The organism is Massilia sp. WG5 (assembly GCF_001412595.2).
GTDB lineage: Bacteria > Pseudomonadota > Gammaproteobacteria > Burkholderiales > Burkholderiaceae_D > Telluria.
Genome location: NZ_CP012640.2, coordinates 1931799 through 1988816 on the forward strand (window position 1 = coordinate 1931799; position 57018 = coordinate 1988816).

Here is a 57018-nt window from a genome sequence, read left to right on the forward strand (position 1 = left end):
AGGTCGCGCGAGATCGACAGGCCCAGGCCGGTGCCGCCGTACTTGCGCGCGGTCGAGCCGTCGGCCTGGTGGAAGGCGTCGAAGATCTTGTCCTGCTGCTCCGGCGCGATGCCGATGCCCGAGTCCTGCACTTCGAACTGCACCCAGCCCTCGGCGTTGGCGCTGACCGTCAGGCTGACGCGGCCGGCAGCGGTGAACTTGACCGCGTTCGACAGCAGGTTCTTGAGGATCTGTTCGAGGCGCTGGCGGTCCGTGTGGATCGCCATCGGCACGCTCGGCTCGACCGTCAGCGAGAACTCCAGGTTCTTCTGGTGCGCCAGCGGTTCGAAGGTGCGCGCCAGGCCTTCGATCACGCGGCGCAGCGGCAGCTCTTCCGGCACCAGTTCCAGCTTGCCGGCTTCGACCTTCGAGATATCGAGGATGTCGTTGATCAGGTTCAGCAGGTCGTTGCCGGCCGAATAGATGGTCTGGGCGAAGCGCACCTGCTCGTCGTTCAGGTTGCCGGCCGCGTTGTCCGCCAGCAGCTTGGCCAGGATGAGCGAGCTGTTCAGCGGCGTCCTCAGCTCGTGCGACATGTTCGCCAGGAATTCGGATTTGTAGCGGCTGGCGCGCTCCAGTTCCAGCGCGCGCTCGCGCAGCTGGTCCTGGGCCGTGGTCAGTGCCGTGTTCTTCAGGTCGAGGTTCGCGGCCTGCTCGGCCAGCTGCTCGTTGGTCTGCTCCAACTCGGCCTGCTGGTTTTCCAGCGCCGTCTGCGATTCCTCGAGCGCGCGCGACTGCTCTTCCAGCTCCTCGTTGGCGGTGCGCAGCTCTTCCTGCTGGACCTGCAGTTCCTCGTTCATGGCCTGTTGTTCTTCCAGCGCCAGCTGCAGGCGCTGGCGGTAGACGACGGAGGCGACCGAGGCGCCGACCGCCGGCCCGATCAGCGCCATGAATTCAGTGTCGCGCTCGCGAACGCCGTGCAGGAAGCCGATCTCGATCACGCCCTTGATCTTGCCGTGATTCGAGATCGGCGCGATCAGCAGTTCGCGCGGCGAGGTCTCGCCCAGCCCCGAGCCGACCTTGATATAGTCGGGCGGCAGCTCGCGCAGGGTCAGGATGCGGTTCTGGTTGGCGGCCTGCGCGGCCAGCGATTCCTTGGGCTGGATCACCCGCGCATGCTGGTCCTGGTGCGCGAAGCCGTAGGCGCCGATGCGGGTCAGGGTGCCGTCGTCGCTGCGCGCGTACATCGCGGCCACCACGCCGCCCAGGTAAGGCGTGACGTAATCCAGCACGGCGTCGGCCAGCGGCTGGAGTTCGTGCAGGTTGGCGCTTTTGGTGGCCAGCTCGGCCTGGCCGGTGCGCAGCCAGTCCTGGTGGCGCAACAGGGCATTGTGCTCGGCTTCGTGGGCCAGGACTTCGCCGTAGGCGCTCGACAGACCCATCAGTTCGCGGCGGCCGAACAGCGCCAGCAGGCCGGCCACGGTCAGGCTGAACAGCAGGAAGGCGCCGACCGACCAGCCGATCACGGTGCGCGAGGAACTGTTACGCTCCTGCAGCAGGTTTTCCTCGGACTCGATGAAGCGGGCGAACAGGCGCCGCACCTCGTCGGTCAGGATCTTGCCGCGGCCGCTCTTGACCAGCTCGACGACGTCGACGTTCTTCGTGCGCTTCGCAATCGCTTCCTCGGCGTAGGTCTCCCATTCCTGCTGGGCGAGGCGGATGCGCCGTACGCGATCGGCCTGGGTCGGATTGTCCTCGACCATCTTGGCCAGGGCATTCAGTTCGGCGTCGATCTTCGGCTTGGCTTCCAGGTAGGGCGCCATGAAGCCATCGTCGCCGGACAGCAGATAGCCGCGCATGCCGGCTTCCATGTCGGCCGACATGCGGCTCACCTCGTTGGCGCGCCCGATCACACGCTCGGAATGCTCGACCCAATTGAGCACATTGATCAGGTAGGCGATGATGCCGACGAAGACCAGTGCGCTCAGCACTCCCATGCCCAGCGGCATGGCGACATTGCGGGACAGGATGCGTCGGAACTGGGTGCTGTCGATACTCGATCCGGTCATGCGAACTCGCTACTCTTAAGAAAAAAATATCCTAAGTGTAACGCAATTGCAAAATTGCGCATGTTCGATTGAAGCGCCAATCGGCCATGTTCAATCGATGTTCGCGGCAGATTCCGTAAAGTTAGCGTAAATATTTCGACAGATAGGGCGCGGTGCGGCTGCGGCGGCTGGCCGCGACCCGGGCCGGCGGACCGGCCGCCACCACCGTCCCGCCCGCCTCTCCCGCGCCGGGGCCGATGTCGATCACCCAGTCGCAGGCGGCGGCCACGCGCATCGTGTGCTCGACCATGATGACGGTGTTGCCGGCGTCGACCAGGCGGTTCAGCTGGGCCACCAGGCGGTCGGTGTCGAGCGGATGCAGGCCGGTGGTCGGCTCGTCCAGCACGTACAGGGCGCCGCCGCGGGTGGCGCGCTGCAGCTCGGTGGCCAGCTTGATCCGCTGGGCCTCGCCGCCCGACAGCTCGGTCGCGCTCTGGCCCAGGCGCAGGTAGCCCAGGCCGACCTCGCGCAGCACCTGCAGCGGCCGCGCCACCGCTTCCTGGTCTTCGAAAAAGGCATGGGCTTCGTCCACCGTCATGCCCAGCACGTCGGCGATGTTGCGGTCTTTATACGTGATCTTCAGGGTATCGGCGTTGTAGCGCGCGCCCTCGCAGGTCGGGCACGGCGCGTAGACGCTGGGCAGGAACAGCAGCTCGACCATCACGAAACCCTCGCCGGCGCAGTGTTCGCAGCGGCCCTTGGCGACGTTGAAGGAAAAGCGCCCGGCATCATAGCGGCGTTTCTTCGCGGCCGGGGTCGCCGCGAACAGCTTGCGCACCTGGTCGAACAGGCCGGTGTAGGTGGCCAGGTTCGAGCGCGGCGTGCGGCCGATCGGCTTCTGGTCGACCCGCACCAGGCGCTTCACCCCTTCCATGCCGCTCGCGATCCGCCCTTCCGTCTGTATTTTCGGCTCCTGCTCCAGGCCGGGTTCCTGCTCCGTCTCCTCTTCCGGCGCGCCCTGGCCCAGCGCCGCCGTCACCAGGTCGACCAGCACCTGGCTCACCAGGCTCGACTTGCCGGAGCCGGAGACGCCGGTCACGCAGCTCATCACGCCCAGCGGGAACTCGGCGCTCAAGCCATGCAGGTTGTTGCGGGTGACGCCGTCGAGCTTCAGCCAGCCGCCCGGCTCGCGCAGGCTGCGCGGCTCGGGCCCGGCCTCGTCGAACAGGTAGCGGCGGGTATGCGAGCGCTCGACCTTTTTCAGGCCCTCGGGCGGGCCGCTGTACAGGATCTCGCCGCCACCCTCGCCCGCCTGCGGGCCGACGTCGACGATCCAGTCGGCGCGCCGGATCACGTCCAGCGCGTGCTCGACCACGAACAGGGAGTTGCCGGCCGCCTTCAGCTGGGCCAGCGCCGCCAGCAGGGCCTCGGTATCGGCCGGGTGCAGGCCGGCCGAGGGCTCGTCCAGCACATACACCACGCCGAATAGGCTGGAACGCACCTGGGTCGCCAGGCGCAGGCGCTGCAGTTCGCCCGGCGACAGGGTCGGCGTGCTGCGCTCCAGCGCCAGGTAGCCCAGGCCCAGGTCGAGCAGTACCCCGAGGCGGGCGCACAGGTCGGCGGCGATGCGCCGGGTGACGATCAGCTGTTCCGGGTGCTTGGCGGCGGTGGCGTGCGCCGGGACGTCGCCCTTGGCATACGGCTTCAGCAGCTGCGCCAGGCGCTCCAGCGGCAGGCGCGACAGGTCGGTGATGTCCATGCCGGCAAAGGTGATCGACAGGGCTTCCTGGCGCAGCCGCTTGCCGCGGCACAGCGGACACTCCTGGCTGACCATGTAGCGCGCCACCCGCTTCTTCATCGCCGCGCTTTCGGTATTCGCGAAGGTCTGCAGCACATAGCGGCGCGCGCCGCTGAAGGTGCCCTGGTAGCTGGGCGTCTCCTTGCGCTTCAGGGCCTGCTTCGTCTCTGCCGGCGTGAGGCCGGCGTACACCGGCACGGTCGGGGTCTCGTCGGTGAACAGGATCCAGTCGCGGTCCTTCTTCGGCAGGTCGCGCCAGGGCGTATCGACGTCGTAGCCCATGGTGACGAGGATGTCGCGCAGGTTCTGGCCGTGCCAGGCCGGCGGCCAGGCGGCGACGGCGCGCTCGCGGATGCTCAGCGAGTCGTCCGGCACCATCGAGGCCTCGGTGGCTTCGTAGACGCGGCCCAGGCCCGAGCACTGCGGGCAGGCGCCTTCCGCGGTATTCGGCGAGAAGGACTCGGCGTACAGCAGCGGCTGGTCCGGCGGATAGTCGCCGGCGCGCGAATACAGCATGCGCAGGGAATTCGACAGCGTGCTGACGCTGCCGACCGACGAGCGCGCGGTGGGCGTGCCGCGCTGCTGCTGCAGGGCCACCGCCGGCGGCAGGCCGTCGATCTCGTCGACTTCCGGCACCGGCATCTGGTGGAACAGCCGGCGCGCATACGGCGACACCGATTCCAGGTAGCGCCGCTGCGCCTCCGCGTACAGGGTGCCGAAGGCCAGCGAGGACTTGCCCGAACCGGAGACGCCGGTGAACACGACCAGGGCGTCGCGCGGCAACTCCACGTTCACGTTCTTGAGGTTGTGCTCGCGCGCGCCGCGCACGCGCACGCGTCCGTGGTCGGCGAGGCTGGATTCGGTGTCGCGCGGTTCGGCTTCGGTCTGCTTGCGGCGCATCGTCGCTCCGTGGCTGTCAGTCGGATGGCGTCATTATGGGCGAACCGGCCCTTGCCCGCAGTGCGCTGCCGCACTCAGGGAATCAGGCGCTCCGCCCGCAGCGCCGTGAACAGGTCGTAGAACGAATCCTCGGTCGACTGCCAGCCTGCAAAACCCAGGCGGCGGCTGTTGGCCATGTCCGTCATCACCTCCAGCGGGCGGCCGAGGTCGAGGTCGGTGTGCCAGGGCGAGGCCAGGCGGTCGAGGGCGGCCTCCTGCAGGCCGTGGCGGCGCGCCATGTCGGCCCACAGTCCGGCATCGTTCGCCATGATTTCTTCCAGCGGCTGCACGGTGCCGCTGAAGCCCTCGGCCTGTACGCCGAACCAGGCCGCCAGCCGGCGCCACAGCCAGCTCCAGCGGAAGTAGTCGCCGTTGGTGATGTTGAAGGCCTCGTTGCGCGCCGCATCGAGGTCGGCGGCCCAGCGCAGCTGCCTGGCCAGCATGCGCGCGTCGGTCACGTCGGAAAGGCCGTTCCACTGCGCTTCCGAGCCGGGAAAGCGGAAGGGCCGCCCGGTCTCCTTGCAGATCGAGGCGTACACGGCCAGCGTGGTGCCCATGTTCATGGCGTTGCCGACCGCCATGCCGATGACGGTGTGCGGGCGATGGATGGTCCAGGTGAAGCGGTCGCGTTCGGCCGCGGCATAGACCTCGTCTTCCTGGGCGTAGTAAAAATTGTCGAGCGGCAGGCGCGGCTGGGATTCGCGCAAGGGGGTATCCGGCAAGGTGCCGGAACTGGCGTAGGCTTCGAAGGGGCCGAGATAGTGCTTCAGGCCCGTCACCAGCGCCACGTGGCGCAGCGATTTCCTGGGCGACAGCGCATCGAGCAGGTTGCGCACCAGCAGCGCGTTGACGCGGATATTCTCGGCTTCGGAGTCCTGGCGCATCCAGGTCGTGATGAAGACGTGGGTCGGCGCCACGTCGGCCAGCGCGGCCTGCAGTCCGACCTCGTCGAGCAGGTCGGCCGTCACCGGGATCAGGCCCGGCAGGTCGCGCGGCGGGCGGCGCGCCAGTCCGTACACGGTCCAGCCATGGGCCAGCAGTTCGCGTGCCGTGTAGCGGCCGCCGATGCCGCTCGCGCCGACGACCAGTGCGCTTCGTTGCATAAATCCCCCGAGAAATCGCGACAAACCATCATTCTTGCGCGCTTCTCCCGGGTGCGGCGCGCTGTTGCCCTAGCTCATCGGCTGGGCCGTCGCCGCCAGCGCTTCCAGGCGCAGGCGCAAGCCCTGCAGGCCCTGTCCGAGTGCGAAGCGCCGGCTGATCCGGCGGCAGTGCGGGACCAGCGTCCGGTCCCCGAGCAGCTGCTGCAGCGCCCGCGCCAGCCGCACGCCGTCGAGCCGCGATGCCCGCGCCCGGAAGGCCACGCCCAGCGCCGCCACGCGCGCCGCGTTGTCGAACTGGTCGTGCGCCAGCGGCACCACCAGCTGGGGCGTCCCGGCGCGCAGGGCTTCGGCGGTGGTGCCGATGCCGCCATGGTGGACCAGCACCATCGTGCGCGGCAGCAGGCGGCGCAAGGGCACGTAGTCCTGCCAGAAGATGCTTGGCGGCAGGTCGGCGGGAAGCTGCTCGCGGTGCGGGGTCAGGAAGACCGCGCGCAGGCCGAGCAGCTCCACCGCCGTCCGCGCGTGCTCGAAATAGGCACGGGACTGGGTGTTGCCGGTACCATGGGTGAAGACCACGGGTCCCATGCCCTGCCCGTCCTCCAGGAAGCCTTCGAGCGCGGGCGACAGGGGCGCGTCCGGGTGCGGGTCGAACAGGGGAAAGTCGGCGCGGTACAAGGGCTTGGGCCAGTCCGGCTGGGTCGGCGCGAACCACTCGGGGAACAGGGTCACCGACAGGTCCGGCACTGCGAACAGGTGCTCGAGCATGCCGGGCACCGGCGGCATGCCGCGCGCCGTCCGCGCCGCGTTCACGTCCGGCAGCGCCACCGGATCGATGAAGCGCGCCGCCAGGCGCCGCAGCAGCCAGCGCCGCAGGCCGGGCGGGACCCAGTGCGGTACCGGCCAGGGACCGAGCATCAGCGGATCGTGCACGGTCGGCAGGTTCTGCGGCGCCAGGTAGGCCGCCGCCACCTTCAGCCCGGGACGCGCGGCGCGGCACAGGTCCGCCTCGGGCAGGGCCAGTGGATGCACCAGCAGCACCACCGCTTCGTCGCGCGGCAGCGCGTCGACGAAGGGCACGATGTCCGCCATCGCCGGGCGCGTCGCGCGCCAGACCACGCCGAAGCCGCGCGTCGGATGCCAGAGGTCGGGGTCGAGCAGCACGGCAGGGTCGGCGGGCAGGCCGACGAAAGGCAGGCCGGTGCCGCGCACATACGGTTCGTGCTGCGCGGGCGCGAGGAAACTGACGCGATGGCCGGCGTCGCGCAGGGTCAGCGCCATCGCCATGAAGGGAAACAGGTCGCCGGCGGAGCCGATGGTGACGACCACGAAGTGCCTGGGATGTGCCGGGGTAGCGATGCTGAACTCTCCTGATGAAACCTGCGCCTGCCGTATGCCGGGGCGCGGAAGAAACCAGACTTTACACCGCTATCCGGTTGGAGGTGAGTTCGCAAGCTGCTAGAATCGCGGTTCCCATCAATGGAGGATTCCACCCATGCGCCTGTAATGCCCGCTCTCGCGAGATCGCGACAGCACTGAAACCTCATCGCCGCTTTCGTCTGAAAGCAGGCGCGGCTTCGACTGCATTACAAGGACTGCTCATGGCCCACCCTTTCCTCCTGGCCCTGCACGGGGTCGACATCGCCCTTCCCGACGGGCGCATCCTGTTCCACGACATTCACGACACGCTGGGCGCGGAACTCGTCGCCCTGATCGGCCCGAACGGCAGCGGCAAGTCGTCGCTCGGACGCGTCGTCGCCGGCCTGGCGGAACCGGCGAAAGGCCGCGTCGAGCGCGCCGTTGCGGTTCGTCACGTCGAACAGCAGGCCGGCCCCGCCCGCGCCACGCGTCTCGCGCAACTGGCCGGCCTCGACGCCCCGCTGGGCGCCCTGCGCCGGCTGGCGGCGGGCGAAGCGCGCGACGAGGACTTCGACCTCATCGGCGAACGCTGGGACCTCGAAGCGCACTGGCAGGCCATGCTCGGCCAGGCCGGGCTGCACGAGTCGATGGCGCCGGACGCACTGTCCGGCGGCCAGCGCACCCTGCTCGCCCTGATCGGCGCCTTCTGCAGCGAGGCCGGCTTGCTGGTGCTGGACGAACCCGGCAACCACCTGGACCGCGAACGGCGCCGCTTCCTCATCGCGCAGATGCAGGCCTGGCGCGCCGGCGGACGCGGCCTGTTGCTGATCTCGCACGACCGCGAACTGCTGGAGTATGCCGACCGCACGCTCGAAGTCCATGCCTGCGGCTTGCGGCGCTATGGCGGCGGCTGGTCGCAGGTGGAGGCGCAGCGCGGCGCCGAACTGGCCTCGGCGCAAGCGAGGCTGGAACGTGCGCGGGTCGAACGCCGCAGCGCGGCAGCGGCGATGCGCACGGAAGCCGAGCGCGCGGCGCGCAAGGGTGCGCGCGGCGCGCGCGCGAAGGCGGCCGGCGGCCAGCCGAAGATCGTCCTCAACGCCCTGCCCCAGCGGGCCCAGCAGACCGAGGGCGCGCGCGCCGAACGCCATGCCCGGCGCCGCGAGGAAGTGCAGCAGGACGTGCTCGACGCCTTCGACGCCCTGGACGGCGCACTCGAGCAGCCCAGCTTTCCGGTGCTGGACCTGCGCATCCCGGACGGCCAGGCGGCGCTGGTGCTGGAAGCACTGGCGGCGCCGTGGGGACTGCGCCAGCCGCTGGACTGGGGCGCGAGCGGCGCGGCCAGGATCGCGATCCGCGGGCCGAACGGCTGCGGCAAGTCGACCCTGTTGCGGGTCATCGCCGGCGAGATCGCGCCCGTCGCGGGCCGCTGCCGCACGCTGCCATCGGTGCTGCTCGACCAGCATCTGGCGATGCTCGAGCCGGATCGCAGCCTGCGCGATCAGCTGGGCGCCGTCGCCACCGGCATCGACGAGGGCCGGCTGCGCCAATACCTGGCGCTGGCCGGCCTGAAGCCGGACCGCGTGCTGCGACCTTCCGGGAGCCTGAGCGGCGGCGAAAGGATGCGCGGGGCGCTGCTGTGCGCCGTGCTGCGGGAGCCGGCGCCGCGCCTGCTGCTGCTCGACGAACCCACCAATCACCTCGACATCGCCGGCGTCGAGGCGCTGGAAGCGATGCTGGCCTCGTGGCCGGGGGCGCTCATCGTCGTGTCGCACGACGAGCGCTTCCTGGACGGGCTGAAGCTCACCCACCGCCTCGACTGGGGCCCGGCGGGCTGGCTGCCCGGCCAGCCTTGCGTCCTGCAATGAAAAACACCCTGCACGGCGCTGGCCGTGCAGGGTGTTCTGGACGATCGCGTGCTTAGCCGCGGCGTGCGCGGCGGACGCCGGCCACGCCCATCAGGGCGATGCCGAACAGCGCCAGCGAAGCCGGTTCCGGAACGCTCTGCGACGGGGCCGGGGTGGTGTCGGTGTAGTCGATGTTCAGGGTTCCGCCTTTGAAGACGAGGTCACCGGTCACGCCGAGGCTGAAGCCCAGCGATTTGTTGTTCAGCAGGCCAGCCAGCTGGTCCTTGTAGGATGCCAGGGACGCCAGCGTGATGTCGCCGGTGTAGTCGTTGGTCGTGGTGTTCTTAATGGTCCGGTCGACGATGGTGCCATCGTTTGCCTTGCACGAGGAGTTCTTCGCGCTGGCTTCGGCCCACGTGCAGACCGTCTTGCCGGCGCTCTTCGTATAAACAGTGCCAGCCCTGGACACGTCGACCGGCGTGCCGTTGTCGACCTTGTTGACGGCAGCGGTTGCGCCCTTCAAGGTGAGCGAGCCGAACGACAGCTGAACGCTTTCCGCCACACCCGTGTTGGTCACCGTGGTGGTGGTGATGTTGTAAGCGGTAAGGGGCGAGAGCTTGCTATCGAACGACGTCGTCGTCTCAGTCACGGTCTTGAACGGGTCGACGTTGTCCGTGAAATTGAACGTGAAGCCGATGCTGTTGATAGTGTACTGGCTCGGCAGGAAGGACAGGTCGAAGCTGCCCGTGTAGGTGCCGGCGGTCAGCAGCGCGTCGGTGGTCAGCGAGGCGCCGGAAGCGGTAACGGCGGTAGCGGAAGCTTGTGCGGCGGCGCCGATCAGGAGAGCACCGAATGCTGCTTTGATTGCGTTCTGGATTTTCATATTGTCTTTGTATTTAAGTGATGAGGACGTTGCTATTTTTGTAAATTGTGAACCGAAGTCCAAGCAAATTTACTTCTGGAATCGGCAGATAAATATAAGCAACTATCATGCCAAAAGTAAATACATCATAAAAACAAGAACTTACATTTTTACGAAAACCCAGGTGTAAGATTTTTCGACAACTTTTATTGCACAAGAGAAAATTTACTCATGTCGCCGGCCTCCGCTCCGCTCAATCGGCCTTGAAGTTCTGTCCCAGCGACATCGGCTTGTTCAGCAGGATGGTCTGGGGATTGCGGCAGATGATCACCAGCACCACGATGGTCGCCAGGTAGGGCAGCATCGACAGGAATTCCGAGGGAATGGCCAGGCCGAAGCCCTGGCCGTGGAACTGCAGCACGGTGACGCCGCCGAAGAGGTAGGCGCCCAGCAGCAGGCCGCGCGGTTTCCAGGTCGCGAACACCACCTGCGCCAGCGCGATCCAGCCGCGCCCCGCCGTCATGCCCTCGACCCACATCGGGGTCAGCGCCAGCGACAGGTAGGCGCCGCCCAGGCCCGCCAGCGCGCCGCCGAACAGCACGGCGGCATAGCGCAGGCGGACGACCGGCATGCCGATCGCGTGGGCGCTGTGCGGCGACTCTCCCACCGCGCGGATCAGGAGGCCGAGGCGGGTGCGCGCCAGCAGCCAGCCGACCAGCGCCACCAGCGCCAGCGAGACGTAGACCATGGCGTCGAAGCGGAACAGCAGCGGCCCGGCAAACGGCAGGCCGGACAGGCCCGGGATGTCGAGGTGCGGCATCGGCGCGACGGTCTGGCCGACCAGGTCGCGGCCGAGGAAGGCCGACAGGCCGAGGCCGAACAGGGTCAGCGCCAGGCCGGTGGCGACCTGGTTGGTCTGCAGGGTCAGCACCAGCACGGCGAAGACGAGCGCCATCGCGACGCCGGCCGCGAGCGCCGCCAGCAGGCCCAGGCCCAGCGAGCCGGTATGCAGGGTGGTGGAGAAACCGGCCACCGCGCCCACCAGCATGATGCCCTCGAGCCCGAGGTTGATCACGCCGGCGCGTTCGGCGACCAGTTCGCCGGTCGAGGCCAGCACCAGCGGCGTGGCGGCGCCGGCGGTGCTGGCGAGGAAGGCAATGACGAGGTCAGGATTCATGCACGGTCTCCGAAGCGAGGGGAAGGGCCGGCGCCGGATGGGCGGCGCGCGGCTTGAAGCGGTAATGGATGAACAGGTCGGCCGCCAGCAGGTAGAACAGCAGCAGGCCCTGGAACAGGCCGGTGATGGCCGAGGGCAGCTGCAGCTCGATCTGGGCCGACTCGCCGCCGATGTACAGCAGCGACATCAGGAGCGAGGCCAGCAGCACCCCGAGCGGATGCAGCCGTCCGACATAGGCGACGATGATGGCGGCGAAACCGTAGCCCGGCGAGACCGAGCCTTGCAGCTGGCCGAGCGGACCGGCCACCTCCCCCACCCCGGCCACGCCGGCCAGCGCGCCGCTGGCGAGAAACGCGAGCCAGACATTCTTCGGTTCGGAAAAGCCGGCGTACAGCGCCGCCGCCGGCGCCATGCCGCTGACCTGCATGCGGTAGCCGGCGAAGGTATGGCGGCAGAAGAACCAGGCGCCGGCCACCGCCAGCAGCGCCAGGATGAAGGCGGCGTTCACGCGCAGGCCTTCCTTCAGCAGCGGCAGCATGGCGGCGTCGCCGAACATCTTCGACTGCGGGAAGTTGAAGCCGGCCGGGTCGCGCAGCGGACCGTGCACCAGGTAGCCCAGGAACAGGTAGGCCACGTACACCAGCATCAGGCTGACCAGGATCTCGCTGGTATTGAAGCGGGTGCGCAGCAGGGCCGGCACGGCGGCCCAGGCCATGCCGCCCAGCGCCCCGGCCGCGATCATCAGGGGAAGGATCCATGGCGCGTCGACGCCGTCGAAGTACAGGGCCACGCAGCCGGCGGCGACCGCGCCCATGGTCAGCTGGCCGTCGGCGCCGATGTTGTGGACGTTGGCGCGAAAGCCGATCGCCAGACCGACGCCGCACAGGATCAGCGGGGTCGCCTTCAGCAGCAGTTCGCCGACCCCGTATTCGCCGGTGAGCGGCTTGATGAAGTAGACGTAGAAGGCGTGCAGCGGCGCCTGGCCGAGGAACAGGAACAGCAGCGAGCCGGTCGCCAGCATGGCCAGGGCCGCGATCAGCGGCGAGGCCAGCATCATGGCGCGCGAGGGTTCGGGACGGGCTTCAAGCCGGGACATGCGCAACTCCTTGCTTATTTACTTGTTTATCGTCTTCGTTTTCAAAATCGCCGCCCATCCACCTGCCGATCTGGTTGACGCTGGTGCTTGCCACCGGCACCGCGCGTGACAGGCGGCCCTTGGCCAGCACCGCGATCCGGTCGCACATCATGAACAGCTCGTCGAGCTCCTCGGACACAACCAGCACCGCCACGCCCTGGTCGCGCAGGTCGATGATGGCCTGGCGGATCAGCATGGCGGCGCCGATGTCGACGCCCCAGGTGGGCTGGGCCAGCACCATCACCCGCGGCGCCAGCCCGATCTCGCGGCCGACGATGAACTTCTGCAGGTTGCCGCCCGACAGACTGGCGGCCGCCGCGCCGGCGCCGCCGCACTTGACCCCGAAGCGCCGGATGACGGCGGCCGCGAACTCGCGGACCGCGCCGCGCCGCACCAGGCCGCGCCGGGTCATGCCGGCGGCCGGCGCCAGGTAGCCGGTCAGCAGCGCATTGTCGGCCAGCGACAGCGCCGGCACCGCGCCCCGCCCGAGGCGCTCTTCCGGCACGAAGCCGAGGCCCAGGCGGCGACGGGCGGCGGCGTCGAGCCGGCCGGCATCCTGCCCGAGCAGGCGGATGCTGCCGGCCCGCGGCGCGCGCAGCTCGCCCGAGATCGCCTTCAGCAGCTCCTGCTGGCCATTGCCCGAAATGCCCGCCAGGCCGACGATCTCGCCGGCCCGCAGTTCGAGGCTGATGCCGTGCAGCCGCATGCCGAAGGGGTCGCTGCTTTCCAGGTCGAGGCGATCGATCGCCATGCGCACCTCGCCGGGCGCGCGCGGGGCCAGGCTGCAGGTCGGCAGCTCGCCGCCGATCATCAGTTCGGCCAGCGAATGCGCGGTTTCGTGTTTCGGCACCGCGGTCCCGGACACGCGTCCGGCGCGCAGCACGGTGGCCTTGTCGCACAGGGACTGGATTTCGTCGAGCTTGTGGCTGATGTACAGGATGCTGACGCCTTCCGCCGCCAGCTGGCGCAGCGCCACGAACAGGGTCTGCACCGCGTCCGGGGTCAGCACCGAGGTCGGCTCGTCCATGATCAGGAGGCGCGGCGACTGCAGCAGGCAGCGCACGATCTCGACGCGCTGGCGCTCGCCCACCGACATGCTGTGCACGCGCTTGTCCGGATCGAGCGGCAGGCCGTACTGCGCCGACACCGTGCGGATGCGCGGCGCCAGCGCGGCCGGCGCAGTATGTTCGTCGAGCGCCAGCGCGATGTTCTCGGCCACGGTCAGGGTCTCGAACAGCGCGAAATGCTGGAACACCATGCCGATGCCGAGCCGGCGCGCGGCGGACGGCGAATCGATGTGGACCTGCCGGCCTTCCCACATGATCTCGCCGCCGTCCGGCTTCGTCACGCCGTAGATCATCTTCATGAGGGTGCTCTTGCCGGCGCCGTTCTCGCCCAGCACGGCGTGGATCTCGCCCGGCATGACGCTGAGGTCGACGTCGGCGTTGGCCACCACCGAGGGATAACGCTTCGAGATGCCGAGCAGCTGCAGGCGCGGCTCGGGGCGGGGTGAATGCGGGGGTGGATAAGGCGGGTCTGTCTTCAAGGCGGCTCCGTCGCGTGTCAGTCGTCACCCATGGCTTTGCAAGTTGCATGCCACGGTGTATCCACCTCCGTGCACACCGGATTGTGTACAAGATGCACCACGCCGGGTCGACAATCTCACCAGGATCGCGCACACACGCGCTGCAAGCATGCGCCGCAAACGCAGGTGTTCCCGCATCGCTCCCGGCCTTCAAGGCTGAGCACGATTCCTGCTTCATGCCATGGTCACCGCGGCGGACATCCCGCCGCCGAACTATGGAGACCAGCATGACGAAACAAACGGAGACGCTGCCACAAGCAGCCAAGCGCGGCGTCACCGCGGTCGACCTGCGCATCTACCGCGCCGTGGTCAATGCCGTGATGAGCCATCGCCTGCCGCCCGGCACGCGCCTCGGCGAAGCCGATTTCTGCGAGCTGTACCAGGTCAGCCGCACCACCGTGCGCAAGGCCCTGCAGCGGCTCGCACACGATCGCATCATCGAACTGCGCCCCAACCGCGGCGCCGTGATCGCCTCGCCCTCGCCGAAGGAGGCGCGCGACATCTTCGCCGCAAGGCGCGCGCTGGAACGCGAGATCGTGCCGCTGGTGGTGCGGCGCGCCACCCCGGTCTCGCTGCGCATCATCCGCGCGGCGATCGAAGCCGAGGAAGAAGCGCGCCGCAGCGGCGACCGCGCCGCCTGGATCCGCCTCGGCGGCGAATTCCACCTGCTGCTGGCGGAGCTGTCCGGCAACGCGGTACTACATGGCTTCATGAACGAGCTGGTGTCGCGCTGCTCGCTGATCATCGCGCTCTACGAGAACCCGGGCGCGCCGATGTGCGGCAGCGGCGACCACGGCGACCTGATCGCGCTGATCGAGCAGGGCAAGGCCGAACAGGCGGCGGACCTGATCGAGCACCACCTGCTGGAGATCGAGGCGCGCCTGCACCTGGAAGATGCCGACCGCAAGGTCAACCTGGCCGAAGCCCTTGCCGGCTGCTGAACGCGGTGGATGCTGCATTGAATACCGCAGTGGATACCGCAGTGGATACGAAATGCGCCCCGATTGCACGCAGCTGCACCAGCGCGGCGCGCAGGCCTGCACCGCCAAGGCCCGACAGCGCCGCCGCCGGGGCGGAAACAGGGGCGAACCGGTCTGGCCCGCTTTTTGCTGACAGGACACAGTGAAGATTGCGTGCAATCGGCGCCAGGGATTGGATGCAATCGTGTTTCGCCATGCTTTTCCATTACAACGACAAACCTGAAAGGTCCTGCATGAAGTCCAAGCCGTACATCCGCACCGCCATCGCCACCCTGCTCGCCTCCGGCGCCTTCGCGGCCCATGCCGCCGACTGGAGCGACACCTCCCTCAGCTACCGCTACGGCACCAGGTTCTCCGAGCCCTACAACGGCCAGGACATCACCAAGCACATCGTCAACTTCAGCAACGTCAGCGGCTACAAGTACGGCAAGAACTTCTTCAGCGTCGACTTCCTGCTGTCCGACAAAACCGATCCTTCCGCGGTCGGCGCCGACAGCGGCGCGCACGAAGCCTACGCGGTGTACCGCCACACCCTGGACCTGGGCAAGATCAGCGGCGCCAACCTGGCCTTCGGTCCGGTGCGCGGCGTCGGCCTGACCGCGGGCTTCGACGTCAACAGCAAGACCGACGCAGGCTACAACTCGAAGAAGCGCATGCTGGTGCTTGGGCCGACCCTGATGCTCGACGTGCCGGGCTTCCTCGACATCAGCCTGCTCGCCCTGCGCGAGAGCAATGCGCCCTACAACGGCTTCACCCAGACCTCCACCTCGCGCTATACCTACGACACCCACGCGATGCTGACGGCGGCCTGGGGCATCCCCTTCAGCATCGGCATCCCGCTGTCCTTCGAGGGCTTCGCCAACTACATCGGCACCAAGGGCAGGAACGAATTCGGCGGCCCGACCGCGGTCGAGATCAACGTCGACATGCAGGTGATGTACGACCTGAGCCCGGCCATCGGCGCAGCCAAGAACACGCTCAAGCTGGGCCTCGAATACCAGTACTGGAAGAACAAGTTCGGCAACCCGTCGAGCAGCGTTCCCGGCGCCACCGCCAAGACCCCGATGGTGCGCGCCGAATACCACTTCTAAAACTCCAACCGTGACCGAAAAAGGAACTCCCATGAATCGTCGCAAGCTGATCGCCCTGGCCATCGCCGCCGCCTCGCTGTCGCTGTCCGCAGTCATCCCCGCGCAAGCCGCCGCCGACCCGCTGAAGGTCGCCTTCGTCTATGTCGGCCCGGTCGGCGACGCCGGCTGGACCTATGCCCACGAACAGGGCCGCCTGGCCATGGAAAAGGCGATGGGCGACAAGGTCAAGTCGACCTATGTCGAGAACGTGCCGGAAGGCGCGGACGCCGAACGCGTGATCCGCAAGCTGGCCGCCGACGGCAACAAGCTGATCTTCACCACCTCCTTCGGCTTCATGAACCCGACCGAGAAAGTGGCGAAGGCCTTTCCGAACGTCGTGTTCGAACACGCCACCGGCTTCAAGACCGGCAAGAACATGGGCGTGTACGAGACCCGCCAGTACGAGGGCACCTACCTGCAGGGCGTGATCGCCGCGAAGATGAGCAAGAGCGGCGTCATCGGCTTCGTCGGCTCCTTCGCGGTGCCGGAGGTGATCCGCAACATCAACGCCTATACCCTGGGCGCGCAGAGCGTGAACCCGAACATCAAGACCAAGGTCATCTGGGTCAACAGCTGGTACGACCCGGCCAAGGAACGCCAGGCCGCCGAGACCCTGATCGCCCAGGGCGCCGACGTCCTGACCCAGAACACCGACTCGCCGGCCACGCTGCAGGTGGCCCAGGAAAAGGGCAAGTTCGCCTTCGGCTGGGATTCGGACATGGCGCGCTTCGCGCCCAAGGCCCACCTGACCGCCAGCACCAACTACTGGGGCGACTTCTACACCCGCACCGCGCAGGCAGTGGCGGCGGGCACCTGGAAGACGGCCGAAGTGCGCGGCGGCCTGATGGAAGGCATGGTCCGGATGTCGCCGCTGAACGCCGCGATCCCGGCCGACACGGCCAAGCTGTTCGAAGAGAAGAAGGCCGCCATCATCAGCGGCAAGCTGCATCCTTTCCAGGGCCCGCTGAAGGACCAGTCGGGCGCGCTCAAGGTCGCCGCCGGGGCGCAGATGGCGGAGAAGGATGTGCACGGGATGAACTTCTATGTGCAGGGCGTGGAAGGCTCGATTCCGAAGTAAAAGCGATCGTCGCTCCCGCTGCCAGCTTCGTCGTCCCCGCGCAGGCGGGATAGTGCCGAGGGCACTATCCCGCCTGCGCGGGGGCGACGGCTTAGATAAGGAAAACTGATGCATCAGCCCACCCCACAAGACCAGCACTTCCTCACCCGGGTCTTCGCCCTCGCCCAGCGCTCGCGCGACGAAGGCCACCACCCCTTCGCCGCCATCGTGGTGGGTGCCGACGGCCAGCTCATCGCCGAAGCCATGAACGCCTCGAGCAGCGACCGCACCGCCCACGCCGAGATGAACGCCCTGCGCGCCGCGTCCGCGCGCCACAGCCCGCAGGCACTGGCCGGCGCCACGCTGTACAGCAACGCCGAACCCTGCGCCATGTGTGCGGGCGGGACCTACTGGAGCGGCGTCGGCCGCGTGGTCTACGGGATGTCGGAGAAAACCCTGCTGGAACTGACCGGCAGCGATCCGGAAAACCCGACCCTGTCCCTGCCCTGCCGCGAGGTGTTTGCCGCGGGCCAGAGGCCGACCGCCGTGATCGGCCCGCTGCGCGAGGAAGAGGCCAGAGTGGCCCACCTTGGCTTCTGGAATCGCGTCTAGAGTGTCGGAAATATTTACACTGAAACAGCCAGTTAATTTTCAACTACAAGTAACTGTTTGATTCTAATAAATATTGAAAAATGGCACGTGTTTTGCTTATTGGTAATTTCACTAATAACCAGAACGGGGATTCCATGCGCATCAAATCCATCATTGCCGCCTTTGCCTTGAGCGCCGCAAGCCTGACGGCTGCGCACGCGACCGTGCTCAATTTCGACGAGATCGGCATTCCGGGCGGGGTCACTGCGCCTGGCCTGAGCACCCAGGGCTTCAGGATGAGCGACAACACCGACGTGGTCGACATCACCGACAGCATCTGGAAGGGTTTCGGCCCGGCCTACAGCGGCCGCTACTCGGCCCTCAACGACTGGCACGGCGACATCGTTTTGACGAAGGTCGACGGCTCGCTGTTTTCCTTCCAGGGCATGTACATCAAGTCGTGGGGCGGCTTCAACGATGGCGGCGACAGCACGGTCACCGCTTACCTCGGCGACACCGTGGTCGGCAGCTATGCATTCACCCTGAGCGGGAACTGGCAGAACGTGGCCGGCAACCTGTCCGGCATCGATCGCCTGGTCGTGTCGGCCGGTTCCGCCTTCCTGCTGGACGACGTGACCGTCGACGGCGCCGCGAATGTGCCCGAGCCGGCCAGCCTGGCCCTGCTGGGACTGGGCGCGCTGGCGGCCGGCACGGTCCGCCGCCGCAGGCAGTAAATCAGAGGAAGCGGTCGAGGATCTTCCGGCTGCCCTTGTCGATCGCGAACATGTCGCGGATCAGGAAGTGGATCCCGTGGCTGTCCGCGATCAGCAGCGAGAACGCGCCCAGGCGGCGGATGTCTTCCTCGCCCTTCAGCACGAACTCGGTGTCGCCACGGTCGGTTTTCACGGTCCAGGTGGAAGGCGTGGCGAAGCTGGAGACGCCCTTGATCGACAGGATCTCGGGCATGAACTCGCGTCCTTCCAGTTCTTCCGCAACCAGCGTGCGGATCTCGGCCGGCATCTGTTCGAGGTCCTCGATCCAGGCCACTTCCTTGCCGCCGTCGCGCACCAGCGAGATGCCGCGGTTGGGGGCCTGGACCGGGAACGAGCGCACCGGCGCCACGCCGACGAATTCCTCGCCCTCGGCATTGGTAAGCACCAGCTTGCCGAAGGGGTCGCGGCGTAAGTCAAAAGCAGTCGTTAAAGTCATCGTTCAATCATCCTTGCTGCCGTCGTCCGGATCCTGGTCGACGTTGCGCGCCTGCGCTTCGTAGAGGCGGAAATACGCGCCCTCTTTTGCCATCAGTTCGTCGTGGCTGCCCTCTTCCACCACCGCGCCGCGGTCCAGCACCACCAGGCGGTCGGCGCGGTGCAGCGTCGAGAGCCGGTGCGCGATCGCGATCGTGGTGCGGCCCTGCACCAGGTTGTCGAGCGCCTTCTGGATTTCCTTCTCGGTTTCCGAGTCCACCGACGAGGTCGCCTCATCCAGGATCAGGATCGGCGGGTCGATCAGCAGCGCGCGCGCGATCGAGATGCGCTGGCGCTCGCCGCCGGACAGGCCCTGGCCGCGCTCGCCGACCATCGAGTCGTAGCCCTGCGGCAGGCGCAGGATGAATTCGTGGGCGTGGGCGGCCCGGGCGGCGGCGATGATCTCTTCGCGGGTCGCATCCGGCCGGCCGTAGGCGATGTTTTCGGAGATCGTGCCGAAGAACAGGAAAGGCTCCTGCAGCACCAGCCCGATGTGGCGACGGTAGTCGGCCACCGCGAAGCTGCGGATGTCCTTGCCGTCGAGCAGGATCGCGCCCTCGGCAACGTCGTAGAAACGGCAGATCAGGTTCACCAGGGTCGACTTGCCCGAACCGGAATGGCCGACCAGGCCGACCATCTCGCCGGCCTTGATGTTCAGCGAGATGCCGCGGTTGACCGCACGGTTGCCGTAGCGGAAGCCGACTTCGCGCAGCTCGATATTGCCGGCGACCGTGTCCAGCCTGGCCGGATTGACGGGGTCGGGCACGCTCGAGACATGATCGAGGATGTCGAAGATGCGCTTGGCGGCCGAGGCCGATTTCTGCGTGACGGAGACGATGCGGCTCATCGAATCCAGACGCACGTAGAAGCGGCCGCTGTAGGCGATGAAGGCGGACAGCACGCCGACCGTGATCTCCTGGCTGGCGACCTGCCAGATGCCGAAGCACCAGATCACCAGCAGGCCGAGTTCGGTCAGGAAGGACACGGTCGGCGAGAACAGCGACCAGACCTTGTTCAGCTTGTCGTTGACGGCCAGGTTGTGCTTGTTCGCCTCACGGAAACGGGAGGCTTCGCGATGTTCCTGGGCAAACGCCTTCACCACGCGGATGCCGGGGATGGTGTCGGCCAGCACATTCGTGACTTCGCCCCAGACGCGGTCGATCTTCTCGAAGCCGGTGCGCAGCTTGTCGCGCACGACGTGGATCATCCAGGCGATGAAGGGCAGCGGCACCAGGGTGATCAGGGCCAGCTTCGCGTTGATGCTGAACAGGATCGCGCCGGTCATGATGATCATCAGGACGTCGGACAGGAAGTCCAGCAGGTGCAGCGACAGGAACACGCAGATGCGGTCCGAGCCGCTGCCGATGCGGCTCATCAGGTCGCCGGTGCGCTTGCCGCCGAAGAATTCAAGCGACAGGCGCAGCAGGTGCTCGTAGGTTTCCGAGCGCATGTCCGCGCCCATCCGTTCCGACACCAGGGCCAGGATATAGGTCCGGCCCCAGCCCAGCAGCCAGGCCAGGATGGCGGAGGCGAACAGGCCGCCCATGTACATGTACACCAGCGAGGTGTCGATCTTCTGCCCGTTCTGGTACGGGATCAGGACGTTGTCCATCAGGGGCATCGTCAGGTAGGGCGGGATCATGTGTGCGCCGGTACTGGCCAACATCAGCAAGAATCCGAGGAACAGCTGCCCTTTGTAAGGCATGGCGAAACGCCACAGGCGGAACAGGGTCCAGGTCGAAGGCGGCGTGTGCAGCACCTTGGTGCAGATCGGGCACTCTTCCTGGTCGGCTTCGAGCGGCGCCTTGCAGCTCGGGCAGGTGTGCTGCTCGGGCGCCTGGACGGCGATGCCGGTCAGGTGGCTTTCGACCTGGTCGTGGAACTGGTCGACCAGGCGGATCGCCTGCAGGTTCTGGCCGAGGGTAAAGCGCCAGGCAGCCAGCAGGCCGTTGGCATCGACCAGTTCGAGGTGGCCGACGCCGCCGTGGTCGTAGTGATGCATCGCCAGGCCGGCGCGGTAGGGCCAGTCGCGCCAGTGCGTATCGCCCGGGCTGCGAGTCAGTAAGCGGATATTGGTGACAACCAGTATCCCTTTGGTGAAACGTAATTTCGCGTCGAGGTCAACCTCGAGGGCGCTTAAAACGTTTTCCCCTGGCGCAAGCTTTTTCTGGACGTCCGCCTGCCATTGCTCAGGCAGGAAACTGGCAGCCGCCAGGGGCGCGGAAGGAACTAGTTGTTGAGTCGTCATGTGCTATTAGAAATGCTATTGCGCTATACCCGCGCTGGGACCGGATGGTCAAAAGGATGGAACGCTGAGCAGGGCACGCTGGTTGACAGGCGTACGGTATTCTATCGGCGGGAGCGAGACTGGCAGAATTCGGTTCAGCACGGTAAGCTTCGTTTCGGCAAGTATACAACATGTGCACTGCAGCAAGATCGGCACAAACATAAGGCAACGCCGCGCGGCGAGAGAGTGGTTACCGCGTGGCAAGATATTTTCATGACAAACAAGAAAGACATCAAGATTCTTCGTGTAACCCACCTGCGTGGCCCGAACATCTGGACCTACCGCCCCGTCATCGAAGCCTGGCTCGATATCGGCGAACTCGAAGAATGTCCTTCGAACACACTCCCCGGCTTCAACGAGCGGCTGACCGCCTGGCTGCCGGGCCTGATCGAACACCGCTGCGGCGTCGGCGAACGCGGCGGTTTCCTGGAACGCCTGCGCGACGGCACCTGGGCCGGCCACATCCTCGAACACATCGTCCTCGAACTGCAGAACATGGCCGGCATGAAGACCGGCTTCGGCAAGACCCGCTCCACCGCCGACGCCGGCGTCTATAAAATGGCCTTCCGCACGCGCGACGAAGTGGTCGGCCGCGCCGCCCTGCAGGCCGGCCACGCGCTGCTGATGGCGGCCATCAACGACACGCCCTTCGACCTGCAAGCCAGCGTGGCCGAGCTGACCGGGCTGGTCGACCGCTACTGCCTCGGCCCGTCCACCGGCCACATCGTCGATGCCGCCACCGACCGCCGCATCCCCTCGATTCGCCTGACCGAAGGCAACCTGGTGCAGCTCGGCCACGGCGCCGCCCAGCGCCGCATCTGGACCGCCGAAACCGACCGCACCAGCGCGATCGGCGAGAGCATCGCCAGCGACAAGGACCTGACCAAGACCCTGCTGGCCTCCTGCGGCGTGCCGGTGCCGGAAGGCGCGGTCGTGCGCAGCGCCGAGGCGGCATGGGAAGAAGCCGAGGACATCGGCCTGCCGGTGGTGGTGAAGCCGGTCGACGGCAACCACGGCCGCGGCGTGACCCTGAACCTGATGAACGAAGCGGACGTGAAAGCCGCCTATGCGATCGCCGCCGAAGCGGGCGATTCCAGCGCCGTGCTGGTCGAGCGCTACGTGCCGGGCAACGAGCACCGCCTGCTGGTGGTCGGTTCGAAGGTCGTCGCCGCCGCCAAGGGCGAATCGCTGTTCGTGACGGGCGACGGCAAGTCGAACGTGATCGAACTGTGCAACAGCCAGATCAACACCGACCCGCGCCGCGGCGAAAGCGAAGAGCACCCGCTCGGCCTGGTCAATCCGAACGACCACGAGATCAGGCTCGACCTGCAGCGCCAGGGCCTGCAGCCGGAGTCGGTCCCGCCGGCCGGCCAGAAAGTGCTGATCCAGCCGAACGGCAACGTCGCCGACGACGTCACCGACGAAGTGCACCCGGACGTGGCCTACGTGGCCGCGCTGGCGGCGCGCGTGGTCGGACTCGACATCGCCGGCATCGACCTGGTGTGCGAAGACATCTCGCGTCCGCTGGAAGAACAGCGCGGCGCCATCATCGAAATCAATTCCAGCCCGGGCCTGCTGGCCCACATCAAGCCGGCTACCGGCCAGCCGCGCGAAGTCGGCAAGGCCATCGTCGAGCACCTGTTCGCGGACGGCGCCTCCGGCCGCATCCCGGTGATCGGCGTGACCGGCCAGCGCGACGCCGGCCTGGTCTCGCGCCTGGTCTCGACCGTGCTGCGCCTGTCGGGCAAGTACACCGGCGTGGCGAACCGCCACGGCCTCTACCTCGACGGCCGCAGGGTCACGCAGACCGACTGCACCCGCTTCGACGCCGCCCAGCGCCTGCTGATCAACCGTAACGTGCAGGCCGCCGTGTTCGAATCCCATGCGCGCGCCATCCTCAGCGAAGGCCTGCCCTACGACCGCTGCCTGGTCGGCGTGGTGACCGGCATCGGCGAGCTCGGCGACGTCGAAGACCTCTACATCCGCGACGAGGACGCCCTGTTCAACGTGGTGCGCAGCCAGGTCGACGTCGTGCTGCCGGACGGCGCGGCGGTGCTGAACGCCGCCGACCCGCAGGTCGTGAAGCTGGCCGAACTGTCCGACGGCGGCGTGATCTTCTATGCGCTCGACGAGAACAACGACGTCCTGAAGCGGCACCGCGCCGCCGGCGAACGCGTCGTCTTCCTGCGCGACCAGCATATCGTGCTGGCCCAGGGCGGCGAGGACGCCCCGCTGCTCGGCCTGGCCAAGCTGAAGCCGGCCACCGCAAGCCAGGCGGAAGCCGTGCTGGCCGCCGCCGCCGCGAGCTGGGCGCTGGACGTGCCGACCGACCTTATCTGCGCCGGCCTGCGTACGTTCGACGCGGCCGCCCAGAAGGCGGACATTTAAAGTTAAAAGATCAAAGGATCGAAGGTTTATGGAAGTATCACGCGTCCGGGCCCTGCGCGGCCCCAACCTCTGGAGCCATCACACGTCGGTCGAGGCGATCGTCTCCTGCGCGCCCGGAGAAGAATCGATCAAAGCGCTGGCCGGTTTCGAAGCGCGCCTGCGCGCCCTGTTCCCACAGATCTGGCCGCTGCAGCCGACCGGCCATGACGACACCATCCCGCTGGCCCAGGTGCTGGAAGTGGCGGCCCTGGCCCTGCAGGCCCAGGCCGGCTGCCCGGTCACCTTCAGCCGCACCACCGCCACCATCGAGCGCGGCATCTACCAGGTCGTGGTCGAGTACAGCGAGGAAGACGTCGGCCGCCTGGCCTTGAAGCTGGCCGAACAGCTGATCCAGGCCGCGCGCGACGACCAGCCCTTCGACCTCGATGCGGCCCTTCACCAGCTGCGCGAACTCGACGAGGACGTGCGCCTCGGCCCCTCGACCGGTTCGATCGTGTACGCCGGCGTGGCGCGCGGCATCCCCTTCCGCCGCCTGACCGAGGGCAGCCTGGTGCAGTTCGGCTGGGGCAGCCGCCAGCGCCGCATCCAGGCCGCGGAGATCGACGCCACCGGCGCCATCGCCGAGACCATCGCCCAGGACAAGGAACTGACCAAGAAGCTGCTCGACGCCGCCGGCGTGCCGGTGCCGCTGGGCCGCGTCGTGAGCGACCCCGATGACGCCTGGGCCGCGGCCCAGGAGATCGGCCTGCCGGTCGTGATCAAGCCGAAGGACGGCAACCAGGGCAAGGGCGTGACCGTCAACGTCACCACCCGCGAGCAGCTCACCGGCGGCTTCCATGCCGCCGCCGAGTTCCGCGACGACATCATGGTCGAACGCTACCTGCCGGGCCACGACTACCGCCTGCTCGTGATCGGCAACAAGCTGGTCGCGGCCGCCCGCCGCGAACCGCCGCACGTGCTCGGCGACGGCGTGCACACGGTGCGCGAGCTGGTCGAAATCGTCAACCGGGATCCGCGCCGCGGCACCGGCCATGCTACCTCCCTGACCAAGATCCGCTTCGACGACATCGCCCTCGCCTCGCTGGCGAAGCAGGGCTACGACGCCGAATCCGTCCCGCCGAAGGGCCAGCGCGTCACCCTGCGCAACAACGCCAACCTCTCCACCGGCGGCTCGGCCACCGACGTCACCGACGACGTGCATCCGGAAGTGGCCGCGCGCGCCATCGCCGCGGCGCACATGGTCGGCCTGGACATCTGCGGCGTCGACCTGGTCTGCGACAGCGTGCTCAAGCCGATCGAGGAACAGGGCGGCGGCATCGTCGAAGTGAATGCCGCGCCCGGCCTGCGCATGCACATCTCGCCGTCCTTCGGCAAGGGCCGCGCGGTCGGCGAAGCGATCATGGACACCCTGTATGCGCCCGGCGACGACGGCCGCATCCCGGTGGTGGCCGTAACCGGCACCAACGGCAAGACCACCACCGTGCGCGTGATCGCGCACCTGCTGGCCGCGTCCGGCCTGCGCACCGGCATGACCAACACCGACGGCGTCTACATCCAGGGCCGCCGTATCGACAGCGGCGACTGCAGCGGCCCGCGCAGCGCGCGCAACGTGCTGCTGCATCCGGACGTCGACGCGGCCGTGTTCGAGACCGCGCGCGGCGGCATCCTGCGCGAAGGCCTGGCCTTCGACCGCTGCCAGGTCGGCGTGGTCACCAACATCGGTTCCGGCGACCACCTCGGCCTGAACTACATCACCACGCTGGAAGACCTGGCGGTCCTCAAGCGCGTGATCGTGCAGAACGTGGCGCCGGGCGGCATGGCCGTGCTGAACGCCGCCGACCCGATCGTTGCCGCGATGGCCGAGAACACCCGCGGCGACGTCACCTATTTCGCGCTGGACTGCTCGCTGCCGCTGATGCAGAAGCACCGCGCCCAGGGCCGCCGCATCGTCTACGTCGACGAAGGCCACCTGGTGGCGGCGCAGGGCAAGCGCGAAGAGCGCATCCCGCTGGCCGAGGTGCCCATCACCCGCGGCGGCGTGATCGGCTTCCAGGTCGAGAACGTGATGGCGGCGGTGGCCGCGGCCTGGGCGGTCGGCATCGACTGGAGCGCGATCCGCACCGGCCTGAAGACCTTCGTCGGCGAGAGCGACAATGCGCCGGGCCGCTTCAATGTGTTCGACTACCGGGGCGCGACCGTGATCGCCGACTACGGCCACAACCCGGACGCGATCCAGGCCCTGACCAGCGCGGTCGAAGCGATGCCGGCCAAGCGCCGCTCGGTGGTCATTTCCGGCGCGGGCGACCGCCGCGACGAGGACATCCGCGACCAGACCCGCATCCTCGGCAAGTCCTTCGACGACGTGCTGCTGTACGAAGACCAGTGCCAGCGCGGCCGTTCCGAAGGCGAGGTCGTGGCCCTGCTGCGCCAGGGCCTGCTCGATGCGAGCCGCACCAGCCACGTCGAAGAGATCAGGGGCGAATTCGTCGCCATCGACCGCGCACTGGAACGCCTGCAGCCGGGCGACCTGTCGCTGATCCTGATCGACCAGGTCGACGAGGCGCTGGCGCACATCGCCAAGCGGGTGGCGGAAGCGAAGGCGTGATCCGGCCTTGAATGAAGAAGGGCGCCACTCGGCGCCCTTTTTCATTGGCCCGCGCCGCCGCCCCAGCGAAGCCCCCACCGCCAGCAATCCGATCCCCATCATCACCACCATCCCGGGCTCCGCCACCACCGCCCCGCCGCTCGTCACCTCCAGCGTCGCCCCGAAGTACTGCAGCGGATCCCCATAGCCGGTATCCCCCACCAGCAGCTTCCAGTCGCCGAACATATCGCGTCCTTTCAAGCCCGCCAGCGCCTCGATCGGCTGGAAGCTGCCGGCCGCGACATTGCCGTCGCTGAAAACGAAGCTGCCGACCTGCCAGCCGGCCGCATCGTCGAAGCGCACCGTCACCCGCCCCGCGCCGACACTGGCGCCGGCATAGGTCCATGGATCGACCAGGCTGACCGTGGCGCCGGTCGGCGATGTCAGGCGAAAAAAGATCTCGTTGTCGAAGGAACCGGTGTTGTCGATGCACTGGCCGTCCTCGCCCACGCCCGGGTCGTTGCACTTGGCAAAATCAATGCTGAGGACGAGGCTGCCGACGATGCCGTGCTCGCCAATGTGCAGGATGCGGTCGCCGCTGTCGCCGTCGAACCAGCCGGGCGTCGCGTCGCTCGCGATCACGCCCGCCTGCGCCACGGCACAGGCCGCTCCCACAAGTACCGACATCGCCGACAGCGCGGCCTTGATCCAGGTCTTGCTCATGCTCTCCTCCCTTCCCGTTAAATGAGGACGACTCGGTTAGCCATCGCACATGCTCGAGACGGCTCATGACGTAGGATGGGCGGTCACGACATCGTTCTGGCGATCGATTGACGATGCCATTTGACAATCGGTGAGATCATGACAATTGACAAGGATCACAAGGAAAAGCCGACGCAAGGCAACACCTCGGAACTGTCTTTCTGGCGCTTGTGGTACCGCTTCCTGTTCTTCGACTGGCTGTTCCGCGACGTCGGCGCGGCCCGCACGCGCATCGAACGCCACGCCGCCTTCCAGCACAACCGCAAGATGAGCCGCTACCTGCCGGTCTACCTGCGGCGCTGGTCCTTCCTGACCGCCTTCGACTTCGCGCTCGGCGTGCTGTTCGAAAAAGTGCTGCAGGCCGGCCTGCTGTCCGCCTGGTTCTTCACCTGGACCTGCGTGACCCTGACGGGCATGCTGGTCATTACGGTGGCATGGATCGTCCTGGCCCATGCAAGGCTGTCGTAACCTTTCTTGACGCCAACTAAATTTCCCAGTCGCAAATGCGCGATGATGCCCTTACTTCACCAATGGAGGCATTCATGAGCTACCTGCGAACCGTTCATCCTCGACACCACGCCGGCAAGCGCCCCTTCGAGCGGCGCATCGACGACCGGACCGCCAGCGACATCGGCGACGCGCTGCGCGCGGACAGCGTCCAGGCCGCCGCCATGGCCATGGAACACTTGCAGGTCGATGTGCAGGTGGCCTTGCGCGTCCTGACGGGCACCAGGGAAGAAACCGGTCCGGTCATGCGCAGAAGGGATTCCGGCCCCACGGCCACCGGATGAATCAAGCTTCCTGTCCTGTCCCCTCTCTGTCCTGCGCCGGCCTTGCCGGCCAGGACGCAGTTGCTCCAGCTCTCCCTCTGCGTTGACGTTCACCAAGTTGCCAGACCGGCAAGGGACGATCATGAAATTTCAACAACGGAGGACGATATGAGCTACCAATGGATCGACGATCACCGCCCCGCCGCCGACAAGCGCCAGGACAGCCTGGGCGAGCGCCGCAGCGACCACCAGACCGCGCAGAAGATCCGCGACGCCCTGCGCGCCCGCAGCGTCCACGCGGCGGCCCAGGCGCTGCAGCACCAGCAGGTCGACCTGGCGACGGCGCTGCGGGTGCTGGTGAAGCCGGCGTGGCGGCGCGCGTGCTGACAGCGAAGCCCACTGTTTTCAAACCATCCCATTCCTCGCCCCGCCGAGCCCCAACGCGGTAAAATGGCAACCCGAGCCCGGCCCCCTGCCGGGCTTCCGATTGCCAAGCCATGAACGTTCCACACGAAATCAACGCCGCCGCGGCCAAGGCCCTTGCCACCGCCGAAAAGCACACCCCCATGATGCAACAGTACCTGCGCATCAAAGCGGATTACCCGACCATGCTCGTCTTCTACCGCATGGGCGACTTCTACGAGCTGTTCTTCGAAGACGCCGAGAAGGCCGCACGCATCCTGGGCATCACGCTGACGGCGCGCGGCACCTCGAACGGCAATCCGATCAAGATGGCGGGCGTGCCTTTCCACTCGCTCGACCCCTACCTGGCCAAGCTGGTGAAGCTGGGCGAGTCCTGCGCGATCTGCGAACAGATCGGCGACCCGGCCCTGGCCAAGGGCCCGGTCGAACGCAAGGTGGTGCGCGTGGTCACGCCCGGCACCCTCACCGATTCGGACCTGCTGCCGGAGAAGGCCGAGCGTCCGCTGCTGGCCGTGTGCACGGTCCCGAACCGCAAGCATGTGACCACCGGCCTGGCCTGGCTGTCGCTGGCCAGCGGCGCGCTGAAGCTGATGGAATTCACGGCCGACTCGCGGAGCGCCGCCCTGCGCCTGGTGCAGGAGCTGGAGCGCATCGCGCCGGCCGAGATCCTGCGCGCGGACGCCATTGCCGACATGTTCGACGAGGCCCCGGCCGGCCACATGCAGAACGTGCCCGAGTGGCACTTCGAGGTCGTGCACGGCCACAAGGCGCTGCTCGACCAGCTGGGCGTGTCGACCCTGAGCGGCTTCGGCGCGGACGGCCTCGGCGCCGCCTTCGGCGCGGCCGGCGCGCTGCTGCGCTACGCCCAGTCGACCCAGGGTCGCGGCCTGCAGCACGTGAAGAGCCTGGCGGTCGAATCGGAGAACGAATTCATCGGCCTGGACGCCGCCACGCGCCGCAACCTCGAGCTGACCGAGACCATCCGCGGGATGGAATCGCCGACCCTGTTTTCGCTGCTGGACGGCTGCCGCACCGCGATGGGTTCGCGCCTGCTGCGCCACTGGATCCACCACGCCCGGCGCGAGCAGTCGGTGGCGCGCGGCCGCCACGAGGCGATCGCCGCGCTGGCCGAACACGATGCCTGCGCCCCGCTGTCCGCCACGCTGGCGCACGTGCCGGACGTCGAGCGCATCACCACCCGCATCGCCCTGCTGACCGCGCGCCCGCGCGACCTGGCCAGCCTGCGCGACGGCCTGAAACAGCTGCCGGTCCTGCGCGAAGGCGTGGCAAGCTGCTTCATCCCCGGCGAAGGATCAGCTGACCGCGCCCTGCTGCGCGACATCCATGAAGCGATCGCGATTCCGCAGGACTGCCTGGACCTGCTGGCGCGCGCGATCGCGGAAGAGCCGGCGGCCATGGTACGCGACGGCGGCGTGTTCGCGCGCGGCTTCGACGCCGAGCTGGACGAGCTGCGCGCGCTGTCCGAGAACGCCGGCCAGTTCCTGGTCGACCTCGAGACCCGCGAGCGCGCCCGCACCGGCATCGCCAACCTGCGCGTCGAGTACAACAAGGTGCACGGCTTCTACATCGAGGTCACCAACGGCCAGGCCGACAAGGTGCCCGAGGACTACCGCCGCCGCCAGACCCTGAAGAACTGCGAGCGCTACATCACGCCGGAGCTCAAGGCTTTCGAAGACAAGGCCCTGTCGGCGCAGGACCGTGCGCTGGCGCGCGAGAAGCTGCTGTACGACCTGCTGCTGGGCGAACTGGCGCCGCATATCGCCTGCCTGCAAAGGGTCGCCGGCGGCATCGCCCGGATCGACGCGCTGGTGGCGCTGACCGCGCATGCGGTCCGCAACAACTGGTGCCGCCCGCAGCTGGTGGACGCGCCCTGCCTCACCATCGTCGAGGGCCGCCATCCGGTGGTCGAGAACCAGATCGAGCGCTTCATCGCCAACGACTGCCGCCTCTCGAACGACAAGCGCCTGCTCCTGATCACCGGCCCGAACATGGGCGGTAAATCGACCTTCATGCGCCAGGTGGCCCTGATCACGCTGCTGGCCTACGTGGGCAGCTATGTGCCGGCGACCAGCGCGACGATCGGTCCGATCGACCGCATCTTCACCCGCATCGGCGCGTCCGACGACCTGGCCAACGGCCGCTCCACCTTCATGGTCGAGATGACGGAATCGGCGGCGATCCTGAACGGCGCCACCGAGCATTCGCTGGTGCTGATGGACGAAGTCGGACGCGGCACCTCGACCTTCGACGGCCTGGCCCTGGCCTGGGCGATCGCGCGCCACCTGATCGACACCAGCCGCAGCTTCACCCTGTTCGCGACCCACTACTTCGAGCTGACCCAGCTGCCGGACGCCCACCCGAGCGCGGCCAACGTGCACCTGTCGGCGGTCGAGCACAAGGACAGCATCGTGTTCCTGCACGCGGTCCAGGACGGCCCGGCCTCGCAGAGCTACGGCCTGCAGGTGGCGCAGCTGGCCGGCGTGCCGCCGGCGGTGATCCGCGCCGCGCGCAAGCACCTGGCGCGGCTTGAATCGCAGGCCCTGGACGCCACGCCCCAGCTGGACCTGTTCGCGGCGGCGCCGTGCGACGATGCCGGGACTTCGCAGGAGCTGCCGCAGGACCGGCCGGCGCAAGCGCCGCAGGCCGCCGCCGCGGTGCCGGCAGCCGCCGAATCGCCGGCGCTCACCCTGCTGGATGCCATCGACCCGGATGCGCTGACCCCGCGCGAAGCGCTCGAGCGGCTGTACGAGCTCAAGCGCCTGGCCAGCGCATAATGCCGGCCCGCCTGCGCCTGGGCATCCTGCTCGCCGCCGTGCTGGTGTCGGGCGGCGCCCTCGCGGCAAAGGACGCCAAGGATGCCAGGGACACGAAGGACTCGGGTGACGGTCTGGCGCACCGGTTCGCGGTGGTCGGACACGGCGTGGGCGACAGCGGCGAACTGCGCCTCAAGCACGCCCTCGACGAGGCCGACGACAAGTCGACCGCCTTCGTGGTGGTCACCGGCATCAAGGGCAGCAAGGAAGCCTGCAGCGACAAGCTGTACCAGCAGCGCCGCGAGCTGATCGGCGACGCGCACCGCCCCACGGTGGTGGTGCCGGCCGCCAGCGACTGGACCGAGTGCCGCAACAGCGCCGGCCGCTCGAACGCGATCGAACGCCTGAACCGGCTGCGCGAACTGTTCTACGGCGAACCGCAATCGCTGGGCGCGCGCAAGCTGCCCCTCACGCGCCAGTCGATGAGCCCGCGCTTTCGCAGCTATGCGGAGAATGCCCACTGGTCGGTCGGCAAGGTGCTGTATTCCGCGCTCAACCTCCCGGCCAACAACAACCACTACCTGACGGAAGCGGGCCGCAACAGCGAGTACGAAGACCGGCTGGTGGCCAACCGCTTCTGGCTGAACCGCTTATTCACCATCGCGCGGCGCGACAATCTGGAAGCGATCGTGCTGTTTGCCGAAGGCGACCTGCGGGCGCTGTCGCAGCCGACCGGGCTGCGCGCCCTGCTGCGTCGCGCGGTGCCGGACAACGACGGTTTTGCCGAGACGCGCCGCCTGGTGCTGTCGCTGGCGCAGCGCTTCAAGGGCAAGGTGCTGCTGGTCGACAGCGCGCCGCTGGCCAGGCATGCGAAGCCGGCGATCGAATGGCGCGGCAACCTGGGCCATCTATCGGTCGGGGATGAGGAAATCGAGGTCGCGGTGGATCCGGCGCTGAAGGCCCTGTTCCGGGTGGCCGAGGTGAACGAGGCGGGCGCGAAAGCCAGGCCGGAGAAACAGGAAAAGCAGGACAAACAGGAAAAACAGGAAGAGACGCGCCATCCAAAAGCGGTCAAATGACCAATTGGAAGCGCGCAAATGAGCACGGGCCGCCCATGGCGGCCCGTCAGTAAAGCGGCGCGATCAGTTCAGCGGCTGGCTGCGGAAATGGTCGCCTTCTTCGCCGTCATCCATGTCGTCGTGGTGGTGGCCGTGGGCGCCATGCACGTGACCGTGGGTGATCTCTTCCGGGGTCGCGGCGCGCACGTCGATCACCGACAGGTCGAAGCGCAGGGCCATGCCGGCCAGCGGGTGGTTACCGTCGAGCACGACCTTGTCGTCCGAGATTTCGGTCACGGTGAAGATCGTCGGTTCGTCTTCGCTGCCTTCGGCCATGCCTTCGAACTGCATGCCGACTTCCAGCGGCTCCGGCAGGCGCGAACGCTCTTCGACCTTCAGCAGGCTCGGGTCGTAGTCGCCGAAGGCGTCTTCCGGCTCGATCTGGATGGTCGACGAATAGCCCACTTCCTTACCGTCCAGTTCCTCTTCGATTTTCGGCAGCGTATTCTCGTAGCCGCCGTGCAGGTACACCATCGGCTGGGCGCCGTCTTCGATCAGGTTGTTCTGGGCGTCGGACAGCTTGTAGTTGACCGATACGACCGTGTTCTGGGCAATCTTCATTGCGCTTCCTTTCGTAATTGAGGCGCCGATTATACTCCCGCCAACGCCGAAGCCCTCCAGCGGCTGGTTATAATGTCGCATGAAAAAATTACAGCTCCTCGGGAACATCACTCCCGCCCAGTTTCTCCGCGATTACTGGCACAAGAAGCCGCTGCTGATCCGGCAGGCGATCCCCGATTTCAAACCCCTGCTCAAGTTCGACAAGCTGGCCGAGCTGGCCAGGCTGAACCACGTCGAATCGCGCGTGGTCGCCCAGACCGGCAGCGAGTGGGACATGCAGCACGGCCCGCTGCAGGAACTGCCGCCGCGCAGCCAGCGCGAATGGACCCTGCTGGTGCAGGGCGTCAACCTGCATGAGCCGAAAGCCGACGCCCTGCTGCGCGAATTCCGCTTCGTGCCGGACGCGCGCCTGGACGACCTGATGGTCAGCTTCGCCACCGACGGCGGCGGCGTCGGCCCGCACTTCGATTCCTACGACGTGTTCCTGCTGCAGGCCCAGGGCCGGCGCCGCTGGCGCATCGGCGCCCAGCAGGACCTGAGCCTGGTCGAGGGCTTGCCGCTGAAGATCCTCGCCAACTTCGAACCGGAAGAGGAATTCGTGCTCGAGCCGGGCGACATGCTCTACCTGCCGCCGCACTACGCCCACGACGGCATCGCCGAGAGCGAATGCATGACCTATTCGATCGGCTTCCGCTCGCCCTCCTTCCAGGAACTGGGCGAAGGCTTCCTGCAGTTCATGGCCGACTCCATCGACCTGCCGGGCCGCTATGCCGATCCGGACCTGCAGCCGGCGAAGAACCCGGCCGAGATCCCCAAGGAAATGCTCGCCAGTGTCATCGAAGAATTGAACAAGGTGCGCTGGGACGAGGAAGACGTCACGATCTTCCTCGGCGAATACCTGTCCGAGCCCAAGCACAATGTGTTCTTCACCCCGGTCGCCAAGCCGCTGACCGTGGGCCGCTTCATGGAACAGGCCGCCAAGCGCGGCCTGAAGCTGTCGCCGAAAACGCTGATGCTGTACCGCGGCAGGCACGTGTTCATCAATGGCGAGTCTTTCGAGCTGAAGCGCGCCGACAAGGCGGTGCTCGACCAGCTGGCCAACCAGCGCAGCCTCGACGGCGGCATGCTGGAGCAGGCTTCCGATGACGTGCTGGAAGCGCTCTACACCTGGTATTCGGACGGCTGGCTGGAACTGGGCTGAGCGTCGCATGGCCGAGCCGACGATCCTGCGTTTCGACACCCGCGCCGAGTTCCAGCGGCATCTGCGCGCGGCACTGGAACGGGCGCAGGCCTCGCTCGACCTGTTCGATCCGGATTTCGCCATGTTCCCGCTGGGCGATCCGGACGTCGACGCCATCCTGCGCCGTTTCCTGCAAGGCGGCGGCCTGCTGCGCCTGGCGATGCACGACAGCGCCCACATTGAGCGCCACTACCCGCGCTTCCTGCGCCTGCTGCGCGACCATGGCCAGCGGATCGCCTGCCGTGTCACGCATCGCGGCATCCGCCAGCTCACCGATTCCTTCTGCATCGCAGACGATCGGCACCTGGTCCGGCGCTTTCACAGCGACCACTTGCGGGGTGAAGCGGCGTTTGATGCACTGCAAGAAATCGACATTCCGCGTGCGCGTTTTGTGGCGATCTGGGAAGAGTCGGCGCCGGGTTTACACGCCACCACGACCGGCCTTTGATGCCTGATTTCCCTATGAAACAATGCCCCGATTCCATAGTTACATGTTGTAACAATATGAATGTTGTTGTTACATGCAATCGTTGCAAGTTGGCATGAGTTTTCTATTGCGATTCAATAAATTTGGCTATAATATCGGGTTAGGAAGGTTCTGCAATGAGAATTCCTAACGAGCGATAATTACCGGTAATTATTCATCGCATTAGACGTACTCACCTTTTAAGTTAATTAAGGAAAAATCATGAAAAAATCTCTGCTGATCGTGTCCCTGCTGGCTGTTGCTCTGGCTGCCTGCTCGAAAAAAGAAGAAACCACCGTGACCCCGGCAGCTCCGGCTGCTGAAACCACCGCTCCGGCTGCTGCTCCGGCCGCTCCGGCTGCTGACGCTGCTGCAACCCCGGCCGCTCCGGCCGCTGCTGACGCTGCCGCTTCGGCTGCTTCGGCTGCTGCTTCGGCTGCTTCGGCTGCTGCTGACGCTGCTTCGGCTGCTGCTGCTCCGGCTGCTTCGAAGTAATCAGCCCTGCTTTAGAAAAACCGGCCTGCGGGCCGGTTTTTTTACGTCCGTACCCGGAGCAGCAAGCGGGGGCGTAAAAAAAACCGGCCGCGCGGGCCGGTTTTGTATTGGCGATGCCGCCGCTTACTTCAGCTCGTCCGCCAGCAGCTTCAGGATCTTCGCGCCGGTTGCCGAGGTCTCCGGCTTGCCGTCGTTGGTCTGGACGCTGACGTCGCTGGTGGTCGCGTTCGGGACCGCCGAGACCAGGACGCGGTAGCGCTGGGCTTCCTTGTTCTTGTCGTCGCTGCCGAACAGCTTGCTGAAGAAGCCGGCCTTGTTGACGGCGTCCGGATCGACGTAGCGCACGAAGTAGATGCCCTGCACGCGGTCGCGGTCTTCGACGGTGAAGCCGACGCGGTCCAGCGCCAGGCCGACACGGCGCCATGCGCGGTCGAAGCCCTCGTCCACCACGACCTTGCCGTTTTCCAGCTTGGCGTGCTGGACTTCCGGCGCGGCGTTGACGACGGCGGCGGTCGCCTGCTTGACGTCCTTGGCGGAGGTGCTGCCGTTCAACTGGGCCATCAGGCGGCCCAGGAATTCGGCTTCCAGTTCCGGATCGCTCTTGCGGCCGACCCATTGCGTGGTCTCGCGCTGCGGGCCGACCAGCACTTCCTCGGCGCCGCGGTGGCTGATGTAGATCTCGGTCGAGCCGTCCGCGCGGCGCTCCAGGCGGGTGCGGAACTTGTCGCGCTGACCGCTGTCGTAGGCCGAATCGAACACCTTGCCGATGGTGCGGCGGATGATGTCCTGCGGGATCTTGGCGCGGTTCTCGGACCAGTTGGTTTCCATGATGCCGGTCTGCGGGTTCTCGGTTTCCACCGTGAAGCCGACGCTCGGCCAGAAGGCCTGCAGTTGCGGCCACAGCTGTTCCGGGGGCTCCTTGACCACCAGCCAGCGCGAGTCGCCGGCGCGCTCGATGCGCACGGCCTCGCTCGAGACCGGAGCCACCGGACCGCCGGCGGCGGCCGGCGCTGCCTGGGTGCCGCGCGCCTGCTGGAAGCCGGAGGCGGTGGCGACGCCGCGGCCATCAGGCACGGCGTAACGGTTGTCTTTCTGGAGCTGGGTCAGGTCCGGCGGGATGTCCAGCGGCGCAGCTTTCTTGGCCGAACGGTAGTCCACCTTGTCCGATTCGAACACGGTCGTGCACGCCGCCAGGCTGAGTGCGAGGGCGGCCAGGGCGACCGTGCGGGTCGCGTGGTGAGTCTTGAACTTGCGATTCATCATGTCGTTCTGAGTCTGAAGCTATCAAAGGACGCCGGATTCGCGCAGGGCAGCGCGGACGGTGTCGTGGTATTGCGCGGACAAGGGCGCCAGCGGCAGGCGCAGGCCCGACGGCATCTTGCCCATTTCAGCCAGCGCCCATTTGACCGGGACCGGATTCGGTTCTACGAACAGCTTGGCATGCAGGGACAGCACGCGGTTATTGATCTCGACCGCACGGCTGACCTGCCCCGCCATCGCCGCCTCGCACAGCTCGTGCATGGCGCGCGGCGCGACGTTGGCCGTCACCGAGATATTGCCGGCGCCGCCCATGAACATCAGCGCCATCGCGGTCGGGTCGTCGCCCGAATACACGCCGAAGGGCTTGCCGCCGGCGAAAGAACGGTCAAGCTCGCGCAGCAGCTCGGCGCCGCGGCCGATGTTGCCGGTCGCGTCCTTGATGCCGACGATATTGTCGACCGGCGCCAGGCGCAGCACGGTCTCGTTGCTCATGTCCGCCACGGTACGGCCCGGCACGTTGTACAGGATCACCGGCAGGTCGACCGCTTCCGCGATCGCCTTGAAGTGCCGGTACATGCCTTCCTGGGTCGGACGGTTGTAATACGGAACCACCTGCAGCGAGGCGTCGGCGCCGACGGCCTTGGCATGGCGGGTGAGTGCGATCGCTTCGGCGGTCGAGTTGCCGCCGGACCCGGCGATCACCGGGATACGGCCAGCGACGTGCTCGACCGTCAGCTTGATCAGTTCGCAGTGCTCTTCCGGGCTGACGGTAGCGGATTCGCCGGTCGTACCGACGATGACGATACCGTCCGTGCCCTCCGCAACATGCCAGTCGATCAGTTTGCGAAGGCTGTCTTTGTCCAGACTGCCATCTTCAAACATCGGAGTGACGATTGCTACTATGCTGCCCTTAATCATAATCAGTGGACCGTGCCGTTGATAAATAAAAATTGGATTGTACTGGATAGCCAGTGGTTATGGTTCATTCCTGCCCAGATAAATGGCCGGCTTATCGGACATTTACAGCCCGGTTACAAATCGAGCCGGGCTGAGCCAAGGTCGAAGTCCGGCCCCACCGCGCACAGGCGCTGCACCCGCGCCGGCTTCGGTTTTGCCACCACGCCATCCTCGTAGGCCAGCACCTGCAGGCCGCCGCGTCCGGCCAGGCCGAGCAGCTCACCCGGCGCCAGCAGGAAATCGGGGTTCGACGGCTTGCCGAAGACTTCGTTGCCGCGGGCGAAGGTTTCATATATCAGCACGCCGTCCGGCGCCAGCGCCGCGGCGATATGGCCGAACAGGGGCCGGTGCAGGTAATTCGTGACGACGATGCCGGCCAGGCTGCCCGGCGCGAAGGGCCAGGCGGCGCCCGGCGCTTCGAGGTCGAGCTGGACGGTGGCGATCCCCTCCCCCGCCGCCGCCAGCAGGGCCTGCGGATCGCGGTCGAGGGCGGTCACCGCATGGCCTAGGCGCGCCAGCAGGCGCGCATGGCGGCCGCTGCCGCAGGCCAGGTCCAGCACCTGCCTTTGCCCCTGCGCCTGCGGCACCAGCGGCGCCCAGCGCGCCACCCAGGAAGAAACGATGTCCGTGCTATGCATCAGCTGTACCCGAGGCCCATCGCCTCACGCACGTCGCGCATGGTTTCCTGGGCCAGCCGGCGCGCCTTCTCGCAGCCGTCGGCGACGATGGCGCGCACCAGCGAGGGGTCGTCCAGGTATTGCTGGGCACGTTCGTGCATCGGCGCCTGCTCGGCCAGCACGGCGTCGACCACCGGTTGCTTGCACTCCAGGCAGCCGATGCCGGCGCTGGTGCAGCCCTGCATGACCCAATCCTTGGTGGCGCCATCCGAATACACTTCGTGCAGCTGCCACACCGGGCACTTCAGCGGGTCGCCCGCGTCGCTCCTGCGCACGCGCGCCGGGTCGGTCGGCATGGTGCGGATCTTCTTCGTGACCGAAGCCGGATCCTCGCGCAGCGAGACCGAATTGCCGTAGCTCTTCGACATCTTGCGGCCGTCCAGGCCCGGCAGGCGCGAGGCTTCGGTCAGCTTGACCTGGGGCTCGACCAGGATGATCCTGTGGCCGCCTTCGAGGTAGCCGAACAGGCGTTCGCGGTCGATGTTCGACAGGCTGCCGGCTTCGTCCAGCATCGCCCGCGCCTGTTCCAGGGCGGCGTCATCGCCGTCCTGCCGGTAGGCGGTGCGCAGCCCGGTGTAGAGCCTGGCGCGCTTGCTGCCCAGTTTTTTCACGGCGTCGAGCGCCTTCTGCTCGAAGTCCGGCTCCTTGCCGTACAGGTGATTGAAGCGCCGTGCGATCTCCCGCATCATCTCGATGTGCGGCACCTGGTCCTCGCCCACCGGCACCTGGGTCGCGCGGTAGATCAGCACGTCGGCCGCCTGCAGCAGCGGATAGCCGAGGAAGCCGTAGGTGGCCAGGTCGCGGTTGGCCAGGTTCTCGATCTGGTCCTTGTAGGTCGGCACCCGCTCCAGCCAGCCCAGCGGCGTGGCCATCGACAGCAGCAGGTGCAGCTCGGCGTGCTCCGGCACCCGCGACTGGATGAAGATGGTGGACTGGGACGGATCGATGCCGGCCGCGAGCCAGTCGATCACCATGTCCCAGGTGCTTTTTTCGATGATGCCCGGGTCGTCGTAGTGCGTCGTCAGGGCGTGCCAGTCGGCCACGAAGAACAGGCAGGGCAGCTCGGACTGCATGCGGATCCAGTTCTTCAGCGCTCCGTGGTAATGGCCAAGGTGCATGAGCCCGGTGGGGCGCATGCCGGAAACGACGCGGTCGGGAAACATAAATCAGCTCAGGAGGAAATTCAATGGATAGACGATCAGCTGCAGCAGCAGCTGCGACACCGCCACGATCGGAATCACCCAGTAAGCCAGCAGTTTCAGCAGCATCAATCCCAGCAGGATAAAGAAGCCATACGGTTCGATGCGGGCATATTTGTACGCCAGCTTGTTCGGCAGCAGGCTGAAGACGATGCGGCCGCCGTCCATCGGCGGAATCGGCAGCAGATTGAATGCCAGCAGCACCAGATTGGTCAGGACACCTGCTTGAGCAACCTTGTTCGGAAAAGGTTCAGTGACATTGAAGTAATCGAGGAAGATCCCGAGCAGCAGCCACAGCAGCGCCATGCCGAAGTTGGCGGCGGTGCCGGCCAGGGCCACGAAGGCCATGTCGCGCTTCGGGTTGCGCAGGCGGCCGTAGTCGATCGGCAGCGGCTTGGCGTAGCCGAAGGCGAAGCCGGTGGTCAGGTACAGCATCACCGGCAGGATCACCGTACCGAAGGGATCGATGTGGGCCAGCGGGTTGGTGGTGACGCGTCCGGCCGCGAACGGGGTCATGTCGCCGAAATATTTTGCGGCATACGCCTGGGCGGCGTTATGCATCGTGATCGCAAAAAGAACGGGCAGCGCATAGACTGCAAGGTTGCGTATGAGTTCATCCATAAAAGGATTCTAACAGACCCTGCAGAACAGCCGTCCGGCAACTACAGGCCGAACACGGCCGGATCGCCGCGGCCCGCCCGCAGCAGCACGGGCTCCGGACCGGTCAGGTCGACGATGGTGGTGGGCTCGAGGGTGCCGGCGCCGCCGTCGATCACCAGGTCGAGCTGCTTGCCGATACGCTCGCGCACTTCTTCCGGATCGGACAGCATGTGCTCGTCGCCGAGCAGCTGCAGGGTCGTGCCGATCAGCGGCTCGCCCAGCTCGTCCAGCAGCGCCAGCAGGATCGCGTTTTCGGGCACGCGGATGCCGATCGTCTTGCGCGACGGGTGCGACAGGCGGCGCGGCACTTCGTGGGTGGCGTCCAGGATCACGGTATAGGGGCCGGGCGTGACCGCCTTCAGGACCCGGTACTGGCGGTTGTCGACCCGCGCATAGACGGAGATCTCGGACAGGTCGCGCACCAGCAGGGTCAGGTGGTGCTTCTCGTCGACGCCGCGGATCCGGCGCAGCTTCTCGACCGCGCCCTTGTCGTCGAGGCGGCAGACCAGGGCATAGGCCGAATCGGTCGGCACGGCACCGATGCCGCCCGACTGGATGATCTGGGCCGCCTGGCGGATCAGGCGGGGCTGCGGGTTCTCGTGATGGATCTCGAAGTATTGGGTCATCGTGCAAACCCCGGCTGGCGCAGAGTCTGCAGGGCCGCGATGCGCTCCTCCATCGGCGGGTGGGTGGCGAACAGGGCGCCCCAGCCGCCGCCGTCGCCGGCGATGCCGGACGCCGCCATCGACTGCGGCAGGCCGCCCGACTGCATGCCGCCGAGGCGCATCAGCGCGTGCTGCATCGGCAGCGGGCTGTTCAGGAGGCGCGCCGAGCCGGCGTCGGCGCGGAACTCGCGCTGGCGCGAGAACCAGGCGACGATGATCGAGGCCAGCAGCCCGAACACGATCTGGCAGACGAACACGGTGACGGCGTAGCCGATGCCGGGGCCGCGGTCGCTCTCGCCCCGGCGCAGCATGCTGTCGACGAAGAAGCCGACCACCCGCGCCAGGAACACGACAAAGGTGTTGACCACGCCCTGGATCAGGGTCAGCGTGACCATGTCGCCATTCGCGACGTGGGCGATCTCGTGGCCGAGCACGGCCTCGATTTCTTCATGGTTCATGCTGGCCAGCAGGCCGGTGGACACCGCCACCAGCGAGGAATTCTTGAAGGCGCCGGTGGCGAAGGCATTCGGCTCGCCCTCGTAGACCGCGACTTCCGGCATCGCGATGCCGGCCCGCTCGGCCAGCGAACGCACGGTGTTCAGCAGCCAGGCTTCGCTGCCGTTGGCCGGCTGTTCGATCACGCGCGCGCCGGTGGTCCACTTGGCCATCGGCTTGCTCATCAGCAGGGAGATGATCGCGCCGGTGAAGCCGACCACCAGCGAAAACACCAGCAGCGCACCGAGATTGATGCCGTTCGCGCTCACCGCGCGGCCGACGCCGAGCACGTTGAGCACGATCGACAGCACCAGCACGACCGCGAGGTTGGTAGCAATAAACAGGACGATGCGCTTCATGGCTTGAATGCCCTCCGAATCAGAATCCGGTCAGAACCAGTCGTGCCAGACCGGCGTGAGCCCCGCCGGCAGCGGCGGCAGCTTGTCGAACTCCACCCTGGCCTCGCCCGGCGCATGGAAGTCGGTGCCGCGCGAGGCCAGGAAACCGTAGCGGCGCGCCAGTTCGGCATAGGTCTCGTACTGGTCCGGCGTGTGGCTGCCCGTGACCACTTCGATGGCCTTGCCGCCCAGCTGCTTGAATTCGTCGAACAGCGCCCCTTCCGCCAGCGGCGTGAAGCGGTAGCGCCCCGGATGGGCGATCACCGGGACGCCGCCTGCCTTGTGGATCCAGCCGACGGCGTCCGCCAGCCCGGCCCAGCGGTGCGGCACATAGCCGGGCTTGCCTTCGGTCAGGTATTTGCGGAACACCTCCGAGGTGCTGCCGCAGGCGCCGATCTCGACCAGGTAGCGCGCGAAATGGGTGCGCGACAGCAGGTCCGGGTTGCCGACGTACTTCAGCGCGCCCTCGTAGGCGCCGGGGATGCCGGCCTGCTCCAGCTGGGCCGCGATCTCGCGCCCGCGCGCGTCGCGCCCGTTGCGCGTGGCCGCCAGGCCCTGCACCAGCACGGGCTGGTCTTCGTTCACCTGCAGGCCGACCACGTGGACGGTCTCGCCGCCCCAGGTCACGGAAATCTCGACGCCCGGCACGAAACGCATCCCGAGTCCGGCAGCCGCCTCCCGCGCCGCCTTGATGCCCCCGACCTCGTCGTGGTCGGTCAGCGCCCAGGCGTCGACCCCGCCCTTGCGGGCATAGGCGGCCACGGCGGCCGGCGCAAGCACGCCGTCGGAGACGTTCGAATGGCAGTGAAGATCAACTTTTAGCATGCTGACATTGTACCTGCATCCCATCGAGCGCGAACGTGGGGTGGGCACGGGGGTGCCCACCCTACGCCAGGAATTCCTCGATCATCCGCGCCAGCAACTCCGGCTGGTCATGGTGCAGCATGTGCCCCGCCTCCGGCACCATGCGCGGCGTTACCCTGGAGAAGCAGGCCATGCGCCGCTCGACTTCGCTGCGCGCCTCTTCCTTCGGGCCCATCCACAGCCACATATTCGTGTGTTCGGCCTCGACCCACAGCACCGGCGCGGTGACCCGGCGCCAGCAGGCCAGCACCTCGTCGACGTGGTACAGCAGCGGGCCACGCATCTTGTGGACCGGGTCGCCCAGGATTTCCCATTCGCCCGCGTCGTTCTGCGCGGCCCAGTGCGGCACCAGGAAGGCGGCGCGCGCCGGCGGCAGGCGCGGATTGGTCTTGCGCAGGCGCGCCGCCACCTCGTCCAGGCTGGCATAGGGGCGCATCGCCGGCGGCGTCTTCAGCTCGTCCAGCCAGCCGGCGTAGCGGCCGGGCGCCTGCTCGGGGCGGCTCGCCGCCAGGCCGAAGCCTTCCAGGTTGACCAGGCGGGCAACGCGCTCGGGGCGGATGCCGGCGTATACACTGACGATGTTGCCGCCCATGCTGTGGCCCAGCAAATTAACGGCCTCGCCCGGCGCGTAATGATCGAGGATGGCGTCGAGGTCGGCAAAATAATCCGGGAACCAGTAGGTGTCGGTGCCCGGCCGCTCGGTCAGGCCGAAGCCGCGCCAGTCGTGGGCGATCACGTGCCAGTCGCCCTGCAGGGCATCGACCACGAACTGGAAGGAAGCCGACATGTCCATCCAGCCGTGCGCCATGAAGATCTTCGGCGCACCTTCCCGGCCCCAGTGCCGGATATGGGTGCGCAGGCCGCGGATGGTGAGGAATTCGGAACGGGATGGCGTCATGGCTGGTCTGGATGAAGAATAAATAGAACGATCGTTCGAATTATAAGCGGAAAGCTTGATTTGCCGCTTGGCGTCCCCATCTCAGCCACTTGCCGGACGACAGCGTGCGCAAGGGCGTAAAATAGCGCTTATCACAACCCTTCCGCGAGCATTCCAATGGCAATTTACCAGCTGGGCGAGCATGCGCCCGAGATCGACGCCTCGGCTTATGTGGCCGATTCGGCCAACCTGATCGGCAAAGTGACCCTGGAGGCGAAGGCCTCGGTATGGGACGGGGTGACGATCCGCGGCGACAACGAGCGCATCACGATCGGCGAGAACAGCAATGTGCAGGAAGGCACGGTGATGCACACCGACATGGGCTTTCCAATGGTGATCGGCAAGAACGTCACCATCGGCCACCAGGCCATGCTGCACGGCTGCACCGTCGGCGACGGCTCGCTGATCGGCATCCAGGCCGTGGTGCTGAATGGCGCGAAGATCGGCAAGGGCTGCCTGGTCGGCGCCGGCGCCCTGGTCACCGAGGGGAAGGAATTTCCGGACCACTCGCTGATCCTCGGCACCCCGGCAAAGGTAGTGCGCACCCTCACGGAAGAAGACCTGCTCCGCCTGCAAGGCAATGCCGCCAGCTATGTCGAGCGCGGCCAGCGCTTCAAGGCGGAGCTCAAGAAAATCGGATAAAGAATGACGACTGAAACCAGCAAGGACATCCTGCAAAAATTCATCTTCGACAACGCCGCCGTGCGCGGCGAACTGGTCGAGATTTCCAACGCCTGGGCCGAGATCCAGTCGCGCCATGCGTACCCGAAAGCAGTGAAAGGCTTGCTGGGCGAGATGGTCGCAGCCAGCGCGCTGCTGTCGGCCAACCTGAAGTTCAACGGCTCGATCGTGATGCAGATCTTCGGCGACGGCCCGGTCAAGCTGCTGGTGGTCGAATGCGACGCCGATCTGCACCTGCGCGCTACCGCCAAGCTGAGCCCTGGCGCCGTGGTGCCGGACAATGCCTCGGTGACCGAGCTGCTGAACACCGGCGGCCAGGGCCGTTTCGTGATCACCCTCGATCCGAAGGACAAGGTGCCGGGCCAGCAGCCCTACCAGGGCGTGGTGCCGCTGCACGGCGAGGACATCGCCACCGTGATCGAGAACTACATGCTGCGCTCGGAACAGATGGATACCAAGCTGTGGCTGGCGGCCGACGACAAGGTTGCGCGCGGCCTGCTGCTGCAGAAGTTGCCGCGCCATAGCAATGGCGAAGACCAGGTGGCCCAGGCGACCGAAGAGGAAGACCTCGAGACCTGGAACCGCGCCATGGCGCTCGGCGGCACCCTGCAGCAGAAGGAACTGCTGGAAGCCGACGTGGCGACCCTGCTGAAGCGCCTGTTCTGGGAAGAGACGATCCGCGTGTTCGATCCGCTGCACCCGGAATTCCGCTGCAGCTGCTCGCGCGAGAAGGTCGGCAATATGCTGAAGATGCTGGGCAAGGAAGAAGTCGACTCGGCCCTGCACGATCTCGGCCAGCTGGCGATCAACTGCGACTTCTGCGGCAAGCACTACGAGTTCGACGCGGTCGACTGCGCCCAGCTGTTCGCAGCCGACATCACGGCCGACGCGATTGCGCCGGCGTCGGATGTAAAACACTAAAAGGTCCGCATGCGCGACACGCCCCGCTCCGCCTTCCCGCACTTTTGCGAGATCGCGACCCGCTGGATGGACAACGACGTCTACGGCCACGTCAACAACGTCCATTACTACAGCTATTTCGATACGGCGGTGAACCGCTTCCTGATCGAACGGGGCGTGCTCGACATCCACGGCGGCAAGCAGGTCGCCTTCGTGGTCGAGACCGGATGTTCCTACTTCCGCTCGATCGCCTTTCCGGACACCGTGCATGTGGGCGTGCGCGTCGCCAGGCTGGGCAACTCCAGCGTGCGCTACGAGATCGCCCTGTACCGCAACGACGACGAGATGCCAGCCGCGGCCGGGCATTTCGTGCATGTCTATGTGGACCGGGCGAGCAACCGGCCGGTGCCGGTGCCACCGGAAAGCCGGGCGCTGCTGGAGACGCTCGCCTGACGTAGGGTGGGCACACCGTGCCCACGCGCACGCATGCATATCCAAATGTTGTTGCATTGACACATACATCATCGGCATACTCGGCGGCGTTCCCATTCCCCCGAGGTCTTCATGCGCCGATTCCTACTCCCTGCCCTGCTCGCAGCCCTGTGCGTCTCCGCCCAGGCCGCCGTCCATAGCGTCGACGTCGGCGCCCCGCTGCCGCGCTTCGGCCTGCTCAAGCCGGGCATCCACCATTACCTCCGCTACATCCGGACAGCCGACGGCGCCAATGCCCCGGTCGACATCTGGACCCGCGAAGTCCGCTTCGACGAACGCGACGGCATGCAGCGGCTGCACATCGTGCAGCGCTGGGATGGCGCCATGGTCTCGCTGTCGGCGCCGGGCACGGTCAGGCGGCTCGATTCCTGGTTCGAGACCGGCAGCTTCCGTCCGCTGAGCCACGTGCGCATCCTCGAAAAGGACGGCAAGAAAACGGTCGAGGGCTTCGTATTCGGACCGGACCGCGTGAGCGGCATGCAGGACCTGGCGGACAACACGCAGAAGGCGCTCTCGGTGGCGTCGAGCGAGCCGAGCTTCAACTTCGAGACCGACATCGAATTCCTGCAAGCCCTGCCGCTGGCCGAAGGCTACGAGGCCAGCATCAACTTCTACCACCCGGGCGGCCCGGCGCCGAAACGCTACAGCTTCAAGGTATCCGGTTCGGACACCATCGCAGGCCCGGCCGGCGCCATCGACTGCTGGGTCGTGACGACCGACTACGGCACGCCGGGCGCGGATGCGAAGTTCTGGTTCGCCAAGGGCAGCCAGGTGATGGTGCGCCAGGAGAGCGCGCCGCGCGACGGCAGGGTGATGGTCAAGGCGCTGATCGATTGAGCGCGCTTGGGCTTGGGACAGCGGGAAGGCCGGCGATCGGAATTCCCTGAATTACGTTCATGCGACAGGTCAATTTGAGCAATATCAATTGGCTTTAATCAACTATGCATTCCAATGGCGCCTGTGCACGAATTCGTGTACACGGTGCCGGGATCATGTCGCTTTTACACAAAGGCGACATTGTTCCGGTCAGTCAAATCCGTCGTTTGGAGAACATGAATGAATAATGCAGCACGCAAGGCTATCCCGCCCGCCTCCACCTTCTACGCCATTTCGCTGCCGCGCAGGGTGGTCGCCCGCTATGCGATCGCGACCATCGGCTCGCGCACCAGCCGCGGCGGCCAGGTGGTGCTGGCATCGAACGAGCAGTATGCCGACGATTACCGGGTCGCCTGCGTCGGCGACCGCGTGCGTTACCCGGACGGCAGCGAAAGCGTGATCGTCTCGGGCGCCGGCCACGCGTCCACCATCGCGAACCGTCCGATCGCGCTGGTCGGCAGCCACGTCGCGAATGGCGACCGCATCGTCGCGCGCGCGCAGAGCATGGGCGAAATCGTGGTGCTGGAAGGCGAACCGGTGGCGGGCCTGCTGGAACCGGGCTATGTGCCGCCGCATGCCGCCGGCGCTGCCTGATGCCTCAGCTGCGCGGACAGGATGAAGCGGCCAGCTGCGCACCGGCCTGCATGGCCGCATCGAAATCGGCCGGCGCCAGCCGATCGCCGAAGCGCTGGCGCAGCTGCGTTTCAGTGAGAGGCTGGCGCCGCGCCTGGTTCGCGGCGATCGCGTAAGCCATCGAACTGGCCAGGTCGCGCTCCACGATCTGGCCCGCATCGTAGGCATTCGACAGCAGGCCGAGAGCGAACTGGTCGCACCGGGCGCCGGCCTGGCGCAGATAGCCGAGGGCCTGCTGTTTCCACTGCCGGACGTCGACATCGTCGGCGCGCGCCGCCAGGTCGACCGGCTTCCCGCCCGGCCCTTCCCTGTAAAAATCGATCTGGGCGTCGCGGTTGCCGGCGTCCGCCAGCTGGGCCAGGAAGCGCATGCCTTCCTGCAGCTGGGCCGGCGAGACGTTCGCGCACAGCTTGCGCACGCGCTCGCGTTCGCGCTCCGTTGGCTGGAGTTCGTCCTGGCTGAAGAAGTCGGGCAACGGATCGTCCGCCGCGGCGCAGCCGGACGCGGCCTGGTAGGCATCGTAGGCGGCCTTCAGGTCGCCGGCGCGGGCGCGGGCGGCGCGCTCCAGGATATAAGCGGCGGCATCCTTGCCGCCGAAGTCCACCGGACGGCCGTTGCGGCCATAGAATACCGGGGGCGGAGCCGGCGCGGGCGCGCCCAGCATGCGCGGATCCAGCCAGGCGCCGGCGGCCCGGGCGGCGCCGGCGCGGCGCGCCGGCGCGGCGCCCGCGGCCGCTTCGGACCCAGGCTTGGGCTCCGTCTCGGGCCGCAGCGCCAGCATGGCAAGCAGGCTGGCGGCCAGCGCGGCGGCGATGGCGATCGGTCGGCTTTTCATCGGCCCATGATAGCAGCACGGCGGCGGGCAAGACCCCGACGGGCGGCGCGCCCGGGCCGGCTCAGGGCAGGTGCAGGTCGATGACCTTCATGATGGCGAGCGTGGTGTCCAGGCTCATTTCGCCGGCGCGCATGGCCTCGGCCAGCGCGGCGCGCGGCAGGCTGGCGGCGGCGGCCAGGGCGGCCAGGCCGTCGGCATCGGCGACCTTCGCCAGCGCCGCGGCCATCGCGTCGGCATCGCCGCTCTCGAAGGCCGCGGCCAGATAGGCGGCGACGGCGTCGAGCGTATCGAGCGATGCCGGATCGGTGGCGGAAAAGTCCTGGTCGGTCATGGGAGGAATACTGTCAGTCGGCGAGCGGCTTGTGGGCCTTGGCGCCTTTTTCGGCCTTCGGTTCGCGCGGCGGCGGCGGCGGGGTCATCATGACGGCCGGTTTTTCGTCCTTGCGCAGCACCTGCACGAAGATCTCGTTCTGCTTGATCATGCCGAGTTCGTAGCGGGCGCGCTCCTCGACGGCTTCGGTGCCGTCCTTCAGGTCGCGCACTTCGGATTCGAGCTTGGCGTTGCGCGCCTTCAGCTGCTCGGTGCGGGCGCGGCTGCCGGCGAGCTGGTTTTCGAGGTCGGTGACGGCCAGCCAGCCCCCTTTCCCCAGCCAGAGCGGGTACTGGATCAGCAACAGCAAAGCGGCAAGAGCGAGGGTGATGAGGCGCATGGTATGAACGACCGGCCAGCGGGCGCTGGCCGGCTTACTACACGATTACTTCAGGTTGTAGAACGCGTCGCGGCCCGGGTAGCTGGCGATGTCGCCCAGGTCTTCCTCGATGCGCAGCAGCTGGTTGTACTTGGCCATGCGGTCCGAGCGCGACATCGAGCCGGTCTTGATCTGCAGGGCGTTCAGGCCAACCGCGATGTCGGCGATGGTCGAATCCTCGGTCTCGCCCGAACGGTGCGAGATCACGGCGGTATAGCCGGCGCGCTTGGCCATCTCGATGGCGGCGAAGGTCTCGGTCAGGGTGCCGATCTGGTTGATCTTGATGAGGATCGAGTTGGCGATGCCCTTCTGGATGCCTTCTTTCAGGATCTTGGTGTTGGTGACGTACAGGTCGTCGCCCACCAGCTGCACGCGCTTGCCCAGGCGGTCGGTCAGGATCTTCCAGCCGTCCCAGTCGCCCTCGTGCATCGCGTCCTCGATCGAGATGATCGGGTACTTGTCGCACCAGGTTTCCAGCATGTTGGTGAAGTCGGTGGCGCTCAGCTGCAGGCCGCCCTCGCCTTCCAGCACGTACTTGCCGTCCTTGTAGAACTCGCTGGCCGCGCAGTCCAGGCCGATCGCGATCTGGGTGCCGGGCTCATAGCCGGCCTGCTCGATCGCCTGCATGATCAGCTTGATCGCTTCTTCATGGTTGGCCACGCTCGGCGCGAAACCGCCTTCGTCGCCGACGGCGGTGTTCAGGCCCTTGCTGTGCAGGATCTTTTTGAGGGTGTGGAACACCTCGGCGCCGTAGCGGATGGCTTCCTTGAACGAGGGGGCGCCGACCGGGATGATCATGAATTCCTGGATGTCCAGGTTGTTGTCGGCGTGCGCGCCGCCGTTGATGACGTTCATCATCGGCACCGGCATCTGCATCGCGCCCGAACCGCCGAAGTAGCGGTACAGCGGCAGGCCGGCTTCCTCGGCGGCGGCCTTGGCCACGGCCATCGAGACCGCCAGCATCGCGTTCGCGCCCAGGCGGCTCTTGTTCTCGGTGCCGTCCAGGTCGATCAGGGTGCGGTCCAGGAATGCCTGTTCGTTGGCGTCCAGGCCCATGATGGCTTCGCTGATTTCGGTGTTGATGTTCTCGCAGGCCTGCAGCACGCCCTTGCCGAAGTAACGCTTCGGATCGCCGTCGCGCAGTTCGATCGCTTCGCGCGAACCGGTCGATGCGCCCGAGGGCACGGCGGCGCGGCCCATCACGCCGGATTCCAGCAGCACATCGCACTCGACGGTCGGATTGCCGCGCGAGTCGATGATTTCGCGGCCGATGATATCAACGATAGCACTCATGGTTCTCAAGTCTCCAGAAAGTAAGGAAATCGTTAGGGGTCAGAGCCCGGTTTACCTCGGGTGGGCTCTGACCCCGGTTTTTAGTGTCAGCGCAAGTTTGCCGGCGCTTCGATAGCGCGAACAAACATGGGCACCCGCCTGCGCGGGTGCGACGGGGTGTTATTCGAAGTTGGACTCGATGAACCCAGCCTTCTTGACGACGCGGTCGATCTCGACCAGCGTCGTCAGCAGTTCTTTCATGCGTCCCAGCGGCACCGCGTTCGGGCCGTCCGACAGCGCGCAGGCCGGGTTCGGGTGGGTCTCCATGAACAGGCCGGAGACACCCGCCGCCACCGCCGCGCGCGCCAGCACCGGCACGTGCTCGCGCTGGCCGCCGGACGACGTGCCCTGGCCGCCCGGCAGCTGCACCGAGTGGGTCGCGTCGAACACGATCGGGCAGTTCGATTCGCGCATGATGGCGAGCGAACGCATGTCCGACACCAGGTTGTTGTAGCCGAAGGAAACGCCGCGCTCGCAGGCCATGAACTGGTCCGGCAGGCCGACTTCGGCAGCCGCCGCGCGCGCCTTGTCGATCACGTTCTTCATGTCGCCCGGCGCCAGGAACTGGCCCTTCTTGATGTTGACCGGCTTGCCCGAACGCGCGACCGCGTTGATGAAGTCGGTCTGGCGGCACAGGAAGGCCGGGGTCTGCAGCACGTCGACCACGCTCGCGACGACCGGAATTTCCTCTTCGGTGTGGACGTCGGTCAGGACCGGCACGCCGATTTCCTTGCGCACGTCGGCCAGGATCTCCAGGCCCTTGTCCATGCCCGGACCGCGGAACGATTTGCCGGACGAGCGGTTGGCCTTGTCGAAGGACGATTTATAGATGTACGGGATACCCAGCGCCGAGGTGATTTCCTTCAGCTGGCCGGCGACGTCCATCGCCATCTGGCGCGACTCGATCACGCAGGTGCCGGCGATCAGGAAGATCGGCTGGTCGAGGCCGACATCGAATCCGCAAAGCTTCATGCTGCATCTCCTTGCAGGGCCGACGAATTGTTCGCAGCCTGGTTGTTTTCGGCCTGGTGCGCCAGGGCCGCCTTGATGAACGCGGAAAACAGCGGATGGCCATTACGCGGGGTCGACTTGAACTCCGGGTGGAATTGCACGCCGATGTACCACGGGTGGGCGCTCTTCGGCAGTTCCATGATCTCGCACAGGTCTTCGTTCGGGGTACGCGCCGAAACGATCAGGCCAGCTGCTTCGACCTTCGGCAGGTAGTAATTGTTCGCTTCGTAGCGATGGCGGTGGCGCTCGGTCACGACGTTGCCGTAGATCTCGGCGGCCAGCGTGCCCGGGTTCACCGCGCAGGTCTGGGCGCCCAGGCGCATGGTGCCGCCCAGGTCGGAATCGACACTACGGGACTCGACCTTGCCGTCGTGGTTCTGCCACTCGGTGATCAGGGCGACGACCGGCTGGTCGGTTTCCGGATCGAACTCGGTCGAGTTGGCGTTCGGCAGGCCGGCCATGTGGCGCGCGTATTCGATCAGCGCAACCTGCATGCCCAGGCAGATGCCCAGGTAAGGAATCTTGTTTTCGCGGGCATAGCGGGCGGCCATGATCTTGCCTTCCACGCCGCGCTTGCCGAAGCCGCCCGGCACCAGGATGGCGTCGTACTTGGCCAGGTGGTCGCAGCCGATGCTCTCGATCTCTTCCGAGTCGATGTACTCGATGTTGACGCGGCTCTCGGTGTGGATGCCGGCGTGGCGCAGCGCCTCGGTCAGCGATTTATAGGACTCGATCAGGTCGACATACTTGCCGACCATGCCGATGGTCACTTCGTGCTTCGGGTTTTCCAGGGTGTGGATCAGCTTGGTCCACATCGACAGGTCGGCCGGCGGCGCCTCGATGCCCAGCGCTTCCAGGATGATGTCGTCCAGGCCCTGGTCGCGCAGCACCTGCGGCACTTTATAGATGGTGTCGACGTCCCACACCGAGATCACGGCCTGCTCTTCGACGTTGGCGAACAGCGAAATCTTGGCGCGTTCGTCGTCCGGGATGCGGCGGTCGGCGCGGCACAGCAGCGCGTTCGGCGAAATGCCGATCTCGCGCAGCTTCTGCACCGAGTGCTGGGTCGGCTTGGTCTTCAGTTCGCCGGCCGAGGCAATGTAGGGCACCAGGGTCAGGTGCACGAAGGCGGTCGACTTGCGGCCCAGGCGCAGCGACAGCTGGCGCGCGGCTTCCAGGAAGGGCAGCGATTCGATATCGCCGACGGTGCCGCCGATCTCGACCAGCGCCACGTCCACGCCTTCGGCGCCGCGGCGGATGTAGTCCTGGATCTCGTTGGTGATGTGCGGGATCACCTGCACGGTCTTGCCGAGGTACTCGCCACGGCGTTCCTTGCGGATCACCGATTCATAGATCTGGCCGGTGGTGAAGTTGTTCACCTTGCGCATGCGGGTGCTGATGAAGCGCTCGTAGTGGCCCAGGTCGAGGTCAGTCTCTGCGCCGTCGTCGGTCACGAAGACTTCGCCGTGCTGGGTCGGGCTCATCGTGCCCGGGTCCACGTTGATATACGGGTCGAGCTTGAGCATGGTGACTTTGAGACCGCGCGATTCGAGGATCGCGGCGAGGGAAGCGGCCGCGATCCCTTTACCCAGGGAAGACACGACGCCGCCAGTGACGAATACGAATTTGGTCATTGTGCAGAAGGTGCCGAACGGCACGCGCGGGAAATGGAAATTATACCTTAATCCCGCAAATACTTCTCCAGCAACATCCGCGAAACCACTGCTTGCACTGGACAGGCGCCCGGCCGCCCGCATTCCTGTGTTGCAAAGCAGCATCAGAAACCCTTGGTGACAGCTTTTTGTAACCTTAAAGCATGTAAAATTTCCGCATATAAATTGTCAAACGAGGATTTACGGTGAATTTTATTGCTAATATGAACATCGGCAAGCGCCTCGGCGCGGGCTTTTCCCTGGTGATCGCCCTCGCTGTGCTGATCGCCACTGCCGGCATCTGGCGCCTGAACGCGGTGGCCGACGCCACCAGCGCCATGATGGCGGCGCCGCTGACCAAGGAACGCCTGATGACCGAATGGCATACCCAGACCTTTGCTGCGGTGCGCCGGACCGCCGCCATCGTCAAGAGCAACGACCCCAGCCTGGTCGAGTTCTTCAAGGCCGACGGCGCCAAGACAGCCGGCCGCACCACCGAGCTGATCAAGCAGATCGAACCCCTGATCGAAGGCGAGAAGGAACGCGCCCTGTTCGATCACATCGGCGCGCTGCGCAAGGCGTACACGGCGGCCAAGGACAAGGCGATCAAGCTGCGCGCGGCCGGCGACGCCGAGGGCGCGGACCGGGTCCTGAACCAGGAATACGTGCCGGCCGCCGATGCCTATGAAGGCGCGCTGGCCGACCTGGTGAAAATGCAGGAGCAGCACATGGACGCCATCGCCGCGGGCATCAAGGCCGACAACCATGACAGCGTCCGCATGATCGCCATCCTGACCGCCGTCGTGGTCGCGCTCGGCGCGCTCTGTTCCTCGCTGCTCACGCGCGGCATCGTGCTGCCGATCCGCCGTGCGGTCGGCGTGGCCGAGCAGGTTGCGTCCGGCGACCTGACCCAGCAGATCGAAGCCCGTTCGAACGACGAAACCGGCGCCCTGCTGCGCGCGCTGCGCCACATGAACGACAGCCTGACCGGCATCGTCGGCGAAGTCCGCGGCGGCACCGCGTCGATCCACGGCGCGGCCGGCGAGATCTCGGCCGGCAACCTCGACCTGTCCTCGCGCACCGAGCAGCAGGCGGCCGCGCTGGAAGAAACCGCGGCCTCGATGGCCCACCTGACCGATACCGTGCGCCAGAACGCGGACAACGCGCGCCAGGCCAACCAGCTCGCGATCACCGCCTCCAGCGTCGCCACCAAGGGCGGCGAGGTGGTGGGCGAGGTCATCCTGACCATGGGCTCGATCAACGAATCGTCGAAGAAGATCGCCGACATCATCGGCGTCATCGACGGCATCGCCTTCCAGACCAACATCCTGGCGCTGAACGCGGCGGTGGAAGCGGCGCGCGCCGGCGAACAGGGCCGCGGCTTCGCGGTGGTGGCCTCGGAAGTGCGCAACCTGGCGCAGCGCTCGGCCGCCGCCGCCAAGGAGATCAAGCAGCTGATCGACGATTCGGTCGGCAAGGTCGACGCCGGCGCAAGGCTGGTCGACAAGGCCGGCGACACGATGGGCCAGGTGGTGGATTCGATCCAGCGCGTCACCGACATCATGGCGGACATCGCGGCCGCCAGCCAGGAACAGACCAGCGGCATCGAGCAGGTAAACCAGGCGATCGCCCAGATGGACGAAACCACGCAGCAGAACGCGGCCCTGGTCGAGGAATCGGCGGCGGCCGCCGCATCCCTGCAGGACCAGGCCGGCAAGCTGGCGCATACCGTCGACCGCTTCAGGATCGATCGCCAGGCGGCGCCCGCCGCCGCGCCGGCCAAGTCCGCGCCGGCGGCCGCCCTGCCCGCCCTGCGCCGGCAGCCGGCGCCGAAGCCGGTGCGCGCCAAGAAAGCCGATGCGGCCACCGCGGCGACCGCTGGCGACGGCTGGGAAGAGTTCTGATGCCGTGACCTACCGGCCGGACGCGTGCCCCATGTGTGCGTCCGAACCGACTTTCGCCGGACTCGGGTTATCCTTGCTCTTCCGAATACAGGAGGAAGAGATGTCCTACGAGGAAAGAGACGACTACGGCATGTACAAGAACAAGCACGGCAAGGGACCGGGCCCGGAACTGATGGGCGCGAACACCCTGATCGGCGACCATGTCCATAACCTGCAGAACGAGCACCTGGGCGTCATCAAGGAATTCATGGTGGACATGCGCACCGGCGCGATCGCCTATGCGGTGATGGCGTCCAGCCGCTTCGTCGGACTGGGCGAAAAACTGATCGCGGTGCCCTGGCAGGCCCTGAGCCTCGATCCCGGGCACAAGCGCTTCATGATGGACATCCAGAAGGCGCGCATCGACGACGCGCCCGGCTTCGATACCGACCACTGGCCGGACATGGCCGACCTCGAATGGGCCGGCGCGGTGCACGGCTACTACGGCACGCAGCCTGCGTGATGGGCGGGCGCCGGCTGTTTTTCGCCGCACTCGGCTTCTGCGCAGCGGCGTCCGCTTCCGCCGCCGACGAATGCCCGTTGCGGGCGCCCGAGCCCCTGTTGCGGCCCGGGGCCTACGCCGCCCAGACGCTGTCCCGGCAAGACGGGAACGAAATGCAGGAAACGGCGCAGCTGCGCCCCGGCCTGCGCATCGCCATCCGCCAGAGCAGCTGCGTGGATGCCGTGACGACCTCGCTCACGCTGCAGCTGCCGCGCGACCGGCGGCACGAACGGACCGACGACGAATGGATCGACCTTGCGCGCGCCGAAATCGGCAAGCTCAGGACGGCTGCGCCGCCGGGGCGCCTGTCGGGGGTCGGGGAATTTCTCGGAAAGGCGCACGGCCTTGCACCGCGCCGCGGCGAACGCGCCATCTGCAGGGATGGAACGGCCCCGGCATCGGGCGAGTGTTCGTGGGACAGCCTGGGCGGCTACATCTTTTCCGTCAGGCGCATGCGGGACACGACCGTCGTCTCGGTCACCGAATACATCAGCGCATAGTCCGTCGCCCCGGCGCAGGCAGGGGCGACGGCTGACGCTTACTTCTTCGGCGCCATCAGATCCAGCAGGATCGCGGTTTCAGCCTTGATGGTATTGGTCACGGTCGGCTTGAAGTCCGGCGCCCACTGCGGCGAGTGGGTGCCCGGCAGCGGCTGGCCGGCCTTTCTGGCGGCGTCCAGGCGCTTCGCGTCGACCGCGCCCACGTGCAGCAGGACTGCCTTCACGCCCGGCTGCTGGCCGTATTGCGAGAAGTCTTCCGAAGTCATCTTGGCCGGCATCTCCTTCACGAACTCGGGGCCGACGGCGCCTTCGACCACCTTGACCATGCGGCCGATCAGCTCGGGATCGTTATAGACCGAATCGGTGCCCGGCTTGACTTCGACCAGCGGCTCTTTCGGCGCACCGGCGGCCATCGCCTCGCCCTTGGCTTCGCGCGCAATGCTGGCCAGCACGCGCTGGCGCACTTCCGGCTTGAAGGTGCGCACCGACAGCGACAGCTTGACCTGGTCCGGGATGATGTTGGCGACGGTGCCGCCGTGGATGCTGCCGACGGTGATGACCAGCGGGTCGATCGGGTTGTTTTCGCGAGAAACAAGAGTTTGAAGCGCAAGCACGATGCGCGATGCGATCACGATCGGATCGCGCGCCTCGTGCGGCACGGCGCCGTGGCCGCCCTGGCCGAAGACGGTGATGTTGACGACGTCGGACGAGGCGCGGAAGGGGCCGGCGTGGTACATGATCGTACCCGACGGCATGGTGGCGTCGTCGTGGAAGGACAGCGCGTAGTCAGGCTTCGGGAAGCGCTTGAACAGGCCGTCCTTCAGCATCGCCTCGGCGCCGCGCACGGTCTCTTCGGACGGCTGGCCGACCAGCATCAGGGTGCCGCTCCAGGCCTTGCGGTTGTCCGACATCAGCTTGGCGGTGCCGTACCAGGCCGACATGTGCAGGTCGTGGCCGCAGGCGTGCATCACCGGCGTGGGTTCGCCGGCGGCGCTCTTGCCGGTGGCCTTGCTGGCGAAGGCCAGGCCGGTCTTTTCCTGGACCGGCAGCGCGTCCATCTCGGTGCGCAGCATCACGGTCGGGCCGGGGCCGTTCTTCAGGATCGCGACCACGCCGGTGCCGCCGACGCCGGTGGTGACGTCGAAGCCCAGCTTCTTGGCGAGCTCGGCCAGCTTGGCCGAGGTCTTGTGTTCGTCGAAGCCGAGTTCCGGATTGCGGTGCAGGTCCTGGTACAGGTTTTCGATCGCCGGGTAGTTGGCGTTCAGCTGTTCGGCGAAAGGTGCAGGCAGTTGGGCCGCGCTGGCGGCGCCGCCGATGAGTCCGGCCAGGAACAGTGTATTGCGGAGAATGCTGGATGGGGTCATGGGGAAAAACTTCACGTTATTTGGGTGAATGAAACAGCAGGGATGACATGCCGCCTTTTCCCAGCCTAACAGATCAGTCAAATTGTAACAATGTCCAATTTAACAATTCCTCCCCGTCGTTGTCGGATAATACCTACAAAATGTTGCAAAAGTTTTTCCAAAGCGTATTTTTTAATTCCTTCAGGCAACTACCCCACCGTACAATCCGAACTTTCTAGCCGTACAAGATAAGGAATATCGATGGGACTCGTTGCAAACATCAAGATCGGCAAACGCCTGGGACTCGGCTTTGCCCTCATTCTTGCGATGACGGTGGCCATTTCCGCCGTCGGCGCCTGGCGCATGAACAAGATCGCCGACAAGACCAAGGCGATGATGGCCGTGCCGCTGGCCAAGGAACGTTTGATCACCGACTGGTACACCCTCAACTTCGCCTCGATCCGCCGCACCGCCGCGATCGCCAAGAGCAGCGATCCCTCGCTCGGCGCCTACTTCAAGGAAGACTCGGCCGCCTCGGTGAAGAAGGCCGCCGAGCTGCTCAAGCAGATCGAACCGCTGATCGCCGCCAGCGGCCCTGAAAAGGAGCTGTTCGCGAAGATCCTGGAGCAGCGCAAGGTCTACAGCGCGTCGCGCGACGGCACCGTCAAGGCCAAGGCCGACGGCAATGCCGAGGAAGCGGCGCGCATCCTCGACAAGGAATTCACCCCGGCCGCCCAGAAGTACCAGGACCTGCTGCA

General features: G+C 66.6%; 53 protein-coding genes (2 of these 53 running past the window's edge). 26 read left to right on the forward strand and 27 right to left on the reverse strand.

Annotated elements, in window-relative coordinates:
* The 4 genes from AM586_RS08605 to AM586_RS08620 all read right to left on the reverse strand — a co-directional run.
* A protein-coding gene (locus AM586_RS08605; RefSeq protein ID WP_047823818.1) for a response regulator crosses the window boundary here: on the reverse strand, window positions 1-2048 show its 5' portion. Its footprint begins 1426 nt before the window's first position; only the first 2048 of its 3474 coding nucleotides appear in the window; it begins with the start codon at window positions 2046-2048; its stop codon lies beyond the left edge, outside the window.
* 121 nt (window positions 2049-2169) lie between these two features.
* Window positions 2170-4725, reverse strand: a complete 2556-nt coding sequence (locus tag AM586_RS08610; protein WP_047823816.1) for an excinuclease ABC subunit UvrA — start codon at window positions 4723-4725, stop codon at window positions 2170-2172.
* Window positions 4726-4799: 74 nt separating this feature from the next.
* Window positions 4800-5867 carry an SDR family oxidoreductase gene (locus AM586_RS08615; protein ID WP_047823814.1) on the reverse strand — a complete coding sequence of 356 codons (1068 nt, stop codon included), beginning with the start codon at window positions 5865-5867 and terminating at the stop codon, window positions 4800-4802.
* A gap of 69 nt (window positions 5868-5936) precedes the next feature.
* On the reverse strand, window positions 5937-7193 hold the full coding sequence (locus AM586_RS08620; protein WP_229411088.1) for a glycosyltransferase: 1257 nt from the start codon (window positions 7191-7193) through the stop codon (window positions 5937-5939).
* Window positions 7194-7465: 272 nt separating this feature from the next.
* Between AM586_RS08620 and AM586_RS08625 the strand changes: the two genes are divergently transcribed.
* Window positions 7466-9088, forward strand: coding sequence for an ATP-binding cassette domain-containing protein (locus AM586_RS08625; RefSeq protein ID WP_047823810.1), 1623 nt, complete (start codon window positions 7466-7468; stop codon window positions 9086-9088).
* A gap of 52 nt (window positions 9089-9140) precedes the next feature.
* On the opposite strand, the gene AM586_RS08630 is transcribed toward AM586_RS08625, so the two are convergent.
* From AM586_RS08630 to AM586_RS08645, 4 genes are all read right to left on the reverse strand, one after another.
* Window positions 9141-9950, reverse strand: coding sequence for a PEP-CTERM sorting domain-containing protein (locus AM586_RS08630; protein ID WP_047823809.1), 810 nt, complete (start codon window positions 9948-9950; stop codon window positions 9141-9143).
* Window positions 9951-10182: 232 nt separating this feature from the next.
* Window positions 10183-11106, reverse strand: a complete 924-nt coding sequence (locus AM586_RS08635) for an ABC transporter permease (protein ID WP_047823806.1) — start codon at window positions 11104-11106, stop codon at window positions 10183-10185.
* Entirely contained in the window at window positions 11096-12202 is a 1107-nt protein-coding gene (locus AM586_RS08640) for an ABC transporter permease (RefSeq protein ID WP_047823804.1), read from the reverse strand. The genes AM586_RS08635 and AM586_RS08640 overlap by 11 nt, the downstream gene beginning before the upstream one ends.
* Window positions 12189-13787, reverse strand: a complete 1599-nt coding sequence (locus tag AM586_RS08645; RefSeq protein WP_047823802.1) for an ABC transporter ATP-binding protein — start codon at window positions 13785-13787, stop codon at window positions 12189-12191. The genes AM586_RS08640 and AM586_RS08645 overlap by 14 nt, the downstream gene beginning before the upstream one ends.
* Before the next feature lie 266 nt (window positions 13788-14053).
* On the opposite strand from AM586_RS08645, the gene AM586_RS08650 reads away from it, so the two are divergent.
* The 5 genes from AM586_RS08650 (at window position 14054) to AM586_RS08670 (ending at window position 18318) form a co-directional block, all read left to right on the forward strand.
* Window positions 14054-14767, forward strand: a complete 714-nt coding sequence (locus AM586_RS08650) for a GntR family transcriptional regulator (RefSeq protein ID WP_047823800.1) — start codon at window positions 14054-14056, stop codon at window positions 14765-14767.
* A gap of 272 nt (window positions 14768-15039) precedes the next feature.
* Complete coding sequence (locus tag AM586_RS08655) at window positions 15040-15897, forward strand: outer envelope protein (protein ID WP_047823798.1); 858 nt, start codon at window positions 15040-15042, stop codon at window positions 15895-15897.
* A 31-nt stretch (window positions 15898-15928) separates the two neighbouring features.
* Window positions 15929-17014: a BMP family ABC transporter substrate-binding protein gene (locus AM586_RS08660; protein WP_047823796.1), complete on the forward strand. Its 1086-nt coding sequence runs from the start codon at window positions 15929-15931 to the stop codon at window positions 17012-17014.
* Window positions 17015-17122: 108 nt separating this feature from the next.
* On the forward strand, window positions 17123-17605 hold the full coding sequence (locus AM586_RS08665; RefSeq protein ID WP_047823794.1) for a nucleoside deaminase: 483 nt from the start codon (window positions 17123-17125) through the stop codon (window positions 17603-17605).
* 134 nt (window positions 17606-17739) lie between these two features.
* Window positions 17740-18318, forward strand: coding sequence for a PEP-CTERM sorting domain-containing protein (locus tag AM586_RS08670; protein WP_047823792.1), 579 nt, complete (start codon window positions 17740-17742; stop codon window positions 18316-18318).
* 1 nt (window position 18319) lies between these two features.
* Here the strand turns inward: AM586_RS08670 and AM586_RS08675 are convergent, their stop codons facing one another.
* Window positions 18320-18793: a DUF1854 domain-containing protein gene (locus AM586_RS08675; RefSeq protein WP_047823791.1), complete on the reverse strand. Its 474-nt coding sequence runs from the start codon at window positions 18791-18793 to the stop codon at window positions 18320-18322.
* 3 nt (window positions 18794-18796) lie between these two features.
* The gene (locus tag AM586_RS08680) at window positions 18797-21079 is read right to left on the reverse strand and encodes an ABC transporter ATP-binding protein (RefSeq protein ID WP_082439716.1); all 2283 of its coding nucleotides are present in this window, start codon (window positions 21077-21079) and stop codon (window positions 18797-18799) included.
* A gap of 252 nt (window positions 21080-21331) precedes the next feature.
* Here AM586_RS08680 and cphA (AM586_RS08685) point away from each other — a divergent pair, with 252 nt between their 5' ends.
* The 8 genes from cphA (AM586_RS08685) to AM586_RS08725 all read left to right on the forward strand — a co-directional run bounded on the left by cphA (AM586_RS08685) (window position 21332) and on the right by AM586_RS08725 (window position 31898).
* Window positions 21332-23506: a cyanophycin synthetase gene (cphA, locus tag AM586_RS08685; RefSeq protein WP_047823789.1), complete on the forward strand. Its 2175-nt coding sequence runs from the start codon at window positions 21332-21334 to the stop codon at window positions 23504-23506.
* 28 nt (window positions 23507-23534) lie between these two features.
* Window positions 23535-26111, forward strand: a complete 2577-nt coding sequence (cphA, locus tag AM586_RS08690) for a cyanophycin synthetase (RefSeq protein ID WP_047823787.1) — start codon at window positions 23535-23537, stop codon at window positions 26109-26111.
* Window positions 26112-26118: 7 nt separating this feature from the next.
* Entirely contained in the window at window positions 26119-26298 is a 180-nt protein-coding gene (locus tag AM586_RS08695) for a hypothetical protein (RefSeq protein WP_047823785.1), read from the forward strand.
* 653 nt (window positions 26299-26951) lie between these two features.
* A complete protein-coding gene (locus AM586_RS08705; protein ID WP_047823781.1) occupies window positions 26952-27320 on the forward strand; it encodes a hypothetical protein in 369 nt (122 codons plus the stop codon).
* A gap of 74 nt (window positions 27321-27394) precedes the next feature.
* Complete coding sequence (locus tag AM586_RS08710; protein ID WP_047823780.1) at window positions 27395-27643, forward strand: hypothetical protein; 249 nt, start codon at window positions 27395-27397, stop codon at window positions 27641-27643.
* Between the two features lie 147 nt (window positions 27644-27790).
* The gene (locus tag AM586_RS08715; RefSeq protein WP_047823778.1) at window positions 27791-28009 is read left to right on the forward strand and encodes a hypothetical protein; all 219 of its coding nucleotides are present in this window, start codon (window positions 27791-27793) and stop codon (window positions 28007-28009) included.
* A gap of 110 nt (window positions 28010-28119) precedes the next feature.
* Window positions 28120-30840 (forward strand): DNA mismatch repair protein MutS, encoded by a 2721-nt coding sequence (gene mutS, locus AM586_RS08720; protein WP_047823776.1) that lies wholly within the window; start codon window positions 28120-28122, stop codon window positions 30838-30840.
* The gene (locus AM586_RS08725; protein ID WP_197416396.1) at window positions 30840-31898 is read left to right on the forward strand and encodes a hypothetical protein; all 1059 of its coding nucleotides are present in this window, start codon (window positions 30840-30842) and stop codon (window positions 31896-31898) included. Before mutS ends, AM586_RS08725 begins: the two co-directional genes overlap by 1 nt.
* 63 nt (window positions 31899-31961) lie before the next feature.
* On the opposite strand, the gene AM586_RS08730 is transcribed toward AM586_RS08725, so the two are convergent.
* Complete coding sequence (locus tag AM586_RS08730) at window positions 31962-32498, reverse strand: peptidylprolyl isomerase (protein WP_047823774.1); 537 nt, start codon at window positions 32496-32498, stop codon at window positions 31962-31964.
* Window positions 32499-32577: 79 nt separating this feature from the next.
* On the opposite strand from AM586_RS08730, the gene AM586_RS08735 reads away from it, so the two are divergent.
* The 3 genes from AM586_RS08735 (at window position 32578) to AM586_RS08745 (ending at window position 34699) form a co-directional block, all read left to right on the forward strand.
* The gene (locus AM586_RS08735) at window positions 32578-33699 is read left to right on the forward strand and encodes a cupin domain-containing protein (RefSeq protein WP_047823772.1); all 1122 of its coding nucleotides are present in this window, start codon (window positions 32578-32580) and stop codon (window positions 33697-33699) included.
* 7 nt (window positions 33700-33706) lie between these two features.
* Entirely contained in the window at window positions 33707-34186 is a 480-nt protein-coding gene (locus AM586_RS08740; protein ID WP_047823771.1) for a hypothetical protein, read from the forward strand.
* A gap of 240 nt (window positions 34187-34426) precedes the next feature.
* Complete coding sequence (locus AM586_RS08745; protein ID WP_082439717.1) at window positions 34427-34699, forward strand: hypothetical protein; 273 nt, start codon at window positions 34427-34429, stop codon at window positions 34697-34699.
* Between the two features lie 123 nt (window positions 34700-34822).
* On the opposite strand, the gene bamC is transcribed toward AM586_RS08745, so the two are convergent.
* The 9 genes from bamC to AM586_RS08790 all read right to left on the reverse strand — a co-directional run bounded on the left by bamC (window position 34823) and on the right by AM586_RS08790 (window position 42772).
* A complete protein-coding gene (gene bamC / locus AM586_RS08750; RefSeq protein WP_109370560.1) occupies window positions 34823-35959 on the reverse strand; it encodes an outer membrane protein assembly factor BamC in 1137 nt (378 codons plus the stop codon).
* Window positions 35960-35983: 24 nt separating this feature from the next.
* Window positions 35984-36877, reverse strand: coding sequence for a 4-hydroxy-tetrahydrodipicolinate synthase (gene dapA / locus AM586_RS08755; protein ID WP_047823767.1), 894 nt, complete (start codon window positions 36875-36877; stop codon window positions 35984-35986).
* 113 nt (window positions 36878-36990) lie between these two features.
* Window positions 36991-37554 (reverse strand): bifunctional 2-polyprenyl-6-hydroxyphenol methylase/3-demethylubiquinol 3-O-methyltransferase UbiG, encoded by a 564-nt coding sequence (locus AM586_RS08760; RefSeq protein ID WP_047823766.1) that lies wholly within the window; start codon window positions 37552-37554, stop codon window positions 36991-36993.
* Window positions 37554-38756, reverse strand: a complete 1203-nt coding sequence (locus AM586_RS08765; protein ID WP_047823763.1) for a tryptophan--tRNA ligase — start codon at window positions 38754-38756, stop codon at window positions 37554-37556. The genes AM586_RS08760 and AM586_RS08765 overlap by 1 nt, the downstream gene beginning before the upstream one ends.
* A gap of 3 nt (window positions 38757-38759) precedes the next feature.
* The gene (locus tag AM586_RS08770; RefSeq protein ID WP_047823761.1) at window positions 38760-39413 is read right to left on the reverse strand and encodes a site-2 protease family protein; all 654 of its coding nucleotides are present in this window, start codon (window positions 39411-39413) and stop codon (window positions 38760-38762) included.
* 41 nt (window positions 39414-39454) lie between these two features.
* Window positions 39455-40078, reverse strand: a complete 624-nt coding sequence (locus tag AM586_RS08775) for an L-threonylcarbamoyladenylate synthase (protein WP_047823759.1) — start codon at window positions 40076-40078, stop codon at window positions 39455-39457.
* Window positions 40075-40971: a protease HtpX gene (gene htpX / locus AM586_RS08780; protein ID WP_047823757.1), complete on the reverse strand. Its 897-nt coding sequence runs from the start codon at window positions 40969-40971 to the stop codon at window positions 40075-40077. Before htpX ends, AM586_RS08775 begins: the two co-directional genes overlap by 4 nt.
* Window positions 40972-41001: 30 nt before the next feature.
* Entirely contained in the window at window positions 41002-41835 is an 834-nt protein-coding gene (locus tag AM586_RS08785) for a 3',5'-nucleoside bisphosphate phosphatase (RefSeq protein WP_047823755.1), read from the reverse strand.
* Window positions 41836-41896: 61 nt separating this feature from the next.
* On the reverse strand, window positions 41897-42772 hold the full coding sequence (locus AM586_RS08790; protein WP_047823753.1) for an alpha/beta fold hydrolase: 876 nt from the start codon (window positions 42770-42772) through the stop codon (window positions 41897-41899).
* 156 nt (window positions 42773-42928) lie between these two features.
* On the opposite strand from AM586_RS08790, the gene AM586_RS08795 reads away from it, so the two are divergent.
* The 5 genes from AM586_RS08795 (at window position 42929) to AM586_RS08815 (ending at window position 46354) form a co-directional block, all read left to right on the forward strand.
* Entirely contained in the window at window positions 42929-43453 is a 525-nt protein-coding gene (locus tag AM586_RS08795) for a gamma carbonic anhydrase family protein (RefSeq protein ID WP_047823751.1), read from the forward strand.
* Window positions 43454-43456: 3 nt separating this feature from the next.
* Window positions 43457-44413, forward strand: coding sequence for an Hsp33 family molecular chaperone HslO (hslO, locus tag AM586_RS08800; protein ID WP_047823749.1), 957 nt, complete (start codon window positions 43457-43459; stop codon window positions 44411-44413).
* A gap of 9 nt (window positions 44414-44422) precedes the next feature.
* Window positions 44423-44845: a thioesterase family protein gene (locus AM586_RS08805; protein WP_047823747.1), complete on the forward strand. Its 423-nt coding sequence runs from the start codon at window positions 44423-44425 to the stop codon at window positions 44843-44845.
* A 111-nt stretch (window positions 44846-44956) separates the two neighbouring features.
* Window positions 44957-45721 carry a hypothetical protein gene (locus AM586_RS08810; protein ID WP_047823745.1) on the forward strand — a complete coding sequence of 255 codons (765 nt, stop codon included), beginning with the start codon at window positions 44957-44959 and terminating at the stop codon, window positions 45719-45721.
* A 219-nt stretch (window positions 45722-45940) separates the two neighbouring features.
* On the forward strand, window positions 45941-46354 hold the full coding sequence (locus AM586_RS08815) for a PAAR domain-containing protein (RefSeq protein WP_082439718.1): 414 nt from the start codon (window positions 45941-45943) through the stop codon (window positions 46352-46354).
* Window positions 46355-46358: 4 nt separating this feature from the next.
* On the opposite strand, the gene AM586_RS08820 is transcribed toward AM586_RS08815, so the two are convergent.
* The 6 genes from AM586_RS08820 to AM586_RS08845 all read right to left on the reverse strand — a co-directional run bounded on the left by AM586_RS08820 (window position 46359) and on the right by AM586_RS08845 (window position 51954).
* Window positions 46359-47228: a hypothetical protein gene (locus tag AM586_RS08820; protein WP_060567036.1), complete on the reverse strand. Its 870-nt coding sequence runs from the start codon at window positions 47226-47228 to the stop codon at window positions 46359-46361.
* Window positions 47229-47289: 61 nt separating this feature from the next.
* Window positions 47290-47559, reverse strand: a complete 270-nt coding sequence (locus AM586_RS08825; protein ID WP_047823741.1) for a hypothetical protein — start codon at window positions 47557-47559, stop codon at window positions 47290-47292.
* 13 nt (window positions 47560-47572) lie between these two features.
* Window positions 47573-47938, reverse strand: a complete 366-nt coding sequence (gene ftsB / locus AM586_RS08830) for a cell division protein FtsB (protein ID WP_047823740.1) — start codon at window positions 47936-47938, stop codon at window positions 47573-47575.
* Window positions 47939-47983: 45 nt separating this feature from the next.
* Window positions 47984-49270: a phosphopyruvate hydratase gene (eno, locus tag AM586_RS08835; RefSeq protein ID WP_047823737.1), complete on the reverse strand. Its 1287-nt coding sequence runs from the start codon at window positions 49268-49270 to the stop codon at window positions 47984-47986.
* Window positions 49271-49429: 159 nt separating this feature from the next.
* On the reverse strand, window positions 49430-50281 hold the full coding sequence (gene kdsA / locus AM586_RS08840) for a 3-deoxy-8-phosphooctulonate synthase (RefSeq protein ID WP_047823735.1): 852 nt from the start codon (window positions 50279-50281) through the stop codon (window positions 49430-49432).
* Window positions 50278-51954 carry a CTP synthase gene (locus AM586_RS08845; protein ID WP_047823733.1) on the reverse strand — a complete coding sequence of 559 codons (1677 nt, stop codon included), beginning with the start codon at window positions 51952-51954 and terminating at the stop codon, window positions 50278-50280. Before AM586_RS08845 ends, kdsA begins: the two co-directional genes overlap by 4 nt.
* A gap of 224 nt (window positions 51955-52178) precedes the next feature.
* Here AM586_RS08845 and AM586_RS08850 point away from each other — a divergent pair, with 224 nt between their 5' ends.
* From AM586_RS08850 to AM586_RS08860, 3 genes are all read left to right on the forward strand, one after another.
* On the forward strand, window positions 52179-53876 hold the full coding sequence (locus tag AM586_RS08850) for a methyl-accepting chemotaxis protein (protein WP_307163387.1): 1698 nt from the start codon (window positions 52179-52181) through the stop codon (window positions 53874-53876).
* A 100-nt stretch (window positions 53877-53976) separates the two neighbouring features.
* Window positions 53977-54378 carry a PRC-barrel domain-containing protein gene (locus AM586_RS08855; protein WP_047823728.1) on the forward strand — a complete coding sequence of 134 codons (402 nt, stop codon included), beginning with the start codon at window positions 53977-53979 and terminating at the stop codon, window positions 54376-54378.
* Window positions 54379-54530: 152 nt separating this feature from the next.
* Entirely contained in the window at window positions 54531-54917 is a 387-nt protein-coding gene (locus AM586_RS08860; RefSeq protein WP_156328134.1) for a hypothetical protein, read from the forward strand.
* A 38-nt stretch (window positions 54918-54955) separates the two neighbouring features.
* Here AM586_RS08860 and AM586_RS08865 read toward each other — a convergent pair whose 3' ends face one another.
* Entirely contained in the window at window positions 54956-56281 is a 1326-nt protein-coding gene (locus AM586_RS08865; protein ID WP_047823723.1) for an amidohydrolase, read from the reverse strand.
* Between the two features lie 240 nt (window positions 56282-56521).
* Here AM586_RS08865 and AM586_RS08870 point away from each other — a divergent pair, with 240 nt between their 5' ends.
* Window positions 56522-57018, forward strand: the start of a protein-coding gene (locus tag AM586_RS08870) for a methyl-accepting chemotaxis protein (RefSeq protein WP_047823722.1). Its footprint extends 1213 nt past the window's final position; the window shows 497 of its 1710 coding nt (coding positions 1-497); it begins with the start codon at window positions 56522-56524; its stop codon lies off the right edge, out of view.

Coding starts and splice junctions, on each gene's coding strand:
- AM586_RS08610 (WP_047823816.1), bottom strand. CDS start 4,725: ATGCGCCGCAAGCAGACCGAAGCCGAACCGCGCGACACCGAATCCAGC.
- AM586_RS08615 (WP_047823814.1), bottom strand. CDS start 5,867: ATGCAACGAAGCGCACTGGTCGTCGGCGCGAGCGGCATCGGCGGCCGC.
- AM586_RS08625 (WP_047823810.1), top strand. CDS start 7,466: ATGGCCCACCCTTTCCTCCTGGCCCTGCACGGGGTCGACATCGCCCTT.
- AM586_RS08630 (WP_047823809.1), bottom strand. CDS start 9,950: ATGAAAATCCAGAACGCAATCAAAGCAGCATTCGGTGCTCTCCTGATC.
- AM586_RS08635 (WP_047823806.1), bottom strand. CDS start 11,106: ATGAATCCTGACCTCGTCATTGCCTTCCTCGCCAGCACCGCCGGCGCC.
- AM586_RS08640 (WP_047823804.1), bottom strand. CDS start 12,202: ATGTCCCGGCTTGAAGCCCGTCCCGAACCCTCGCGCGCCATGATGCTG.
- AM586_RS08650 (WP_047823800.1), top strand. CDS start 14,054: ATGACGAAACAAACGGAGACGCTGCCACAAGCAGCCAAGCGCGGCGTC.
- AM586_RS08655 (WP_047823798.1), top strand. CDS start 15,040: ATGAAGTCCAAGCCGTACATCCGCACCGCCATCGCCACCCTGCTCGCC.
- AM586_RS08660 (WP_047823796.1), top strand. CDS start 15,929: ATGAATCGTCGCAAGCTGATCGCCCTGGCCATCGCCGCCGCCTCGCTG.
- AM586_RS08665 (WP_047823794.1), top strand. CDS start 17,123: ATGCATCAGCCCACCCCACAAGACCAGCACTTCCTCACCCGGGTCTTC.
- AM586_RS08670 (WP_047823792.1), top strand. CDS start 17,740: ATGCGCATCAAATCCATCATTGCCGCCTTTGCCTTGAGCGCCGCAAGC.
- AM586_RS08675 (WP_047823791.1), bottom strand. CDS start 18,793: ATGACTTTAACGACTGCTTTTGACTTACGCCGCGACCCCTTCGGCAAG.
- AM586_RS08680 (WP_082439716.1), bottom strand. CDS start 21,079: ATGACGACTCAACAACTAGTTCCTTCCGCGCCCCTGGCGGCTGCCAGT.
- cphA (WP_047823789.1), top strand. CDS start 21,332: ATGACAAACAAGAAAGACATCAAGATTCTTCGTGTAACCCACCTGCGT.
- cphA (WP_047823787.1), top strand. CDS start 23,535: ATGGAAGTATCACGCGTCCGGGCCCTGCGCGGCCCCAACCTCTGGAGC.
- AM586_RS08705 (WP_047823781.1), top strand. CDS start 26,952: ATGACAATTGACAAGGATCACAAGGAAAAGCCGACGCAAGGCAACACC.
- AM586_RS08710 (WP_047823780.1), top strand. CDS start 27,395: ATGAGCTACCTGCGAACCGTTCATCCTCGACACCACGCCGGCAAGCGC.
- AM586_RS08715 (WP_047823778.1), top strand. CDS start 27,791: ATGAGCTACCAATGGATCGACGATCACCGCCCCGCCGCCGACAAGCGC.
- mutS (WP_047823776.1), top strand. CDS start 28,120: ATGAACGTTCCACACGAAATCAACGCCGCCGCGGCCAAGGCCCTTGCC.
- AM586_RS08725 (WP_197416396.1), top strand. CDS start 30,840: ATGCCGGCCCGCCTGCGCCTGGGCATCCTGCTCGCCGCCGTGCTGGTG.
- AM586_RS08730 (WP_047823774.1), bottom strand. CDS start 32,498: ATGAAGATTGCCCAGAACACGGTCGTATCGGTCAACTACAAGCTGTCC.
- AM586_RS08735 (WP_047823772.1), top strand. CDS start 32,578: ATGAAAAAATTACAGCTCCTCGGGAACATCACTCCCGCCCAGTTTCTC.
- AM586_RS08740 (WP_047823771.1), top strand. CDS start 33,707: ATGGCCGAGCCGACGATCCTGCGTTTCGACACCCGCGCCGAGTTCCAG.
- AM586_RS08745 (WP_082439717.1), top strand. CDS start 34,427: ATGAAAAAATCTCTGCTGATCGTGTCCCTGCTGGCTGTTGCTCTGGCT.
- bamC (WP_109370560.1), bottom strand. CDS start 35,959: ATGAATCGCAAGTTCAAGACTCACCACGCGACCCGCACGGTCGCCCTG.
- dapA (WP_047823767.1), bottom strand. CDS start 36,877: ATGATTAAGGGCAGCATAGTAGCAATCGTCACTCCGATGTTTGAAGAT.
- AM586_RS08760 (WP_047823766.1), bottom strand. CDS start 37,554: ATGCATAGCACGGACATCGTTTCTTCCTGGGTGGCGCGCTGGGCGCCG.
- AM586_RS08765 (WP_047823763.1), bottom strand. CDS start 38,756: ATGTTTCCCGACCGCGTCGTTTCCGGCATGCGCCCCACCGGGCTCATG.
- AM586_RS08770 (WP_047823761.1), bottom strand. CDS start 39,413: ATGGATGAACTCATACGCAACCTTGCAGTCTATGCGCTGCCCGTTCTT.
- AM586_RS08775 (WP_047823759.1), bottom strand. CDS start 40,078: ATGACCCAATACTTCGAGATCCATCACGAGAACCCGCAGCCCCGCCTG.
- htpX (WP_047823757.1), bottom strand. CDS start 40,971: ATGAAGCGCATCGTCCTGTTTATTGCTACCAACCTCGCGGTCGTGCTG.
- AM586_RS08785 (WP_047823755.1), bottom strand. CDS start 41,835: ATGCTAAAAGTTGATCTTCACTGCCATTCGAACGTCTCCGACGGCGTG.
- AM586_RS08790 (WP_047823753.1), bottom strand. CDS start 42,772: ATGACGCCATCCCGTTCCGAATTCCTCACCATCCGCGGCCTGCGCACC.
- AM586_RS08795 (WP_047823751.1), top strand. CDS start 42,929: ATGGCAATTTACCAGCTGGGCGAGCATGCGCCCGAGATCGACGCCTCG.
- hslO (WP_047823749.1), top strand. CDS start 43,457: ATGACGACTGAAACCAGCAAGGACATCCTGCAAAAATTCATCTTCGAC.
- AM586_RS08805 (WP_047823747.1), top strand. CDS start 44,423: ATGCGCGACACGCCCCGCTCCGCCTTCCCGCACTTTTGCGAGATCGCG.
- AM586_RS08810 (WP_047823745.1), top strand. CDS start 44,957: ATGCGCCGATTCCTACTCCCTGCCCTGCTCGCAGCCCTGTGCGTCTCC.
- AM586_RS08815 (WP_082439718.1), top strand. CDS start 45,941: ATGAATAATGCAGCACGCAAGGCTATCCCGCCCGCCTCCACCTTCTAC.
- AM586_RS08820 (WP_060567036.1), bottom strand. CDS start 47,228: ATGAAAAGCCGACCGATCGCCATCGCCGCCGCGCTGGCCGCCAGCCTG.
- AM586_RS08825 (WP_047823741.1), bottom strand. CDS start 47,559: ATGACCGACCAGGACTTTTCCGCCACCGATCCGGCATCGCTCGATACG.
- ftsB (WP_047823740.1), bottom strand. CDS start 47,938: ATGCGCCTCATCACCCTCGCTCTTGCCGCTTTGCTGTTGCTGATCCAG.
- eno (WP_047823737.1), bottom strand. CDS start 49,270: ATGAGTGCTATCGTTGATATCATCGGCCGCGAAATCATCGACTCGCGC.
- kdsA (WP_047823735.1), bottom strand. CDS start 50,281: ATGAAGCTTTGCGGATTCGATGTCGGCCTCGACCAGCCGATCTTCCTG.
- AM586_RS08845 (WP_047823733.1), bottom strand. CDS start 51,954: ATGACCAAATTCGTATTCGTCACTGGCGGCGTCGTGTCTTCCCTGGGT.
- AM586_RS08855 (WP_047823728.1), top strand. CDS start 53,977: ATGTCCTACGAGGAAAGAGACGACTACGGCATGTACAAGAACAAGCAC.
- AM586_RS08860 (WP_156328134.1), top strand. CDS start 54,531: ATGCAGGAAACGGCGCAGCTGCGCCCCGGCCTGCGCATCGCCATCCGC.
- AM586_RS08865 (WP_047823723.1), bottom strand. CDS start 56,281: ATGACCCCATCCAGCATTCTCCGCAATACACTGTTCCTGGCCGGACTC.